The organism is Streptomyces sp. NRRL B-24484 (assembly GCF_000717715.1).
In the GTDB taxonomy this organism is placed as follows: domain Bacteria; phylum Actinomycetota; class Actinomycetes; order Streptomycetales; family Streptomycetaceae; genus Kitasatospora.
This window is the reverse complement of sequence record NZ_JOAI01000028.1, coordinates 1-56,693: the sequence shown is the minus strand read 5'-3', so window position 1 is coordinate 56,693 and position 56,693 is coordinate 1. Positions and strand designations below refer to the sequence as shown.

The window sequence follows — 56,693 nt, the reverse complement described above, 5'->3', positions numbered from 1 at the left end:
TCACCCCGTCGACGTGGGCGGACGACAACGCGCAGGACCTCGACCTCGGTTCGCTCTCGCCGGTGCGGGTGGGCGGCCACGTCCTGGCCGTCGGCAAGCGCGGCGAGGCGTACCTGCTGGACGCGCAGCACTTCGGCGGCATCGGCGGGCAGGTCGCGCAGGCGACGGTCTGCCCGGCGTACGGCGGGGCCGCGGTGGACGGCTCGACGGTGTACGTGCCCTGCCAGCAGGGCCTCGCCCGGGTGACGGTGGGCCAGGACGGCTCGCTGCACCAGGACTGGCAGGTGGACCTGGAGCGCGGCGGTTCGCCGGTGGTCGGCGGCGGCGCGGTCTGGGTGGTGGACGACCACCGCGGGCTGCTGCTCGCCCTGGACCCGGCGAGCGGGCGGGTGCTGCAGCAGGCGAAGACCGGCCCCGCACCGCACTTCGCCTCCCCCGTGCTCGCCGGCGGACGGGTGCTGGTCGGCACGGACGCCGGGGTCACGGCCTTCTCGGTCGGCTGACCCCGCTCCCCCGCGGCGGGGCGCGGCAGCGCCGGAGGGCCGCCGGAGGGCCGCCGGAAAATTGGTGTGAGACCTTTCGGGCCCCTGCGGCGTGTACATGGACAGGAGCGTGCACCCGGGCACGGGGGACGGCCGCACGGCCACCCCGCCCGAAGATCAACTGATGTCGCATCAGCTGATAATGTGCAGGCCAAAACGGGGGCGTGGGCGACGCGCGCGCCCCGCCGTACCCGATTCCTGGAGCATCTGTGCCCGCACGCCTGTACCGCCGCGGCCTGCCGCTGGCCGCCGCCGCACTCGCCGCGTCCCTGCTCGCCGGCTCGGCCCAGGCCGACAACCCCGCCCCCTCCGACGCGACGCTGACGGCCGACCTCGACGCACTGCTCGCCGACGCCCGGCTCGCCAACGCGCAGGCCGGCGTCCAGGTCCTCGACGCCGCCACCGGCCAGGTGCTGTACTCCCGCCAGCCCGGCGCACTGCTCACCCCGGCGTCCACCATGAAGACCGTCACCTCGACGGCCGCCCTCGACCTGCTCGGCGCCGACTACCGGTTCACCACCGAGGTCCGCAGCACCGGCACCACGTACGGGAACAAGCTCGCCGGCGACCTGGTGCTGAAGGGCGGCGGCGACCCCAGCCTGCTCGTCCAGGACCTCGACGACCTGGCGGCCAAGGTCGCCGCCTCGGGCATCACCACCGTCACCGGCCGGGTCCTCGCCGACGGCACCCGCTACGACTCCACCCCGCTCGGCCCCGGCTGGACCTGGGACGACGAGCCGTACTCCTACAGCCCGCAGATCTCCGGCCTGACGGTCGCCAACGACTCCGAGTACACGATGGACACCGTCCAGGTGACCGTCACCCCGGGCGCGGCCGGCGAGAAGGCCAAGGTCGCGCTGGTGCCCGCCGAGGCGCCGATGAAGTTCAGCGGCAGCATCACCACCGGCGCGGCCGGCACCGGTGCCAGCGCGGGCGTCGACCGCCGCCGCGGCGCCAACGAGCTGCTGCTCACCGGCAGCGTCGCCGCCGGCTCCGCCCCGGCCACCTACTGGGTGACGGTCGAGGACCCGGCCACCTACGCGGCCAAGGTCTTCGCCGGTGCGCTCGCCCGGCACGGCGTGACGGTGCAGCGCGGCGTGGCGTCGGCCACCGGCGCCGAGACCTCGACGGCGATCGCCTCGCACCAGTCCAAGACCCTCGCCGAGCTGATCGTCCCGATGCTGAAGATCAGCAACAACGGCATAGCCGAGCACCTGACCAAGGAGATCGGCAAGGTCAAGGGCGGCAAGGGCGACTGGGCCACCGGCGTCGCCCAGGTCAAGGGCTTCCTCAAGGCCAACGGCCTGGAGACCCCGGGCGGCCGCCAGGTCGACGGCTCCGGCCTCTCGCGCTACGACCTCATCAACCCGGCCAAGATGGCCGGCCTGCTCAAGGTCGCCCAGGACAAGCCCTGGTTCAACGCCTGGTACAACGCGCTGCCGGTGGCCGGCAACCCGGACCGGATGGTCGGCGGCACCCTGGCCGCCCGCATGCGCGGCACCAAGGCCGAGAACAACGTGCACGCCAAGAGCGGCTCGATGAGCGGCGTCGACAACCTGATGGGCTACGCCACCGCGCCCGACGGCCACAAGCTGATCTTCTCCGTGATGTTCAGCAACTTCGCCGGCACCAGCCCGCGCCCGGTGATCGACGCGATCGCCGTCCGCCTCGCCTCCGGCCCGGCCGCCACCCCGAGCGCCCCGGCCGCCACCCCGGTCACCCCGAAGCTGAAGTCGCTGAACGCCCCCGCCCGCGGCGGCGACGAGGCCACCGGCACCAAGTCCGGCACCGGCACCCGCTGGGAGGACTGCGAGAGCGTCGGCCGCTGCTGACCGCCTCCGCCCCGCACACCGTGGCCGGGCTCCCGGGACTCCTCCCGGGAGCCCGGCCACGGTGCCGTCAGGCGGCCGTGGACCGGCGGGCTCCGCGCGGCGGCTTCACCAGCGGCAGGGTGCGGCCGCGGACCACCCGCCACACCCCGACCGGGCACGGCCCGGCGTAACGGCGCAGCCGGTCCGCCGTGAGCGTGCGCGGCCGCAGGTCGAGGCAGCTGTCGTGGGCCGCCTCCGGGTTCCAGCCCGCGGTGGGCAGCCGGATGTGGTCGCTGCGGCCGAGCCGGTCCTGGCTGGTGCTCCTCAGCACCTCCAGCCGGTCGTCCAGGACGCGGACCACCAGCACCGGCCGGTCCTTGGACTCGCCGGACTCCTCGAACGGCACGTCCGCCCACCAGATCTCGCCCGGCACCGGCCGGCGCCCCGGCGGGCGGAGAGCGCCGGCCGTCCACTCGACCGGGGGCAGCCCGGCGAGCAGCCGCACCCGGGGCAGCCGCCAGAACGCGGCGGCCGCCGTACCGAGCGCCACCGGCAGCGCCACCGCGGCCAGCACCGCGACCGTCGACCGCTCGGGCGCACGCACCGTCCAGACCGCTGAGGCGGCCAGGGCCGCCGCCGCGCCGGCCGCCGCCCGGACGGGGCCCAGGTTGAGCAGCCCCCAGCCGAGGATGCACAGCACCACCGCGAAGGCGGTGACGGCGCCCAGAGCGAGCAGGTGGTCGAAGTCGGGGCCACCCCGGTGGTACGAGAGCAGCGCGGCGGAGACGGCCGCGGCGAACAGCGCGAGCGAGCGCGCCGCCAGCCGGTACCAGGGGAACCGGCGGCGCCGGTCGGGCCGGCGGGCCCAGGCGGTGGCGACCGCGGTGGCGACCGCCAGCGCGGCGAGGGCGGGCCAGCGGTCCGCGCCCTGCGCGAGCTCGCGCTCGACGTCCGGGTCGGTGTGGCGCAGGTGGACGACCAGCACGGCGCAGGCCACGTAGGTGAGCGAGGTCAGCCAGAGCACCGGCAGCAGGAGCACCAGGCGCTTCGCGGAGCGCAGGATCATGGACGCAGGGTAGGGCCTGCACGCCCCCGCGGACAGGGGCGTCCCACCCGGTCGCGTTGACATGGTGTCAGTAACGCGCCGGCACCCGGCCGCAGCGGGCGGCCGGGTGCCGGGGGCGGGGCGTGTCCGTCAGGGGCAGGTGTAGGGGAAGCTCACCGAGGTGCTGCCGCTGCCGGGGCCGACGACCTCCAGGGTGGCCGTGGCCTGCATGCTGCCGTGGCCCTGGAAGGTCCAGCGGAGCACCACGTCCGTGCTGCGGCGGCCGTTGGAGACCGGCTGGGTGAGGACACCCGAGTCGGTGCCGTCGCTGCGCTTCCAGCGGTAGCGGACGGTGCCCGCGCCACCCTCGGTGGAGATCGTGCCGGTGATCACCGCCGTGCCGTCGCAGCCGGGGCCCTTGGCGTTGTCCGTGCGGACGGCGACACCGGTCACCGCGACCGGCCGGCCGTAGCGGTCCCAGGCCAGCCAGGCGAGCACGGCGAGCAGCAGGAGCAGCGGCAGCAGCAGCCAGCGGCGGCGCCGGCGCTTCGGCTGCTCCGGGGCCGGCGGCACCGCGGTCGCCCCGTGCCAGACGGCGGCCGCCTGCGGGGGGACGCCCGGGCCGAACCGCTGCAGCCCGTCCTGCACGGCGGGGGCCGGAGGACCGGGAACGGCAGCCGCGGCGGCGGCCGCAGCCGCTGCCGGGGGCACGGGGGTGCCCATGGCGGGCGTGATCGGGGTGCCCATCGCCGGGGTCTGCGCGGGGACGGCGGTGCCGACCGGCGGGGTCGGCCAGACCTGCGGGTCGAGGAAGGTGGCGCTCTCGAAGCTCTCGACCGGCGGCTGCTGCTGCGCGGGCGGCGGGACGTACGCCTGCGGCGCGGGCCGCGTCCCGGGACCGCCGAGCCGGACGGTGGCCTCGGGGTTCGGCTGCGCGGGGTTCAGCCGGACGGTGCCCTCGGGGTCGGCCGCGGGCACCGGCGACGACCCGAAACGGACGGTCGCCTCCGGGTCGGGCCGCTTCGCCGGGCCCAGCCGGACGGTGCCCTCCGGGTCCGCCGGCTGCTGCTTCGCCGGGCCGAACCGGACGGTGCCGTCCGGGTCGGGCACGGGTGCGCCCGCGGGCGCGTTCAGGCGGACGGTCGCGTCCGGGTTCGGCCGCGGTGCGTTCAGCCGGACGGTGCCGTCCGGGTCGGGCTGCTGCTTCGCCGGGCCCAGGCGGACGGTGCCCTCCGGGTCCGGTGCGGGCACGGGCGAGGAGCCGAGGCGGACGGTCGCCTCCGGGTCGGGCTTCGGTGCGTTCAGGCGCACGGTCTCGTCCGCCCGGGGCGGCTCGGAGCCGAAACGGACGGTGGCGTCCTCGTCCGGCTGCTGCGGGGTGCTCATGTCTCGTTTCCTCAGGTCAGGATGACGCAGTAGCTCGTGTTGACGGGACCGGACGTGCTGCCCTGACCCGATTCGGCCGCCGGACTCGAACTCACCTTCGCGGTCCAGGAGCCCGACCTGGACGGAGCCGACACCGTGGTGGTGAAGGTCTTCGTCCCCTTGGGGATGGTGATCGGGACGGTGGAGACCGGCAGACGGCTCACCCCCGAGTACCAGGAGAGGGTCACCGTGCCGCTCGCCACGCCGTCCGTCGCGGCCGTGATGTGGGCGACCACCTCGTAGTTCCCGCTGCCGCAGGTGGTGCTGACGCCCAGCCGCATGACCCGCAGGGTCGGCGGCGGCGGGGCGCTGGTGCTGGGCTTGGTCGGCGGGGTGCTGGGCGGGGTGCTCGTCGGCGGGGCCGTGGTGGGCTTCTTGGTCGGGGTGGGGTCCGGCGAGGCGGACGGGGAGGCCGACGGCGAGGCGCTCGGCGACGCGGAGGCCGATGCCGAGGGCGAGGCCGACGGGGAGGCGGACCCGGAGGGCGATCCGGACGGCGAGGCGCTCGGCGACGGCACCGCCACGGGGCCGTCGGCGCCGAAGGTCGTGGTGGCCTTCGGCGCGGCGACCTCGGTGGTCGTCGTCGAGTCGGAGGCACCGGCGGCCGCGACCCCGGCGAGGGTGCCGCCGAGCAGGACGAGACCGGTGGCCGCGCTCAGCAGCTTGGCCCGCGGGCCGAACCGCCGGACGGCCGCGACGCCGCCGTCCGCGGGCGGCGACAGCGTGGTGGTGGCGACCGAGGTGTTGCCGGCGGCATGCCCGTGGGCGTGCGGCAGCAGCAGCGGCAGCAGGGCGACCAGGCCGGCCAGCTGGCGGCGGCCGCGCTCCTCCCACTCGGGCCCGTACGCGCCGGCGGCGGCCGCCTCCAGGTCGGCGACCAGGTCGGCGGCGCCCTCCGGCCGGTCCTGCGGGGTCTTGGCGAGGCCGGAGCGGATCAGCGGGCGCAGCGCCTCGGGGGCCTGCTCGTCGGGGATGTCCGCCTCGGTGTGCTGGACGGCCAGCTCCATCAGCGTGGTGCCGGCGTACGGCTTGGCGCCGGTCAGGCACTCGAAGAAGGTCGCCGTCGCCGCGTAGACGTCGCCCCGCGGGGAGGCGGCCGCGCCGGCCCACTGCTCGGGCGCCATGTAGGCGGGGGTGCCGGCGATGTCGCCCTTGGCGCCGCTCTGCACCGCGATGCCGAAGTCGACCAGCTTGGAGACGCCCTCGGTGGTGACGATGACGTTGCCGGGCTTGTAGTCGCGGTGCACCACGCCGGCCCGGTGGGCGTCGGCGAGGCCGAGCAGCGAGCCCTTGAGCACGGTCAGCGCGGCCTCGGGGCCGGTGGCGCCCTCGGCCTGCAGCAGGTCGCGCAGCGAGATGCCGTCGACCAGCTCCATGACGATGGCGGCGCCCTGCGGTCCCTCCACGTACTCGTACAGACGGGTGACGTGCGGGGAGTCGAGGCCGCCGAGCAGTTCCGCCTCGGTGCGGAAGTTCTCGTGATCGGCGTGGTCGCCGTTGAGGTACTTGACCGCGACGGGGGTGCCGGTCGCGTCGTGGCTGGCCAGCACGACGCGCCCGGCCGCTCCCGCACCGAGCTCGCGCTCGTGGGTGTAGCCGGGGAGTTCCCAGCGCGCGTCCTGCGGAATCGCAGCGTCCTGGGGGGCCTGGCCCTCGGGGCCGCCCTTGCCTCTGTTCTCGTCCACCGTTCCTGCCACCATGACGTCGATCACCGTACCGGCACCGTACCGGGCGTACGGCCACCGACAGTGACGCACCCGTGGTCCGGCGGGTTCCGGTCCACGGGTGCTGGAAGGTCACGATTCAGCTGTTTCGCACACTACTTGTCGCCTGCGGCTACCTTCTTCCGGCGGTGGGCGGGTCGGTCGTGCACGGTCACTCCGTGTCGCGGCGGCGGGCCGACTCGGCCGCCTCGGCGGCGACGGAACCGGCGTGCACCAGGCGGTGCCCGAGGTCGAGCAGCGCCCGGCCGACGGCGAGCTCGTCGCCGATCATCGGGACGGCGGGATCGTGGCTGCTGCGGCGGGCCTCGGCGTCCGCCTGCATCGCGCCGGTGCCCGCCGTCACGGTGCCGCCGGACTCGAGGACGGCGTGCGCCCTGGTGACGTCGCCGTCCTCGGTGACCATCAGCCGCACCTGCCACTCACTGGTGTGCGGCCCCTCGCCGGCGAGCGCGCTCACCGGCCGAGCTCCTCGGCGGGCTCGTCGAGGCGGTCGCCCTCGGCCATCGACTCGTCCTGCGCGTGCGCGGTCTGGTACGAGGTGATGCCCTCTTCGGGGTCGCGCGAGCGGACGTCCTCCTCGTCCCGCTCCGCCTTGTCGTTCATCCGCTGCTGCATGTCGGACATGGCCGCTCCCTGCGCTCGGGCGGTCGGCGGGCCCGTGGCGCCCGGCGGCAGCGGGCCGCCGCGGCGGGCGGGGCCGGCCGCGTTCCTGCCTCCAGCGTGCTCCTGCCCGGGCCGGCGGGCCACAGCGGTCCGGTGGTGGCGGCGCCACCGCGGCCGCCGCTGTCAGTCGAGCTCGGCCAGCAGAGCGGGGTTGACCAGGCCGACGACGGCCCGGACGTCGGCCTCGCCGACCGCCGGCCAGAGCACCCGGCGGGCCGCGCGGTAGCGCTCGGCGAGCCGGAGGCGGTCCGCCTCGGGCAGCTGCGCCGCCCGCTCGGGCCGCGAGTTGTGCGCGTTGTCGGCGATCTTCAGCAGGGCCGCCGCCTGGTCGCCGGCGATCCGCGCCAGCATCTCCTCGTAGGGCGTGCCCGGGACCTTGGTGACCCGGCGGACGGTCGCCACCACGGCGGACGGCACGCCGGCGCGCAGCAGGTCCTCGGCGGTCAGCGGGGTGTCCTCCAGCACGTCGTGCAGCAGCCCGGCCATCTGCAGGCCGGTGCCGAACGGCGCGAGGCCGGCCGCCACCGCCCGCACGTGCTCGACGTACGGGACGCCGATCTTGTCGGTCTGCCCGGCGTGGGCGCGGGCGGCGAGCGCACCGACGTCGGCCAGGGTCGGTTCGGACACGGCGGTCTCCCCTCGGGTACGGCGCCGGGCCCCGACGGCCCGTCAGTCGCGGCGAAATATAGTCGGCCGGGGCGACGGGAAGGAGCAGCAGGGTGCGGGTGACACCGATCTCGCCGGAACGGCTGACCGCCCTGGTCGCCGACCGGGTCGAGGACGCCGCCCGGGAGGCGCCCTGGGTGCGGGTCGCGGTGGACGGCGCCGACGCGGCGCGGCCCGGCGGGCTCGCGGACGCCCTGGTCGGGCCGTTGCGGCTGCGCGGCCGCCCGGTGCTGCGGGTGTCCGCCGCGGACTTCCTGCGCCCGGCCTCGATCCGTCTGGAGTACGGCCGGCAGGACGCCGACGCCTTCCACGACCTGTGGCTCGACGACGGCGCGCTGCTGCGCGAGGTGCTGGCGCCCCTCGACCCGGGCGGCAGCGGACGGGTGCTGCCCTCGCTGTGGGACGCGGCCGCCGACCGGGCCACCCGGGCGCCGTACACCGAGCTGCCGCCGGGCGGGGTGCTGCTGCTGGACGGGCCGCTGCTGCTCGGCCGCTGGCTGCCCTTCGAGCTGACGGTGCACCTGTCGATGGGGCCTGGCGCGCTCGCCCGGCACACCGCCGGGCCGGAGCGTTGGACGCTGCCGGCCTTCGCCCGCTACGAGGCGGAGACCGGGCCGCGGGAGGCGGCCGACCTGGCGGTGAAGGTCGACGACCCCCGGCACCCGGCCCTCGTCGAGCCCTGACCGCGCGGCCGCGGCGCCGGCCGGGCCGCCGGGAAATGCCGTTGCCGTCGGCCGGACGGGGCCGGGATGCTCGGCGGATGTCCGACAGCGCCTTCGTCCCGTACCCGAAGATCCCCGAGCGGGCGGCGCTCAGCCGGTCCGCCGTCCGCCGCTGGACGGCCACCGAGAAGGTCCACGGCGCCCACCTCGCCCTGCTCTGCGAGGACGGCACGGTCCGGGCGGCCAAGCGGCGCGCACCGCTGGACGGCGACGCACTGGACGCCTTCTTCGGGCTCGCCCGGATCTGGCCGGCGCTGTCGGTGGCCGCCGGCCGCGCGGCCGCGGCCCTGTGCGAGGCGTACCCCGGGGCCGGGCGGGTGGTGCTGTACGGCGAGCTCTTCGGCGGCCGCTACCCGCATCCGGCCGTCCCGCCGCAGGACGGCGCCCAGGCCGTGCAGACCGGTGTCTGGTACGCGCCGGGCCTGCACTGGTCGGTCTTCGACGCGGTGGTGGAGGTCCGCGGCGAGCGGTGGTGGGCGGCCGACGCGGCGCTGCGGCGGGCCGCGTCGGCCGCCGGGCTGCTCTGCGCCCCGCTGCTCGCCGAGGGCCCGCTGGTCCGGCTGCAGGACCTGCCCGCGGCCTTCCCGAGCCGTGTCCCCGCCGGGTTCGGCCTGCCGCCGCTCGTGGGCAACCTCGCCGAGGGGTACGTGCTGAAGCCGGCCGGGGACCTGCCGGTGGCCGCCGGGCGGCCGGTGCTCAAGGTCAAGCAGGCGGGGTTCGCCGAGGACGCCCGCTACCGTGGCGCCCGCCCGTACACCGCCCCGCCGGGCGGGGCGGCCGGCGTGCCCGGCTGGCTGGTCGAGGAGGCGGCCGCGCTGCTCACCCCGGCCCGGGCGGCCTCCGCCGTCTCCAAGCTCGGCCCGGCGGCCGGGCCGGCGGAGGTCGCCGCCGAGATCGCCCGGGACGCCGTCGAGGACCTCGCCGACCGGCTCGGCGGCCTGCCCGCCGCGCAGGCCTCCCGGCTCGCCGCCGGCCTCGGTGCGGCGGCCCTGGAGCTGGCCCGCCTCGACGCGGCCGGGCGGCGCACCCCGTGAGCGCGGGCGCCGTCCCCGGCCGGGCGGTTCAGCCGGGGGCCGGGCCGCGCTGGCAGTGCGGGCACCAGACGGCGGGGCGGTCCTCGGCGTGCGGGGCCGTGCGCAGCCGGGTGCCGCAGCGCGAGCAGGGACGGCGGCCCCGGCCGTAGACCCAGGTGCGGCGGTCCGGGTGCGGGTCGCGGGTGGTGATCCGGTCGGCCCGCAGCTTGTTGGCCTCCAGCAGCTGCTGCGCCTTGGCGAGCACCCGGTCGAGCACGGCGACCTCGCCGACCGGGGTCCACGGGGTGACGCCGGCCATGAAGCAGAGCTCGTTGGCGTACACGTTGCCGATGCCGGCCAGGTTGCGCTGGTCGAGCAGGGCCTCGCCGACCGGCCGGGCCGGGTCGGCGGCGATCCGGCGCAGCGCCTCGGCGGCGTCCCAGTCCGGGCCGAGCAGGTCGGGGCCGAGGTGGCCGACGGCCCGGTCCTCGTCGGCGGTGCGGAGCAGTTCGACGACCGGCAGGCGGTAGCCGACGGCGGTGCGCTCGGCGGTGCCGAGCACGGCGCGGATCTGGTGCGCCGGGCCGCCGTGCCACTTCTCGCCGGTGCGGAAGACCGCCCAGCGGCCGTCCATCCGCAGATGGGTGTGGAGGGTGAGACCGCCGTCGAAGCGGGTGAGGAGGTGCTTGCCGCGCGGCACCACGTCCAGCACCAGGCGGTCCGTCAGGTCGGCGGTGGCGTGGGCGGGCACGCGCAGGTCGGCCGCGGTCAGCCGGTGGCCGGCCAGGGCCTCGCGCAGCTGCGCGGCCGTGCGGTACACGGTGTCGCCTTCGGGCACTCCCCCATCATGCCGGTCCGACGGGGCGCGGTGGCAGGATGCGGGCCGGAGAGGGAGGCACGGTGACCGGTCGGGCGGTGCGGAGCACGGTGGAGTGCGGGCGGTGCGGCGGCGCCGTCCGCCGTGAGGTCGGCCGGTTCGTGCGGTGGGGGCGGCTCGGCCGGGGCGTGGACACGGACGGCGCCGACTGCTCGGTCGTCTCCTGCGAGGAGGACTGGGGCCCGGCGCCCGACTCCGTCCGGCGGGAGCTGCTGGCCGAGCACGGCACCTTCGCCGTCCGGCCGGTGGGGCCCGCGGTGAGCGGGCTCGCCCTGCTGCGCGTGCTGCGCGAGGACGGTACCCGCTCGCTCGCCGAGGCCCGGCGGCCGGCCGGCGAACTGGCCGGGAGCGGCCTCACCGGTACCGAGGTGGAGATGGAGTTCCTGGCCGAACGGCTCCGCCGGCACGGGGTGACGGCCGCGGTCGGGCAGCTCGGCGCCGGGCCGGATCAGGCCTCGGCGGGGCGGTAGACCGTCAGCCCGGCGGGCGTCTTGGCGAGCAGCAGGCGGTCGGGGGCGTCGACGACCTCGCCGTCCACCGCGGCGTGGGCGACACCCCGCAGGTCGGTGAGGTCGAGGGCGGACAGCCGGGCCTCGCGGTAGACCGGGGAGCGGCCGAGAGTGCCGAGCAGGAAGGCGGCGACCAGTCGCGTCCGGGCGAAGGGGTGGCTGCCGTCGACCGCGCGGACGTCGAGCAGGCCGTCGTCGAGCCGGGTGCGCCGGGTCGGCGCGAAGCCGGGCGGGTCGTACACGCTGTTGCCGGCGAACAGCAGCCACAGGTTGCGCGGCACCCCCGCGACGGAGACCCGGACGGGCTCGGCGGAGGAGAGCACCTCGACCAGGGCGAGGGCGAGGGCCGGCCACTTGCCGAGCCGCTTCTCGTGGCGCTCCCGGATCCGGACGAGGTCCGGGTAGACCCCGATGCTGAAGGTGTTGAGGAAGGGCAGGTCGGTGCCGTCCGGTCCGCTGACCCGGCCGACGTCGACCGCGACCGCGCTGCCGCTCTCCACCGCCTCGGCGGTACGGGCGAGTCCGTCCACGCCGAGGTCGAGGGCGAAGTGGTTGAGGGTGCCGCCGGGGAAGACGGCGAGCGGCAGGCCGGTGCGCCGGGCGACGGACGCCGCCAGGTTGACGGACCCGTCGCCGCCGCAGATGCCGAGCGCACCGCCGGCCGCGGCCGCCCGGCCGGCGGCCTCCTCGACCAGGGCGCGCAGGTCGTCCTCGGGCCCGCGTTCGACGACCTCCGCCTCGGGGAGCAGCCGGCGGAGTTCGGCGAGGGTGGCGTCCGGCCCGTCCGGCCCGGAGTCGGCGTTGACGACGATGACCAGCCCGGCTCCGCGCGGCAGGGCGGGGGCGGTGAGCCGCGCCGGGGCCGCCCGGGCCGGCTCCTCGGCGGCGCGCGGCCACCACCGGGTGGTGAGCAGTGCGGCGCCGGCGCCGAGCGCCGCCCCGGCGAGCACGTCGCCCGGGTAGTGGACGCCGACGTACACCCTGGAGGCCATCACGCCGAGGGCCACCGGGGCCGCGCAGACGGCGATCGCGGGCGACTCCAGGGCCAGGCCGACGGTGAACGCCGCGGCGGAGGCGGAGTGCCCGGAAGGGAAGGACGTGGTCAGCGGCTGGACGGCCAGCCGCCGGGCGAGCGGGACGTCGTCGAGCAGCGGCCGGGGCCGCCGGGTGGCGTACTTGGCCGGGACGTTCGCCAGCACCGAGGCCAGGGCGAGCGAGCCGGCGCCGCGCAGGGCGGCCCGCCGGGCGGTGCGGTTGCCGGTGGCGGCGAGGGCCGCGGCGACACCGAACCAGAGCACCCCGTGGTTGGCCGCCTTGCTGAGCCGGGGCAGCACGGGGTGGGCCCCGCGCAGCCGGCTGACGGCAACGCGGGCGAAGAGTCGGCGGTCGAGACTGCGCAGCGCCCTCATGGGGCCAGCCTAGGCGGTACCGGCCGGGGCGTGCCTCACCTCGCGGCGCGGGTCGGCCGGGTCACCGCGGCGTCCTGCGGGCGGCTGACGGTCCGCCACACCGCCCGGCGCGGGCGGGGCGGGGCCCTTTCCGGCCCGGACGGGCGGCGGCGTGCGCGCGGGGCCTGCCGGCGGGCGGTTCGCCGGCAGGCCGTGCTGCGGTCGGGCCGGTCGGTCGGCCCGCGGTCACATCACCATGCAGGAGTAGGCGGCCGCGGGATCGGGTGCGCCGCCGTTCGCGACGAAGCCGAAGGTGGTGGAGGCGCCGACGGCGAGGGACCCGTTCCAGTCCGCGTTGTCGACGGTGGCGGCGGTGCCCGTGCCGGTGCTGACGCCGTTCCAGACGCTCGCCAGCGACTGGCCGCCGGGCAGGGTGAAGTGGACCATCCAGCCGAGGATCGGGGTGGTGCCGCCGTTCTTGACCGTCACCTCGCCCTGGTAGCCGCCGGACCAGCCGCCGACGGTGCGGTAGGTCGCGGAGCAGGCCGCGCCGGACGGCGGCGGGTCGGTCGGGCCGGTGCCGTCGCCGACACCGGTGACCTGGCCGGCGCCGCCGTCGAAGACCACGTCGGAGCAGGAGTAGAAGGTCTCGGCGCTGTCCGAGCGCTGCCAGACGGTGTAGATGATGTGCCGTCCGGACTTGTTCGCGGGCAGCGTGCCGTTCCAGGTGTACTTGCCGTCGATCGTGCCGACCGTGCCGGAGAGCGGCGGGTTCGCAACCGACTGGAAGGGCGAGCTCTCCAGGGCGTCCCAGGTGAGCGGCCTGGCAGGGTCGAAGCCGTCCTTGGTCACGTACTGGTGGAAGCTGCCGGGGTGGGCCGCCCAGGCGTTGTAGCTGAAGGTGAACGGGGCTCCGCTGGTCAGGTGGGTCAGCGGCCAGTCGGTGCGGGCCTGGTCGAACCCGGTGAAGTTGGTGTTGCCGCCGCTGCAGAGCTGCCCGTCCGGGACGAAGCCGCGGGTCCGGCCGGCGCCGTCCGAGCGCAGCACGGAGAACCAGTTGTAGAACGGCGTGGTACCGCCGGTGGCGGCCGCGGCGGCGCAGGCGGCGTTGCGGGGCTTGATCTCCCCGGTGGGGGTGATGGCGTCCCGGTAGCAGAGGTAGGTCCGGCTGCCGGGCGCCATCGGCGCTCCGTGGGCCGCGGCCCGGGGGCTGCCCAGCACCACCAGCACGAGGGCCGGCAGTGCGGCGAGCAGGGTCAGCAGGCTGAGCAGGTGTAACCGTCGACGGATGTCGGCCATGTGCGTCGTCCCTCTCGGCAGGTGGGGCGGGGACCGCGGGGCGGTCCCCGGGAAGCCCGGGCGCCCGGGCGAAGGGGTGGGAGCGCTCCCATTCGGAACGTAGCGCGGACTCCGGCGGCTGTAAACGGATTCGGTCGCGGCTATGACAAATTCCGGCGGTCCCCGCCTGCCGGTGCCGCTCGGGGACGGGCGGCCCCGGCGGCCGGCAGCGCGATCTCGAAGCAGCACCCGCCGGCGGTGTTGCGGACGGTCGCCCGGCCGGCGTGCGCCTCGACGATGCCGCGGACGATCGCCAGGCCGAGGCCCGCCCCGGAGTCCCCGTGGTGCGGGCCCGCGCCACCGCTCGTGCTCCGCGGGGTCCGGGCCGCGGCGCCGCGGAAGCCGGTCTCGGAGACCCGCAGCAGGTCGGCCTCGGGAATGCCCCCGCAGCCGTCCGTCACGGAGACCAGCACCTCGTCCTCCGCGCGCCGCGACCGCCACCACGCCGTCCGCGGGAGTGCAGCGGATCGCGTTGACCGGCAGGTTGCCCAGCACCCGGGTGATCTCGCGGCCGTCCACGTCGACCGGCTCGGCGGCCACCGGGATGCGGCCGGCGTTCGGAGGTCGGCTGTCGCCGTCGGACGCGTTCACGCCGCCGAGGACAGGCAGCCGGCCCGCCCGGTCGATCCGTACGACTTCCGTAGGCCCCCGCTCACGGCCACCGGGCCGACCTCGGGATTCTCCATCGGGTCGTCGCGCAGCGCGCCACCCGCGCCCTGGGGCCGCGGGTGGCGCGGGTGGCGGCTCCGTGGGCCGCGCCCGGCGGCGGGTCAGGCGTCCAGGCGGTGGGCGAGGTCGAGGAGGTCGGGGAGGCGCAGGACGCGGCCGCCGGAGCCGGGGAGGGGGACGTGCAGGGGGTGGGTCCAGCGGGTGGGGACGGCGTCCAGGCCGTACACGGCTCCGGCGAGAGTGCCGGCGACCGCGGCGACGGTGTCGGTGTCGCCGCCGAGGTCGACGGCGGCCCGCAGGGCCTCCTCGAAGCCGGTGGTGGTGCGCAGCGCCCAGACGGCCGAGCCGAGGCAGGGCCAGACGGCGCCGTTGAACTCGGTGGCCCGGTCGGGGTGCCAGTCGGGGGCGAGGACGGTGGCGTAGCGGTCGCGGCTCTCCGGGTCGACGGCCCGGAGGGTGGCCGGGAGCGCGGCGAGCGGGTCGCCGCCGTCCAGGCCGGCGCGGACCAGTTCGTGCAGGATCGCGGTGCCCTCCCAGGCGGCCCGGTCGCCGTGGGTGAGGGCGGCGATCCGTCTGGCGGCGTCCATGGTGGCCGACCGGCCGTCCCGGGCGAAGCGGACGGCCGAGGTGGCGGCGCGCATCAGTGAACCGTTGCCCGCCGCACGGAGGCTGGTCTGGAAGTGGACCGCGGCCGCGAGGTCCCAGGGCAGGCCGCTCGTGAGGACGTCCTCGGTCTGGATGCCGATGTCCTTGGGTTCCGAGGCCGCCCAGTGGCGGAACCGCCCGAAGAGGTCCGGCAGGTCCAGCTTGCCGCGCTCCAGCAGGGATTCGGCGACCAGGACGGCCATCTGGGTGTCGTCGGTGGCCTCACCGGGTTCCCAGCCGCCACCGCCGCACATCTCGCCGCCCGCGCCGGGCACCGGGAAGCGGGCCGAGAACACCCCGGCCGGGCCGAACTCGAAGGGGGCGCCGAGGGCGTCCCTACGGCCGAGCCGACCACGGCGCCGGCGGCGCGGGCGGCTCGGCCGTAGGGGGTCGCCCGGTTCACGCGCCGTCGGCCTTCAGCCAGCTGCCGGGGAGGTTCTTGCGGAGGCCGGCGAGGGCCTCGGGGGTGCGGGCGCGGGCGCGGAGGGCGCCGCCGTCGTCCGCGCGGAGCAGCACGTCGTCGCCGGCGAACCAGCGGCTGCCGGCCGGCGCGGCGAACACCGGGTAGTCGGGGAAGGGCAGTTGGACGTAGCCGTCCTCCAGGGCGAGGAGCGTCGCGACGTCGAGCGGTTCGAGCAGGTCGGCGGGGGCGTCGGGGGCGTGCAGGGACTCGGAGAGGACGAGTTCGACCAGGGCCACCGAGAGCCGGTCCAGCCAGGGCCTCCGACTGCCGTCGGCCCCGAGCACCACGGCCGGGTCGGGCCGGTGCAGTTCGTCGAGCGGGACGCCCCAGGCGGCGGCGCCCTCCGTCGCGTGGCGGAAGACCAGGACGTCGCCCTCGGCGTCGAGGTGGAGCTCCGCGGGGCCGAGCAGCGGGTCCCGGTTGGCGGTGAGGTCGGTGCGCCGGCCGAACCGGCCGTAGGCCTCGCGGAGCGCCGCGGGCAGCCGGTGGCCGAGCCGCTCCTCGGCGGCGGCGAGGTCGGCCTCCGCCCAGCCGTCGCCCTCCGCGAGCGGAGCGACCCAGTGCTCCGCGAAGTCCTGCACGAACCACCAGGCCGCCGCACGGTCTTCGAGACCGGCCGCGACACCTTCGACGAGATCGAACCCGTGTGTCATACCCGGGACCCTACCGGCCGGGTCCGACCGTCCGTCGGCCGCCCGGAAATCCGGGAGACGGGGCGTCAGCCGGGCTGGCACGCTGGGTCGATGGACACCACGAGCACCATGGATCCCGGGGAATGGGTGACCCTCTTCACCGTCGAGAACCTGTCCGGCCCGCCGCGCCCGGGGTTCGCCCTCGCCGTTTGACTGCGCGACCGCGGCATCGACTGGTCACCCGTTGACGAGCAGGACATCCGCTGCGACCACGCCTGCGGGCCCGATCCCGCGCTCGGCGGGCGCTGGCGCGGCCACATCACCGTCCGGGTCCGTGCCGCCCCGCTGCGCCGCCTCGGCCTGCATCCCGACCAGGCCTCCGCCCGTGCCCTCACACCCCTGGCACCGGACTGGTGGGGCCCCTGGGTGTACAGCCGGAAGGGGGCCGTCCGCCGCGAGGAGGTCGCCCGGGCGCGCCGACTGTGGGCCGACGGCGGGTGACACCGACCGGGCACCGGGTTCGCAACGATCATTCGGCGACCGGGAGTTCCGCCGCCTCGTCGAGGAGCGGGGCGAGCAGGTCGCCGTGCGCGGCGAGGCGGGCGAGGACGTCCTCGGGGGTGAACGCGAGCTCGTCGGGGGCGGTGCAGCCCTCGACCTCGGCCCAGGTGATCGGGGTGGAGACGCCGGGGACGGCGGTGGCGCGCAGGGTGTAGGGGGCGGCGGTGGTCTTCGCGGTGGTGTTCTGCGACCAGTCGACGAGGACCTTGCCGCGGCGCAGCGCCTTGGCCATCCGGCTGACCACGTACCGGGGGTGGTCGGCAGCCAGGCGTTCGGCGAGCGCGCGGGCGTAGCCGACGACGGCGGAGGCCTCGCTCGGCCGCAGTGCCGCGTACAGGTGGAGGCCCTTGCTGCCGGAGGTCTTGGCGTGGGCGGTGAGGCCGTCCTCGGCGAGGCGTTCGCGGACGAGCAGGGCGACGGCGCAGCAGAGCGTGATGTCGGTGCCGGGGCCGGGGTCGAGGTCGATGACCAGCCGGTCGTGGGCGGCGGCCCCGGTGTCGGCGCTCCACTGCGGGACGTGGAGTTCGAGGGCGTACCCGTTGGCGAGGGCCATCAGGGTGGGCAGGTCGTCGACGGTGACGCGTTCCTTGGGGCCCTCGTGGCTGTCGACGACCATGGTGCGGACCCAGTCGGGCAGGCCGGGGGGCGGGTTCTTGGCGAAGAAGCCCTCCTCGCCGACCCCGGAGGGGAACCGCAGCAGGGTGGCCGGACGCCGCCGGACGTGCGGCAGCAGGTGCGGCGAAGCCTGGGCGTAGTAGTAGAGGGCCTGGCCCTTCGTCCAGCCGGTGGCCGGCCAGAGCACCTTGTCGAGGTGGGAGAGGACCAGGCGGCGGCCTTCGACTTCTGTGACCTGTCGCTCCGGCATACCGTGGTAGATCCCCATGAAAGGGACAGGTCATGCCACCGGGTCACCTGGAAAGGTGTCATCACGTTCGGGCTGGTCGGCGTACCTGTGCAGCTGTACGCGGCGACCGAGGAGCACAGCGGCCCGACCCTGCACCAGGTGCATGCGGAGGACGGCGCGAGGATCCGCCAGAAGCGGTTCTGCGAGGCCGGGGGCGTCGAGGTGCCGTACGGCGAGGAGGAGGCGGCGGCCGGGGGCGGCGACAACGTGATCGACCTGATGTCGGTGCTGCGCAGCAGCGTCCAGGCGGCGAAGAGCGGGCACGCGAGGTCCGCGACGGCCGGCCCGGCCGCCACCGCCGGTGCTGGTGCCGGCGCTGGCGCCGGGGAGGGCGTCGCACCGGAGCCGGCGGCCCGGAAGGCGCCGGCCGAGAAGGCAATCGCCAAGAAGGCCGCTGCGGCGCGCAAGGCTCCGGCGAAGAAGACCGCCGCGAAGACCACCGCCGAGAAGGCGGCGCCCCGCCGGGCCTCCTGAACCCCGGCACGACGGGGCACGGCCCGAGGGCCCGGTCGCGTCGGGCGGGCCGGGCCCTCGGAACCGCCAGACTAGGGGGCGGCCGGAGCAGCGAAACGGTTCTCCCCGCGGGGCTCGCGCGGCGCACCCGCGGGTACGGGCGCGCCGGCCCCGCCCGGCGACAGGTGCAGCCCGCGCGGTCAGCCGCCAGCGGACGGCTCGGGAACGCCCGCGAGGCCGGTCTCCAGACCGTCGAGGGCGTGCGAGCAGACGCAGTCCCGGTGCGCCGGCAGGTCGGCGACCGCCTTGAAGAGGACGGTGCGCAGCCGGTCCACGTTGCGGGCGAAGACCTCCAGCACCTCGGCGTGGGTGACGCCCTCGCCGGTCTCCACGCCCGCGTCCAGGTCGGTGACCAACGCCAACGACGTGTAGCAGACGCCGAGTTCACGGGCGAGGACGGCCTCCGGGTGGCCGGTCATGCCGACCACCGACCAGCCGCTGGCCGTGAACCAGCGGGACTCGGCGCGGGTGGAGAACCGCGGCCCCTCGATGACCACCAGGGTGCCGCCGTCGACCGGCTCCCAGGCGTTGGCGCGGGCGGCGGCCAGGGCGGCCGCGCGGCCGTCCGGGCAGTACGGATCCGCCATCGAGACGTGCACGACCTCGGGCAGCGAGCCGTCCGGCAGCGGCAGGCCGTCGTAGAAAGTCTGCGCCCGGCCGAGGGTCCGGTCGACGAACTGGTCCGGCACCAGCAGCGTCCCCGGACCGTACTCGGCGCGCAGCCCGCCGACCGCGCAGGGGCCGAGCACCTGCCGCACCCCGAGGGAGTGCAGCGCCCACAGGTTGGCGCGGTAGTTGATCCGGTGCGGCGGCAGCGTGTGCCCGCGGCCGTGCCGCGGCAGGAAGGCGACGCTGCGGCCCGCCACCTCGCCGAGGAAGACCGAGTCGCTGGGCGGCCCGTACGGGGTCTGCACGACGACCTCGGTGACGTCGTCGAGCAGCGCGTACAGGCCGGAGCCGCCGATCACGCCGATCTCGGCCCGGACGGGGGCGCCCGCGGCGGGCGGGGTCGAGGGGGCGTCAGGCATGGCCTCTCCTTCGGGGGTGACGGTCTCTCGTCGGACGGCCTGCCGCCGGGGGCGCGGCTGCCGGTGGACGCCCCCAACCCTACGAGCCGCGGGCCGCCGCGGCGGGCCGGACGGCGAACCGCCCGCGCACGGGGCACCACCGGCCCCGGACCGTCCTCCCGGCCGCCGGGCGGCGCCGCGTACAGTGACAGCCTCGGCTGACAGGAGTGACGGCGATGGACGGACAGGCGGTCCCGGGGGCACCCGGCCACCGGGCGCTGGTGTGGCGCGAGCGGCCCGAGGCGCCGGCCGCCGCGGTGCTGGTGCTGCACGGCGGCCAGGAGGCGGGCCTGCACCGGCCCGGTCCGATCAACCTGCCCGGGCTGCGGATGCGCCCCTTCGCCCGTGCCGTGGAGAAGGCCACCGCCGGCGCCGGGGTGGCGGTCGGGGTCGTCCGCTACCGCTGCCGCGGCTGGAACGGCGAGCGCGCCGACGCCGCCCGGGACACCCTCGCCGCCCTGCAGGACCTCGCCGAGGAGCTCGGCCCGGTGCCGACCGTGCTGATCGGCCACTCGATGGGCGGCCGCGCCGCCCTGCGGGCCGGCGGGCACCCCTGCGTGACCGGCGTGGTCGCACTGGCCCCCTGGTGCCCCGAGGACGAGCCGTGCGCGCACCTCACCGGCCGCCGCCTGCTGATGCTGCACGGCGACCTGGACCGGGTCACCGCCCCCGACGCCACCCTGCGCTTCGCCGGGCGGGCCCGCGGCGCCGGCGCCCGGGCGGCCGGCTACCGGGTGACGGGCAGCGGTCACACCCTGCTGCGCCGGGCCGGCGACTGGCACCGCGCCACCGCCGAACTCACCGCCGGCCTGCTGGGGTTGCGCGACCTCCCGCCGGACGTGGCGGCCGCCCTCGACCTGCCGGCCTCGGCCGACGGCGGACTCCGGCTCGCCCTCGCCCACCGCTGACCGCCCACCGCTGACCGCCGCCGCCCGCCGCCCGCCGGACCTCGGTAGAGCGCCGCCCGGGCTCAGGCCGGGCCCGGGGCGTCCAGCTCGCGCAGCCGCTCGGCGAGGAAGTCGCGTTCCACGGCGTTCGCGGTGAGCATCAGCGCCTCCCCGTAGGCCAGCCGCGCCTCGGCCGTGCGGTCCAGGCGCCGCAGGAAGTCGGCGCGGGCGGCGGCGAGGTAGCCGTAGCCGGCCAGTTGCGGTTCGGCGGCCAGGGCGTCGAGCGCCGCGAGTCCGGCGGCCGGGCCGTCGGCGAAGCCCACCGCGACGGCCCGGTTCAGGGCCACTACGGGCGACGGCCAGATCTGCACCAGCAGGTCGTAGAGCGCGACCACCTCGCGCCAGTCCGTCCGCTGCCAGCTCGGCGCCTCGGCGTGCACGGCCGCGACGGCCGCCATCAGCGCGAAGCGCCCGGGCGGGCGCGGGCGCAGCGCCTCGCGGACGAGGGCGAGGCCCTCGTCGATCTGCGCGCGGTCCCAGCGCCGCCGGTCCTGCTCGGCGAGCAGGAGCATCCGTCCGTCCGCGGCCGAGCGGGCCTCGCGCCGGGCGTCGGTCAGCAGGATCAGGGCGAGCAGCCCGGCGACCCCGGCGTCCCGGGGCAGCAGGGTGCGCAGCATCCGGGCGAGGTCGACGGCGCGCTCCACCAGGTCGCGGCGGACGAGGTCGTCGCCGGCGGGGGCGGTGTGGCCGGTGGTGAAGACCAGGTGGACGACGGTGAGGACGGCGTCGATCCGCTCGGGCAGTTCACCGGCGGGCGGGACCCGGTACGGGATGTGCGCGGCGGCGATCTTCTTCTTGGCACGGGTGATGCGGGCGGCCATGGCGGATTCGCCGACCAGGAAGGCCCGGGCCACCTCGGCGGTGGTCAGGCCGCAGAGCAGCCGCAGGGTGAGGGCGACCTTGGCCTCCTCGGCGAGCGCCGGGTGGCAGCAGGTGAAGATCAGCCGGAGCCGGTCGTCGGGGAACTCCTCGCCCTCGGCGGCCGCCTCCGGCACGACGAGCTCCTCCGCCGCGGGGGCGGCGGTCCGGTCGAGCAGGTGCGGCAGCGTCCGGCGCAGGGCGGCGCGGCGGCGCAGCTCGTCCGTGGCCCGGTTGCGGGCGGTGGTGGTGAGCCACGCGCCGGGGCGCCGCGGGATGCCGCGTTCGCCCCACACCGTCAGCGCCTTGGCGTACGCATCCTGGACGCACTCCTCGGCCAGGTCGAGGTCGCGGGTGACGCGCGCCGTCGCGGCGAGCACGAAGGCCCACTCGCGCCGGTGCGCGTCCGCGACCGCGGCGGCGACCGCCGGGTCGGTGGCCATCGGCGGACCCGGTCAGTCGAACACCCGGACGGGCCGGACCTCGACGCCGCCGCCGAAGTGCGCCGGGACCTGCCGGGCCAGCGCGATGGCCGCGTCCAGGTCCGCCGCCTCGGCCAGGTAGTAGCCGCCGAGCGCCTCCTTGGTCTCGGCGAACGGCCCGTCGGTGACGGCGAAGCCGCCGGAGCCGTCCGGGCGGACGGAGGTGGCCGTCTCGGTGAAGTGCAGGGCGTTGGCCCCGAGCAGGGCGGCCGCATTGCGTTCCTGGAACGCGAGGTGGTCCTTGAGCGCCGCCTCCCACTCGTCCGCGGAGGCGGCGGCCACCCGGGCTTCGTCCCGGTAGACCAGGATCAGGTACTGCGCCATGACGCGATCCCTCCTCGATCGGGCCCGCCGGCCGGGCCCTCCCGTCATGTCGACGGTCGGCGCCCGCCCGGATCGACACCTTCTCCGACGATTCTCCCGTTCCGGGAGATTCCCGGGCGTTCCGTGTCGATCCGGCGCCCGGCCGTCCGTCGGTCCAGTGAGACCGATTCCGGCACACCCGATCCGCAAGGAGCGCCTCCCATGCCCTCCGCAGCCACCCCGCACGCCCCCGGGCCCGTCGCGCCGGCCGCCGGCCGGCCGCACCAGGCGTGGACCCTCGTCCTGGCGTCCCTCGGCCTGTTCATGGTCGCCCTCGACACCCTGGTCGTCACCACCGCACTGCCGGTGCTCCGGGTCGACCTGGGTGCGAAGCTCACCGACCTGGAGTGGACGGTCAACGCCTACAACCTCTCCTTCGCCTGCCTGCTGCTGACCGGGGCGGCACTCGGTGACCGGTTCGGCCGGCGGCGGATGTTCGCCGTCGGGCTGCTCGGCTTCTCCGCCGCCTCGGCCGCGGCCGCGCTCTCCACGTCGGTGGGCGTGCTGATCGCGGCGCGGGCGGTGCAGGGCGGCTTCGCGGCGATCGTGATGCCGCTGACCCTCACCCTGATCAGCCAGGCCTTCCCCGCCGAGAAGCGCGGGGCCGCGATCGGGCTCTGGGGCGGCATCGCGGGCCTGGCCGTCGCCGCCGGTCCGGTGGTCGGCGGAGCGATCACCAACGGCCTCGACTGGCAGTGGATCTTCTGGCTGAACGTCCCGATCGGCCTGGTGCTGGCCCCGCTCGCGCTGCGCCGGCTGACCGAGAGCTTCGGCCCGCGGCCCCGCCTCGACCTTCCCGGTCTCGCCCTGGCCGGCACCGGCTTCCTCGGCCTGACCTGGGGGCTCGTCCGGACCGACACGGCCGGCTGGGGCAGCGCCGAGGTGGTGCTCTCGCTGCTGGCCGGAGCGGTGCTGGTGGTCTGCTTCCTCGCCCGGCAGCGGCGGGCCCGCTACCCGATGCTGCCGCTCGGCCTCTTCCGGCTGCGGGGCTTCGCCACCGCGAACGGCGTCAGTTTCTTCATGTACGCCTCGCTGTTCGGCGCGCTCTTCCTGATGTCGCAGTTCCTGCAGATCGGGTTGGGCAACTCGCCGCTCGCCGCGGGCCTGTGGATCCTGCCGTGGACGGCGACGCCGATGGTGGTCGCGCCGATCGCCGGCGCCCTCTCGGAGCGGTGGGGCAACCGGCCGTTCATGGCGGCCGGCCTCACCCTGCAGGCCGCCGGGCTCGGCTGGGTCGCCGCGATCGCCGACCCCGGCATGGGGTACGCACAGCTGAGCATCGCCCTCACCGTGGCCGGCGTCGGCACCTCGATGTGCTTCCCCACCGTGGCCAACGCGGTGACGGGCGCCGTCCCGCCGCAGGAGGCGGGCGTCGCCTCCGGGGCGAACAGCGCGATCCGCGAGCTCGGCGGAGTCTTCGGCGTGGCCGTGCTCGCGGCCGTCTTCACCGGCCCGGGTGTGTACGGCAGCCCCGACGCCTTCGTCGGCGCCTTCAAGCCGGCGCTGTGGGTGGGCGCGGCGCTGGCCGCCCTCGGCATCGTCTCGGCGCTGCTCGCACCCCGGCGGACGACCCCGCAGGCCGAACCGGCACCGTCCGCGGAGACGGGTCCGGCGGCGGACGCCCGTCCGGTGCGGGCCGGCCGGACGGCGGTCGCGGCGCGCTCCGACGGGTGAGCCGCCGGTCGGCGGGGCGCGGCCCGGAGACGGCTCCGGGGCGCGCCCCGCCGTCATGCTGCGCCGCCCGTGCCTGTGCCTGGACCTGGACCTGGACCCGGGCCCGGGCCCGGGCCGCCGAGGATCCGGCGGAGCCAGCGGCGGCGCGCGTCGAGGGCGTCGCGGCTGAGGGCCGCCTGCGGTGCGATCGTGTCGAAGCCGTGGCAGGCGCCGGGCCAGACGTGCAGTTCGGCCGCGCCGCCGGCACGCCAGATCGCGTCGGCGTACGCCACCGCCTCGTCCCGGAAGGTCTCGGCCGAGCCGACCTCCAGGTAGGCGGGCGGCAGCCCGGACAGGTCGGTGGCACGGGCCGGGGCCGCGTACGGCGGGAGGTCCGCGGCGCCGTAGCGGTCGCCCAGCAGCGCCTGCCAGGCGGTGGCGTTGGAGGTCCGGTCCCAGGTGTCGACGCCGGCCATCTGGTGGCTGGAGAAGGTGCGGCCGCGGTCGTCGAGCATCGGGCTCAGCAGCAGTTGGCCGATCGCCGCCGGGCCGCCGCGGTCGCGGAGCAGCAGGGCGAGGGCGGCGGTGAGCCCGCCGCCGGCGCTCCTGCCGCCGAGGACGATGCGGTCCGCGTCGAGGCCGAGCTCGGCGGCACGGTCGGCCGTGTGGACGAGCCCGGCGTAGCAGTCCTCCACCGGTCCCGGGTAGCGGGTCCGCGGCGCCAGCCGGTAGTCGGTCGAGACGACGGCGAGGTGCAGCGGCAGCGCCAGGTCGCGCAGCAGCCGGGGCAGGACGGACCAGGCGTTGCCCATGACCATGCCGCCGCCGTGCAGGTAGTGGAGCACGGGCAGCGGCCCGGACGCCGCCGCGGGCCGGGCGAGGACGAGCCGTACGTCCGGGCCGCCGTGCGGGCCCGGCGCGGTCAGTTCGGTGACCTCGAACCGGCCGTCGGCGCCCAGTTCCCGGAGGGTCGGGCGGGGGCGCGACCCGGCGTCCCGCCGCTGCACGGCCGCGAGGTTCTCCGGGGTGACCGGCGCCCGCGCGGCCGATCCCGCGGCGGCCAGGGCGGCCCGCAGCTCCGGGTCGAGCGGCGGTGCGGGCGGGCCCGGTGCGTCCGGTCGCGGCGGTCCACCGATGCTCATCACAGCCCCCTCGTCGACGTCCCGTCCGGGACAGCCTGCCAGCCGGATCCGGCCCGCGGTGCGGCTTCACCGGGGCGGCCCGCCGCGTATCCCGCCGGTCGGCGGAGGGTGCCCCCGTCGACCGGCGGGTGGCAATTCCGGGCATCCGCGACGGAATCCGGCAGCAGTACCTGAAATGTTTCCGGTTCAACTGGAATTCGACGCGCTGAGACGTATCTCACCACACCCTTGCGACGTACCCGAATAACCCCTGACCGCGGCTCAGATCACCGGCCGGCCGCCCCCTCGAAGGGCCCAGAGACTGCAATCCGTAGGCACATGAAGCTGCTAGCCTCTGTTTCATCGAGCGAGAAGCCAGACGCTCCTTACTTCGCGTCAACTCCTTGACGATCCGCACCCGTCCGACCTTTGCGGAGTGCCGGCAACAATCCGTCGCACCCGATCGTCCGGGGCGGGATCGCACCACGCCCGCGACCCGATCCGATCCGCACACGCATGCCCCAGAGCAGGAATCGATGCCCGTTCACCCACCGGCGGAACTCATTCGTTTCGTCCGCAGCAATTCACCCTTCTACGCGGAGCTGTACGCCGGCCTGCCCGAGGACACGGAGCGGCTGACCGATCTCCCGGTCGTCCCGCAGGCCGGGTTCTGGCGGGCGAACACGCCCCGCGACAACCGGCTGCTGACCGGCCCCCTGACCGAGGCCGTGGTCTTCAAGAGCGGCGGCACCACCGGAGCGCCGAAGTTCTCCTTCTACAGCCGCGAGGAGTGGCGGGAGTTCACCACCTCCTTCGGCAACGGCCTGGTCGACGCCGGCCTCCGGCCCGGCCACCGCGTCGCCGACCTCTTCTACGCCGGTGACCTGTACGCCAGTTACACCTTCGTGCTCGACGCGCTGCAGCACTCCCCCGCCGCCAACGTGCGGCTGCCGATCGGCGGGGCGGCGCCGCTCGCCTCCACCGTCCGGACCCTGGAGCAGTTCGCGGCCCAGGTGGTGGCCGGCACCCCGACGACCCTGTGCGCGCTGGCCGACCACCTCCTCGCCGACGGCCGCGAACTGCCGGACGTGGAACTGCTGTTGTTCGGCGGCGAGGGGCTCTTCCAGGACCAGCAGCCGCTGCTCCGCAAGGCCTTCCCCAACGCCCGGGTGTCGTCGGTCGGTTACGCCGCCGTCGACGCCGGCCTGCTCGGCCGCCCCGTCCCGGGCGAGGACACCCGGGTGCACCGGGTGTTCGCCCCGGAGACCGTGGTCGAGATCCTGGACGAGCACACCGGCGAGCCGATCACCCGGGAGGGCCTGCCCGGCCGGGTCGTCGTCACCGACCTGCGGCGACGGCTGATGCCCGTGCTGCGTTACCCCGTCGGGGACCGCGCCGAATGGACGGACGCCGCCGCCGGCCGCTTCCGCATCCTCGGCCGCGCCCAGGAGGGCGTCCGGGTCGGCCCGGTGTCGCTGTACACCGAGGACGTGCTCGACCTCGTCCGGAACGCCGACACCGCGGGTCTGGTGACCGGGGTTCAGCTGGTGGTGCGCCGCTGGGACGGCCGGGACGGCCTGGTGCTGCGCCTCGCCGGGAACGGCGGCCCCGACCGCCTCGCCGCGACGGCCGCCGCCGTCGCGCGGGCGGTGCACACCGCGCGGCCGCTCTACCCGGAGGCGGTCACCGCCAGCCACGTCCACCCGCTCTCCGTCGACTGGGTGCGCCACCACGAACTCGCCGTCAACTCCCGGACGGGCAAGCTGCTGCGCGTCCTCGACGAACGGCCGCACTCATGACCGCCACCGGAACGACCGGGCACGCCGAACCCACCGGAGCCACCGGGCGCACCGGACCGGACCGGACCGCCGGGACGGCCGGCCGCCGCCTGCCGCTCGTGCTGCGCAACCGGCGCTTCGGCGCCGTCTGGGCCGCCCAGGTGCTCACCCAGGCCGCCGGACGGATGTTCCAGGTCGGCGCGGTCTGGTGGCTGGTCGGCTACGCCGCCGGGCCCGACCGCGGCCTCGCCTCCGGCGCCTTCCTCGCCGTCAGCACGCTTCCCGCGGTCGCCCTGGTGCCACTGGTCGCCGCGGTCGTCGCCCGGTGCCCGCACCGAACGGTGCTCGGCACCTCGGCCGCCGTCGCCGGCCTGGCCGCCCTCGCCACCGCCGGCTGGACGTACGCCGCGACCCCGCCGACCGCCCTCGCCTACGGCGCCGCACTGCTGCTGGCCGGCTGCCAGGCGGTCTTCGACCCCTGCCTGACCACCGCCGTCCCCGACCTCGTCGAGGACGGCGACCTGGAGACCGCGACCGGCTTCGAACTCGCCACCCAGTCGCTCGCCGGACTCGCCGGCGGCCTGCTCGGACCACTGGTGGTCGACGCCGCGGGCCTGCCCGGCGTGGTCGCCGGCTGCGCCGGGGCCTACCTGCTCGCCGCCGCACTGATCGGCGCGACCCGGTTCCCCGCCGCCCCGGCCGCGGACGGCGGCGCAGGAACCGAACGGCGGCCGCTGCGCCGGATCCTGGCCGACCTGCCCTTCGTCCGACGGGTGCTGCTCTGCTTCACCGCGGCCAACCTCTTCACCACGGCCGTCTTCGTGGTGATGCCGCTGTACACCCGCGGGGTACTGCACGCCGACGGCACGACCGTCGCCGCGCTGGAGGCCGCCCTCGGCCTCGGCACCCTGGCGGGCTCGGCCACCGGCGGCCGCCTCCCCGGCGCGCCCACCGCGATCGGTGCGGGCTGCCTCGGCCTGATGGCCGCCGCCCTCGCCCTGCCCGGGCTGGCCGCCGGCCGGGCCCCCGCGCTCGCCGCGATGGCCGTCGCCGGCTGGTGCGTCGGCGTGATCGGCGTGCGGTTCGTGGCGCTGTTCCAGCGGACCGTACCGACCGAGGACCGGGCGGGCTTCTTCGCGGTGATGCAGGCCCTGCTCGGGGCCGTCCTGCCGGTCTCCTCGCTGCTCTTCGGTGCGCTCGGCGACCACCTCTCGCCGCGGACGCTCTGCCTCGTCCAGGCGCTGGGCGTGCTGCCGGTCGCCGCCGCGCTGTGGTGGACGGGCCGCCGGGAGCCGGCCTCGGACGCCCGGCCGATCGCGGACGCCGGCCCGACCGGGGGCGCGCGATGACCGTGACGATCGCCCCCGCCTGCCCGCAGGACGTCGCCCAGCTGCGGCAGCTCTACTTCGACGTGTACGGCCACGGCTACCCCGTCGCGCTCGGCAGCGACCCCGAGGAGATGCGCCGGCTGATCGCCGACCCGCACACCCACTGGCTGACGGCACGTCAGGACAGCGGCCGACTGGCCGGGTCGGTGGCGGTGCAGACCGACGCGGGCAGCCGGATCGGCAAGCTGGTCGGCCTGGCCGTCCACCCGGAGCAGCGGGGCGGCGGGCTGGCCGGGCGGCTGACCGCCGCGGTCTGCGCGGACGCCTTCGCCGGCGGCGCGCTGGACTCCGTCTACGCGACCGTCCGGGTGGTCACCCCGGGCCCCCAGCAGGTGTTCGTCCGCAACGGCTTCCGGGCCCTCGGCCTGCTGCCGAACGCGGTCGAGGTGGCCGGCTGCGAGAGCCTCGCCCTGTTCGCCCGGCACGCCGACGGCGTGCTGGCCCGGCGGGAGACCGTCGGCGCCGTCCCGGGCGCCCTGCTGCCGCTGCTGGAGGCGGCCCGGCGCAGCACCGGCCTCGACCACGGCCGCCCGCGGGCGGCCGTGGCCCCGGCCCGTCCGGCCGGCCGGAGTGCGCCGGTGACCGCGCCGATGGAGCTGATCGCCGCGCCCGGCTTCGTCCGCCGCCGGTTCCTGGAGCTCTTCCCCGACCCGGGCGCGCGGTTCTTCCCGCTGCACCTGCCGAACGCCGTGCTCACCCCGCCCGACGGCGCCTTCGAGGCGTACGCCGACCTGGACCCGGTCGCGGCGAGCTGCTCGCTGGTCGCCGTCCACCCGTCCCCGGCGGCCGTCGCGGGCGCGCTGGAGCCGCTGATGGCGGCCGTCACCCGCGCGGGCGCCGACTACGTCGAGACGCTGCTGCCGCTGGCCGACACCGCCGCGCTCGACGCCTTCCTCGCCGCCGGATTCATCCCGAGCGCCGTCTATCCGGCGATGCGCCGGATCGGCGACCGCTTCCACGACTACGTCGTCCTGTCCCGGACCAGCCGCCAGATCGACTTCCGGGCCACGGCCGCCGGCCCGCGGCTGCGGCCGTACCTGGAGTCGTACCTGACCGCCTGGACCTCGACCTACCTGACCCTTCCCGAGGTTGCCCCGTGACCGTCCCTCCGCCGAACCCGCATCTCGCACCGGTCGGGGTCCCCGACCCCGCCGCGCTCGTGCACCTGCAGCAACTCTGCGACCTGGCCGACCCGTACGCCGCCGGGCCGGAGGCCGACGCGCTGTTCGCCGCCGCCATGGCCGAGACCAACGCCTGGCACGCGCAGCGCTCGCCCTTCCTCCGCTCGCTGCTGGACGGGCCCGCCGAGACCCCGGCCCCGACCGTCGGCGCGGACGTCCGCGCCCCGCTGGTGCACGCCAACTTCTTCAAGCGGCACGAGGTGCTGTCGATCCCGCGGGAGGAGGTGTTCCTGCACCTCACCTCCTCCGGTACCACCGGCCAGAAGTCACAGATGTTCTTCGACACCTGGACGATCCGCTCCGCCCAGCGCATGGTCGCCCGGATCTTCGACCACTACGGCTGGATCACCCCCGAACAGCCCGTCAACTACCTGCTGTACAGCTACGAACCGGCGCCGCAGCTGAAGCTCGGCACCTCCTTCACCGACAACTACCTGTGCGACTTCGCCCCTGCGCACCGCACCGCGCACGCCCTGCGGCACACCGGCAGCGGCCACGAGTTCGACGTCCACGGCTGCATCGAGGCCCTGCAGCGGTACGCCGCGGAAGGGCTGCCCGTCCGGATCCTCGGCTTCCCTGCCTTCCTGCACTTCACCCTGGAGCGGATGCGCGCCCTCGGCCTGCCGCCGCTGCAGCTGCCCGCCGGCTCGCTCGTCCTGCTCGGCGGCGGCTGGAAGGGCCACACCGACCGGCAGATCGGCAAGGAGGCGTTCTACGCCGCCGTCACCGAGCAGTTGGGGATCCCCTCCGACCGGATCCGGGACACCTTCGGCTCCGTCGAGCACTGCGTGCCGTACATCGAGTGCGGGCACCACCGGCTGCACGCCCCGGTCTGGTCACGGGTGGCCGTCCGCGACACCCGCACCCTGGAGCCGCTGCCGTACGGCGAGCCCGGCTTCCTGCACCTGGTCTCCCCGTACATCACCTCGGTGCCCGCGCAGAGCGTCGTCATGGGCGACCTCGCCTCGCTGCACCCGGGCGACGCGTGCCCCTGCCCGCTGACCACCCCGTGGTTCACCGTCCACGGCCGGGCCGGGATCAGCCGCAACCGCACCTGCGCGGCCGCCGCCGCCGAACTCCTGAAGGGAATGTCGTGACCACCGCACCCCACTACTGGCAGGGCGCCTTCGTCGACGACGAGGAGGCCGCCCGGCGGCTCGCCGACCTGCCCGCGCTGGCCGCCGAGGTGCTCGCCGAACCGCTGCCGACCGAGACGGTGCTGGACGCCTGCGTCCGCCTCGCCGACACCCTCCGCGCCGAGGGCGATCCCGCCAGGTCCCGCCTGCTCGCCGAACTCGCCGCCGACGGCCTCGACGCCGCGGAAGCGGCCGCCGTGCTCGCCGAGATCGCCGGGGCGGTCGACCGGCCCGCGCTGGAACGCAAGCTCCGCCGCGAACTCGGCGCACTGCGCCCCGAACGCCTCGTCCGGCCCGACGCCCGGGAGACCGTCTTCGAAGCCTGGGCACCCGTCGGCCTGCTGGTCCACATCGCCCCGGGCAACGCCGCCGCGGTCGCGCCGCTCAGCGTCGTCGAGGGCCTGCTCACCGGCAACCTCAACGTGCTGAAGACCAGCAGCGGCGACACCCTGCTGGCCCAGTACCTGCTCGCCGCACTCGCCGACGCCGACCCGACCGGGGCGATCGCCCGGCGCACCGTCGCCCTGCGCTTCCCCTCCGGCCGCACCGACTGGCTGCGCCTGCTCTGCGGGCCCGCCGACGCGGTGGCCGTCTGGGGCGGCGAGGAGGCCGTCCGCTCGGTCGCCGAACTCGTGCCGCCCGGCTGCCGGTTGGTCGAGTGGGGCCACCGGATCTCGTTCGCCTACCTGACCCGCGACGCCTGGTCGGACACCGCCACCCTGGACGCGCTCGCCGCGGACGTCTGCCGCCTCGAACAGCAGGCCTGCTCCAGCCCCCAGGTGGTCTACCTCGACACCGAGGACGAGACCGAGGTCTTCGCCTTCGCCGACCGCTTCGCCACGCGTCTCGCCGCCGCCTCGGCCGCGTCGCCCCGCCCGGTCCTCGACCCGGCCGAGCACGCCGAGATCACCACCGCCGAACTGCTCGCCCGGCTGGAGGAACACCTGGGCCTCACCCGGGTCCTCGCCGCCGAGGACGGCTCCTGGCGCGTCCTCGCCGACACCCGCCCGGCCCTCGCCGCCTCACCGCTGAACCGCAGCATCTGGGTCAAGCCGCTGCCCCGCGCCTCCGTCATGGCCGTGCTGCGGCCGATGCGCCGCTACCTGCAGACCGCCGCGATCGGCGCCGACCGCGGCGACACCGCCCGGCTCGCACAGGCCGTGCTCGCCGCCGGCGTCCTGCGGGTCACCCCGGTCGGCGCCATGCTCGACAGCTACCACGGCGAACCCCACGACGGCGTCTACGCGTTGCAGCGCTACAGCCGCCGGGTCGCCGTCCGCACCGGCACCGCCTTCGCCACCACCGCCTGCCTCGACGACCTCGCCGGGCCCCGGGCCCTCCCCGCCGCGCCGGACGGGCCGCTGCTCGACAAGCCCGGCGTCCAGGAGCAACTGCGCGCCCTCGCACCCGAACACGCCCACCTGTACTTCCGCAGCGGCGGCAGCAGCGGCGCGCCGGCACTGTCGGTGTTCACCAACGCCGACTACGACACCCAGATGCGGGCCGGCGCCAACGGCCTGCTCGCGGCCGGCTTCGACCCGGCCGAGGACCGCGCCGCCAACCTCTTCTACTGCGGCGGCATGTACGGCAGCTTCATCAGCTTCTTCTCCATCCTGGAACGGCTGAACGCCACCCAGCTGCCGATCGCGGCCGGACCGGACCACGCCGCCACCGCCGAGGCGCTCGTCGCCCACCGGGCGGACACCGTCTTCGGCATGCCCTCCTACCTCTGGCAGCTCTTCCACGACCAGGGCGCGGTGCTGCGCGCCTACGGCGGGATCCGCAAGGTGTTCTACGGCGGCGAGCACTTCACCGCCGAACAGCGCCGGGTGCTCACCGAGGAGTTCGGCGTCGAGTCGATCCGCTCGGCCGCGTACGGCAGCACCGACCTCGGACCGCTCGGCTACCAGTGCACCCACGCCGAGGGCTCCGTCCACCACGTCCTCACCGAGCTCCACACCCTGGAGATCCTCGACCCGGAGGCCGACCGGCCGGCCACCCCCGGACAGCCCGGCCGCCTCGTCTTCACCACCCGCACCCGGGCCGGCCAGCGCCTTGAGCGGTACCAGATCGGCGACCTCGGCCGCAGCGTCGACGGCCCCTGCCCCTGCGGCAGCCACACCCCCCGGATCGAACTCCTCGGCCGGTACGGCGACGTCGTCCGGGTGGGCACCTACTTCCTCAACGTCCGCCGCCTCACGGCGGTGGCGCAGGAACACCTCGGCTACCGCGGCGAACTCCAGCTGCTCGTGGACGCCGACCCCGTCCGCGAACACCTCACCGTCCGCCTCGACGAGCGCTACGCCCCGGCCCCGGAGGCCGCGCTCGCCGTCCTCCTGGACGTCGTCCCCGAACTGGCCTCGGCCACCGCCGAGGGCCTGCTCACCTGCACCGTCGAAACGGCCCCCACCACCGCCTTCGACCGGACCCCGACCAGCGGCAAACTCCGCACCGTCGTCGACCGCAGGCCGTCCACGGCCTGACGGCCACTGCGTCCCGGCGCCCTGACTCCCCCACGCTCTGCGGGTGTCGGGGCGTCGGCGCCGTCGGGGGCGTCGGGGCGTCCCGTGGAACCGTCCGCCGGTGCGGGCCGTCCTCCCCACGGTGAACGAGCAGCACCGCACCGGCCCCGTCCTCACCCACCTCAAGGCCGCACCGCCGCCCTGGAACGCCTGGGACATCCCCGGCTGGCGCGAGGACAGCCGCCTGCGGACCTTCTACACCTACTTCCTGCACCCGAACGTCGGCCTCGACCTGGCGGAGGAGAGGCGGCTGCTGGCCCGCGACCGGGCCTACGCCGAACGGCTGCGCACCAGCCTGGAACACCTGCTGGAACAGCAGCCCGCCGACCTCGGCACCTGGCACTCCATCACCAGCCACGACCTCCAGTTCCGCTCCGAGGGCGAGATGTACGGCTACCTCCTCGACCTCCACGCCTACTTCTTCGGCGACCGCCCCACCCCACCCGAGGACCCCGACCCCGACCGCCCGTTCCCCCCGCCGCACTGGTCCTACTGGTCCCGCTTCGTCCGGTAGAACCCCGCGATCCCGACGAGGCGTGTGAACCGGCCAACCGGCCCGCCGAAGCGGCGAATTGTCGCCGATCGGGACTGTCGCTCCGCTTCGTACACTGGAGGTTCGAGTACGCCGTCGACCGTTTCCGCCGATGTGAAGGCGAGGCCATGACCGACTCCTCCGTCCCGCTGCCACGACAGCGCAGAGTCCCCCGCCGCCGCCCCCTCGACGGGCCCGAGTCCCTCACCGGCAGACTGCTGATCCAGGTCGCCGCCCGCCGGGTGGGACAGGTGCGGGGCCGGCTCGACCCCGCCCTCAGCGGCCTCGTCATCAGCGGGCCGGACGCCCTCAGGAAGACCGCGGCGCTGCGCGACGAGGGCCACGAGGGCGTCGTCCTCGCCGATCCGGCCCGCTACGGGGACGGTGTGGCGACGGCGGACGAGCCGTTCCTGTCACCGGCCGACCAACTGCCCGCCGCCGATCCGCTCGGGCAGGCCGTGGAGGACCAGCTCGGCGCCGGCGCGACCGCGGTGCTCACACCGACCGGGTACCTCCCGGCCACCGACACACCCGCACTGATCGCGGCAGTACGGCAGTTGACCGCACGGCAGGATCCGCGGATCGTCCTCGTCCTCCCGATCGACGTCGGATGGCTGCGCCCGGAACGGGTCGACCGACTGATCGACGTGCTCGGCACTGCACCGGGCGCCAAGGCGGTCATGCTGGGCGGCCGGAAGGACCCGCTGGCGAGCTTCCCCGAGGCCGTCACCGGGCTGGCGCGGGTGGTGTCGGACGTACCGGATGTCGCCCTGCTGCGCGCCGACCTCGCGGCCTTCGGCGCGCTGGCCCGTGGAGCGTCGTTCGCCGCCTACGGCGAGTCGAGCCGGATGCGGCACGTCGTGCCGCCCGGTGAGGCAGCGGGGCGTCCGGGGTTCTCGGACTCGCCGTCCGTGCTCCTCCCGGAGTTGATGGGGCTCTTCCTCGGGACCACGATCGCACGCCGGTTCGCCGCCACCCGGCCGCCGGTGTGCGAGTGCGCCGCCTGCGGAGGCCGGCCGCTGGACAGCTTCACGACCCGCCTCGACGGCGTGCCCGCCTCCCGGCACAACACCGCAGTGCTCATGTCCTGGCTGCGGAGCCTGCGGGCCCTGCCCCCGGGGCCGGACCGGCAGCGCTGGTGGCAGCAGAAGTGCCGCGCCGCCGTGGACCTGTACCCCGTGGTGAACGCGGAGATCCGACAGCCGCAGGGCTTCCCGGTCCCGCCCCAGCTCCACCGGTGGTCGGTCCTGGAGGCGGTGCCCTCGGCACCGGCCGGTACGGCATCGGACTGACCGGCGCACGGCAACAGGGCTCAGCGCAGACGCTCGTACAGGCCCTCGGCGAAGTGCCAGGCCGCGGCGGTGTGCCGCTGCGGACGGTACTCCGCCGGGGCCAGCACCGAGCGGATCCCGTCCGGGCCGCTCAGCAGCACTCCGATGCCGTAGAAGGAGGCGTCCATCACGGCCGCGTCCAGCTCGGGGCCGGGCAGCCGGTCGAGCAGGACCGCCCTGCTGCAGAAGGGAGCGAAGCGGCCCGCGCGTTCCAGGCCGGTCCGCCAGTCGGCGGCCCGTACGACCGCCAGGTCCACGGCGAGCGGCCTGACGGCCCGACGGGTCACGGTGCCGCCGTCGAACTCGGCTGCGCCGCGCGGCAGGCGGCGCAGCACGGCCCGCTCCCTGCTCCCGAGCGAGTCCACCGGCACCGGCAGGTCGACCGGGAGGGCGAGCAGGCACTCCAACGCAGCGAACCCGTCGAGGCGTTCGGCATCCGCGGTCCGCCGCCGCGCGTGTTCGGCGGCATCGATCCGGTGGAGCACCAGGGCGCGTGTCCCGAGCACCGGCAGCACGGCGCCCTCGGTGTCCGCGGAGACGAGCGGCAGCGCCGTCTCACGCACGCGCTGCCACACCGTCCGGTTCGCCGTACCCGCCATGGCCCCAGCCTGCCCTACCGACCGCCACCGCCACGTGACGCCCCCGCGGTCGGGGTCACGGCGCTCCGGAGGAGACCCAGATCCGGACGGTGCCGCCGGGGTCGATCCGGCTGAAGCTCCCCGGCTCCTGGCGGAGGACCTCGCCGCTCGGCCAGATCGGGTCGGGGGTGCTCTGCTCCGCCAGCTTGAAGTGCCCGATGTCGGCGCAGAGGCGGGCGTCGGCGACCTTCATGTGTTCCAGTGCCGGGGCTTCGGGCCGGTCGCCGGTCGCGCTGTCGCAGCCGGCGAGGGTGCCGACGGCCCTGGGGTCGCCGCCGGTGGAGATCCAGACCTTGACGGTGCTGCCGACGGTGGTGTTCTCCGATCCCGGTTCCTGGCGTGCGACCTGGCCGGCCGGGGTGAGGCGGTCCTGGACGGTGCCGGCCTCCTCCAGCTTGAGATGGGCGATGTCCGCGCAGGTCCGGGCGGCGGTCAGGGTCCGCCCCTTGAGCCAGGGGGTGGGGACCTTGCCGTGCTGCTCCTCGACCTCGCAGTTGGCGAGGTCCCCCTTCGCCCGGGGATCGCCGCCCGCCGACACCCAGACCGTGACGGTGCTGCCCCGCCGGACGGACTGGGAGGTCCCCGGCTCCTGCCGGACGACGGTGTCCTTGTTGTAGGTGCTGCCGGTGGTGGTCTGCCGGTCGATCTTCAGCCCGGCGATCTCCGCGCAGGTCTGCGCCTCGGCCGGCGACATGCCCGAGAACGAGGGCGGGGAGAAGCCGTCGTCCCCGAAGGTCAGCGGGTCGCACGAGGAGTACGGGCCGGTCGCCCGAGGGTCCGGGGTGTGGGTGGCCGTCCGGAACCCGAAGGGGTCACCGAAGGTGGTCAGGGCCCAGGCGACCGCGACGACGGGCACCAGGGCCAGACCGGCGATCCTGGCGTTGCGCACCCGCCGCAGCTGCGCCTGCCGCCGGATCGCGACGTACCGCATGCCCTCGGCGAGGGCGTCGGCCGTAGCCGCGTCGTCGGCACCGGCGAACGCCCCGAACGGCCAGGACGGACCGGCACCCGCTCCGGCACCCGCGCCCCCGCCCCCGGTGGGCGGAGCCTCGTCGTCCGCGACCCCGACGTGCTCGGCCGTGACGGTGGGAGCGGAGTGCAGCGGACGCGTCGGCGCCCCGCCCGCGGCGGCCCGTCGGACGTCCTCGGCCATGGCGCGGGCGTTCTGGTAGCGCCCCGCGGGGTCCTTGCGGAGGGCGCGGGCCACCACGGCGTCGACGGCGGGCGGCACCGCCGGGTTGATCGAGGACGGCACCGGCGGCGGCTGCTGGACGTGCTGGTACAGCACGCTCATCGCCGACTCGCCGTCGAACGGCAGGGTGCCGGTGACCAGTTCGAAGAGCATGCAGCCGACCGAGTAGAGGTCGGAGCGGGCGTCCGCGGGACGGCCCTGCGCCTGTTCGGGCGAGAGGTACTGGGGCGTGCCGAGCACGGTGCCCGTGCGGGTCATCGCGGTGGCGTCCGACTGCAGCGCCCGGGCGATGCCGAAGTCCATCACCTTGACGGTGCCGTCGGCCGTCGTCATGACGTTGGCCGGCTTGATGTCCCGGTGCACCAGCCCCTGGCGGTGGCTGCACTCCAGGGCGTCCAGCACCGCCGCGGTGACCGCCAGCCCGCGGTCCAGCGGGACGGTGCCGCCGGGACGGCCCGCGGCAGCCTCGCGGACGAGCTCGCGCACCGACCGCCCCTGCACGTACTCCATCACCATGAACGGCACCACGCCGTCGGGCCCGGTGTCCTCGCCGCTGTCGTGCACGGCCACGATGTTGACGTGGTTGAGCGCCGCGACGGCCTGCGCCTCGCGGCGGAAGCGTTCGCGGAAGGACGGGTCGCGGGCCAGGTCCGGATGGAGCGTCTTCACCGCGACGGTGCGTCCCAGCACCGTGTCGCGGGCTCGGTGCACGGACGCCATGCCGCCCTCCCCGAGCGGCGCCAGCACCTCGTAGCGGCCCTGCCCGGCCGAGCGGATCGGCCCCGCCGTGTGCAGGCCCTCGGTCTCCTCGACGTCCATCGCCCCCGTCTTCCCCCGTCGCCCTCGCGGCGCGGGGCCGCCACCGCGTGAACGTCGACTCCGGTGGGGCCCGTCGGCCGGGCGTGATCAGCCCCCGCGCTCGACGTCCCTGACCGGCCGTCACCGGCGGCCCCGGCCGCGCGGCGGGCATGGTGTGCATGACAGGCGACCGTACCGCGCCGACCGCGGCCGGCGCGAACCGAATGCGTGCACGACTCGACCCGGTCCCGACGGGTCGCTATCGGAACATGCGGTCACCGGCGGTGGCCATGCGGTGGGTGGCGCCGTGCCGGTTCACCCAGTCGCGGACCAGGTTCACGGCGTTGGCGCACGGGACGGACGGGCCGGGAGCCGGATCCGGCCATGCACCGACGCCCCCGCGCCCCGCGGCGGGCCCACGACGGGACGCCGGGTGCGGACGAGGGCCTCACAGCCTCCGGGTGCGCAGGACGGCGGTGAGCATCGGCAGGACGAACTCGCCGTCGGCGGTCTCCGGTCCACCCGCCAGGAACGCGCGGATCCGGCCGAGAAGGGCCGCCCGCTCCGGCTCCGGCATGACCAGCAGCCCGGCCCGGGTGGCGAGCGAGGCGACCAGGGAGTCGGCCGTGCGGCGCTGCCCGTGCGGGAACTCCGCCTGCTCCGGCGACCCGAACCGAGCGTCCCCGCCGGCCTTCGGAAGGTGCATGGCGGCCGTCTCGGCGCGCCAGGCGGCGGGCGTGTCACGGGGGCCGACGGCCGCGCTCCCGGCGGTCCGCGCCAGCCCGGCGACCCACCCGACCCGGTCGTCCAGCAGGTTCCACAGGCCGGCCAGCACGCCGCCGGGTGCGAGGACCCTGGCGATCTCGGGGCCCGCCACGGCCATGTCGAACCAGTGCATGGCGTTGCCGGCCAGCACGGCGTCGACGGAGGCGTCCGGCAGCGGGATCGCCTCGGCGTTGCCCTGCAGGGCACGGACGTCCGGCAGCGAGCGGCGCAGCTCGGCCAGCATCGCCGGGTCGGGCTCGACCGCGACGACCTCCGCGCCCAGCGCGAGCAGCCCCGCGGTCAGCTTGCCGGTGCCGGCGCCGAGGTCGAGCACCCGCGGGCCGGGCACGGGGTCGAGCGTCCAGCGCACCGCGGCCTGCGCGTAGTCGGGGCGGTGCTCGGCGTAGGCGGTCGCCGCGGCACCGAACGACGAGGCGTGGAGTGAGCGTTCGTCCTGATTCACCCGCCCACGCTAACTGACGAACGGTCAGGCGGCCCGACTGCGCACCGAACCGGCGGCCGGCCCGCGGGTGTTCCGCGGGCACGGCCCGGCGGCCCGGCGGGCCGGTCAGGGCTGGCGCAGGGCTTCGCCGAGGCGGCCGGCGGCCTCGACGACGGCCTGGGAGAGCCGGGCGCCGGGGTGGCGGGTGAGCCGTTCGATCGGGCCGGAGACCGAGACGGCGGCGACCACCCGGCCGGCCGGGCCGCGGACGGGCGCGGAGACGGAGGCGACCCCGGCCTCGCGTTCGCCGATGGACTGGGCCCAGCCGCGGCGCCGCACGCCGCTGAGGGCGGTGGCGGTGAAGCGGGCGCCCTGCAGGCCGCGGTGGAGGCGCTCGGGCTCCTCCCAGGCGAGCAGGACCTGCGCGGCGGACCCGACCTTCATGGGCAGGGCGATACCCACGGGGACGGTGTCGCGCAGGCCGGAGAGGCGCTCGGCGGCCGCCACGCAGATCCGCACCTCACCCTGCCGGCGGTAGAGCTGGGCGCTCTCACCGGTGGTGTCCCGCAGGTGGGCCAGGACCCCGCCGGCCGCGGACAGCAGGCGGTCCTCGCCGACGGCCGCGGAGAGTTCGGCGAGCCGGGGGCCGAGGGCGAACCGGCCCTGGAGGTCCCTGGCGACCAGGCGGTGGTGCTCCAGGGCGACGGCGAGCCGGTGGGCGGTGGGCCGCGCCAGGCCCGTGGCGGCGACCAGTCCGTTCAGGGTGGCGGGTCCGGCCTCCAGGGTGCCGAGGATCGAGGTGACCTTGTCGAGCACGCCGACGCCGCTCGTGTTCTCCATGGGTGGGTACTCCGTCTCAGATCCCGTGAGCGACGGGCAGGGCCCCGCTCACGGACGCTCCACGGGGGGAGCGGGGGTGGTCAGCGAGGACAGGCCGGAGAAGTCGGCCGATTGCCTGCGGCTGCCACGGGACGGGTACGCGGAGAGACCGGGGTGGGAAGCGCCCGGGCGAAGGACAGCACAGAGAGCACCCTGTCTCCTCATCTTTCCCGCGCCACAGTGGCGGCAGGCCGGAGTTGGCACTGATCCCGGACGGCGCGGCGCGTACTTCGGACGCCGGTTCGACCGGGGAGCTGCCGGGGCTTCGTAGGGCCGGTCCCTCCACCCCTCTGGATGATTCGCGAGGAACCATACAAGATTCCCCGGGCGGCCCGCCAAACCGCCCCGCCCGTTCCGGTCCGCTCCGGTCCGCCGGCGGCGGCGCCACCGCACGGCGAATCCCCTTGCTGCAAATTGCAGAAATCTCGGACGCCCCGACTTGACGTGTCCTCAGGACGGCGGGATCGTCGGTCGCGCGACGCACCCCACCGCCCTCCGCGGGCCGGGATCGCCCGTCCCACCGGTCGGCGACCCCCCGCGGCACCCCCACCCGCCCCTTCACCGGGACGGCCGCGACGCGCCCCCACACGCCGTCGCGCCGACGTCCCGGACCGCCCGGGAGGCAGTCCCCCATGGCTCACACCTTTCCGCGCGCAAGACCGGCCAGGACGGCGTCGTTCGCGGCGCTGATCCTGCTCGCCACCGCCCTCGTGTCGCTCACGGCGTCCCGGGCCGACGCCGCACCGGCCGCCGTCAGCCTGCCCGGAACCTTCGACAGCGAGATCGGCTGCTCCGGCGACTGGCAGCCCGACTGCCCCCGGGCGCAGCTCGCACCGCGTTCCGACGGACGGTGGGCGGCCGCCTTCGCCCTGCCCGGCGGCAGCTACGAGTACAAGGTCGCGATCGACAACGGCTGGACGGAGAACTACGGCGCGGGCGGTGCGGCGGGCGGCGCCAACCTGTCCGTGACCGTGCCCGCGGGCGGCGCCTCGGTCGCGTTCGTCTACGACCCGGCCACGCACCTGGTCGACAGCTCCGTCCGGCCGGTCGTCACCGGCGTCGGCGACTACCAGTCCGAACTCGGCTGCGGCGCCGACTGGGCACCGACCTGCACGACCACCACCCTGCAGGACCCGGACGGCGACGGCGTCTCCACCTACACCACCACCGCGATCCCCGCCGGGGCGTGGAACACCAAGGTCACCGTCGGACAGTCCTGGACGGAGAACTACGGCGCCGGCGGTGCGGCGGGCGGCGCGAACATCGGCTTCACCGTCCCCGCGGACGGGGCGACCACCACCTTCTCCTACGACTCCGCCACGCACCTGACAACGGTGCGGAGCACGGCGCCGGCCGCCACCCCCACCATGCTCGGCGCGGTCTACTCCCCGACCGGCACCACCTTCCGGCTCTGGTCGCCCGACAGTTCCGACGTCAGCGTCAGCGTCGGCGGCGCCGCCCACCCGATGACCCCGGTGGCCCTGAGCGGCTACTCCGCCGTCTACCAGGCCGTGGTCGGCGGCGACCTCAAGGACCAGGCCTACCAGTTCTCCGTGGGCGGCACCGCCGTCCGCGACCCCTACGCGCAGATGGTCAGGCCCGGCACCACGCAGGGCGTGGTGGTCGACACCGCCGCCGTCGCGCCGACCGGCGGCAGCCGGGCCCCGCGGCCCGCCCTCGCCGCCCGCGAGGACTCCGTCGTCTACGAGTTGAGCGTCCGCGACTTCACCGTCGACCCGAGCTCCGGGGTCGACCCGGCCAAGCGCGGCAAGTTCCTCGGCCTGGTGCAGACCGGCACCACCACCGCCGGCGGCGCCAGGACGGGCATCGACCACCTCAAGGAACTCGGTGTCACCACCGTCCAGTTGATGCCCTCGTTCGACTTCGGCAGCACCCTGCCCAACTGGGGCTACGACCCGGTCGACTACAACGTCCCCGAGGAGCAGTACTCCCAGTTCAGCTCGCCGGAGGACCGGATCCGCGAGTTCAAGGACATGGTCGACGGGTTCCACCGCAACGGCATCCGCGTGGTCATGGACGTGGTCTACAACCACACCTACGACAAGAACGTCTTCGGCGGCATCACCGGGAAGTACTACACGCCGAACGACCTGTCCGCGACCGGCAACTCGATCGACGACGGCAACCCGATGGTCAGCCGCATGATCCGGGACTCGCTGGAGCACTGGGTCCGCGACTACGACGTCGACGGATTCCGCTTCGACCTCGCCGGGGTGCACCGCTACAGCAGCGTCTCCGCCTGGGCGGACTACCTCAACACCGCCTACCCGGACCGCAACCTCCTGCTGTACGGGGAGCCGTGGAGCGCCGCCGCCGACCCGCAGGAGGCCCAGAAGGTGCGCTACGGCACCGTCCCGGCCCTCGCACCGGCGCACGTCGGCGTCTTCAACGGCGTCTACCGGGACGCGATCCGGGGCGGCACGGACGACGACGTCATGGCCTACATGGGCGGTTCGGGCAACCCCGGCGCCATCGCCTTCGGCATGCGCGGCTCACCGACCGACGCGAAGAGCACCGCCGTCCTGTCCGACCTGTGGAGCCCGGCGTTCGCCTACGACCCCGAGCAGACCATGAACTACGCCTCGATCCACGACAACCTGAACCTCTACGACAAGATCACCTACTCGGGCGCGAGCGGCGGCGCGGCCGGAACGGCCGGCCGGATCGACCGGTTCGCCGTCGGCATGGTGCTCACCTCCCAGGGGATCCCGGTCATCGCCGAGGGCGACGAGTTCCTCCGCTCCAAGGCCGTCGGGGGCGACTACACCACGGCGAAGAACTCCTACGACGCCCCCGACACCGTGAACGCGATCCGCTGGGGCGACAAGACCGCCAACGCGGCCGTCTTCCGCTACTACAGGGACGCCGTCGCGCTCCGGAGGGCCGCACCGGCGCTGCGCCTCACCGGCTGGGACGCGGTGCACAGCCAGATGACCGCCCAGGTGGACGGCTCCGTGGTGGTCGGACGCATCGCCTCCGACGCCGCGGCTCCCACGAGCTACGACACCGTCGTCGTCGACAACCCCACCGGCAGCACCTACACCGTGGCCCTGCCGCCGGGGACGTGGACGAAGGTCCTCGACGGCGACGGCGCGGCCTCCGCGACCGGCGACACCGCCTGCGCCGGCCTCGCGGTGACGGTGTTCCGGAGGAACTGACACCGGGTGCGGCCGGTCAGTGGCCGGTCAGCTCCAGGACCTCGACCGTGGTGCCGCCGGCGACCCCGCCCGGCGGCACCACCGCGAGGGCGTCGGCGAGCGCCGGACCGCGGAGCATCGCCGGCCCGTCGAAGCCGAGCGGCACCGCGCCGCCCCCGGTGAACGCCACCGGCAGCAGCCGGGTGTCCCGTGCACAGCCCGGCAGGTCGGCGGCGGCGACGACCCGGCCGGACGGGTCCGGCCGGCCCGCCAGCCGCCGGAGCAGCGGCAGGGCGAGGGTCACCGCGCCGGCCACCGCGGCGAGCGGGTTGCCGGGCAGGCCGACCAGGAGGCGGGCACGACCGTCGGCGGCGGGCGGCAGTTCGGCGAGCAGCATCGGGTGCCCGGGCCGTACCGCGACGGAGTCGACCGGCAGCCGGGCGCCCAGCCCGCCGAGTACGTGGTGCAGGAAGTCGACCGGCCCGGCCGCGGTGCTGCCGGTGGTGACCACGACGTCGGCCGTCGAGCGGCGCAGCGCGGCGCCCAGCGGCCCGGTGTCGTCCGCCACCCGCCGGATCCCGGTCACCTCGGCGCCCGCGCTCCGCAGCAGGGGCGGCAGCAGCGGGCCGAGGGCGTCACGCACCCGGCCGTCCCGCGGGAGGCCGGAGGTCAGCAACTCGTCGCCGAGCAACAGGAGTTCCACGGTCGGCCGGCGGTGCACGGTCAGCCGGTCGTACCCGGCGGCCGCCGCGAGGCCCAGCACGGCCGGAGTCACGGTGGTGCCCGCCGCCAGCAGCAGGTCGCCGCGACGGCACTCCTGACCGCGCGGCCGGACGTCGCGGCCCGGGGCCGCCGGCTCCGGTGTCCGCCAGTACAGGATGCCGTCGGGTGCCGTCGTCCGTCCGTGCTCGCGGCGCAGCACGGACGTCGTACCGGGCGGCACTCGGGCGCCGGTGGCGACGGGTACGGCGGTGCCGTGGTCGAGCGGCGCGGCCTCGGCGCCGCCCGCGAGGACGCCGCCGCCGCGCAGTCGCCACGGTCCCGTCCCGGCCACCGCCCATCCGTCCATCGCGGAGGTGTCGAACGGGGGCAGGTCGGTGAGGGCGGTCAGCGGCTCGGCGAGGATGTCGCCGAGGGCGTCGGGGAGGGCCCGGCCGACGGCGGGCAGCGGCCGCCCCGCACTGTTCCGGGCCGTCTCGCGCGCCGCTTCCCAGGTCATGGCCCCGGCTGTGGTGGCGTGTTCGGCGCGGGTGCGCAGCGTCGGCCGGTTCACCGGGCACCGCCGGTCGCGGCGGGGCGCCGGCGGTAGACCAGGTAGGGGCGGACGAGGTAGCCGACGGGTGCGCTCCACACGTGCACCAGCCGGGTGAACGGCCAGGCGGCGAAGAGCAGGCAGGCCGAGAGCGCGTGCAGCTGGAACAGCAGCGGGGCGCCGGCCATCGCCTCGGGGTGGGGGTGGAGGGCGAACACCCCGCGGAACCAGATCGAGACGGTGGATCGGTAGTCGTAGCCGCCGCCGGCGATGTTGTGCACCGCGGTCGCGGCGAAGCCGAGCAGGACGGTCGCCGACAGCAGCGGGAAGAGCAGTTTGTCGCTGCGGTCGGTGACGACGCGGATCCGCCGGTTCAGCAGCCGGCGCGCGCTCAGCATGCCCAGCCCGGTGATCATGGCCGTGCCGGCGACCGTGCCGAGCGAGACGGCCGTCAGGTGGTAGGCGTGCTCGGAGATCCCGGCCGCCTCCGTCCACGAGGCCGGGACGGCGAGGCCCACGACGTGGCCGCCGATCACCGCGAAGGCGCCCAGGTGGAACAGCGGGCTGCCCCAGCGCAGCCAGCGGTGCTCCAGGAGCTGGCTGGTGCGCGAGGTCCAGCCGAACTGGTCCTGCCGGTAGCGCCAGACGTGTCCGACCGTGAAGACGGCCAGGCAGATGTAGGGGAAGGCGACCCACAGCAGCAGGTCGGCGCCGGTGGCGGGCGCGGCGAGGGGGGTGCCTGCGGGGCTCATCGGTGGCCCTCCTTGGTCCTGGTGGGCAGGAGCGGGATCAGTGTCGGAGGGGCGGGCTCCGGGGGGACGAAGGTCTGCGGCGGTGCGAACAGGTCGCCGCCGTACGGGTCGAGACCGACCTCCTCGGTGGGCGGGCCCGCGGCGGCGAGTTCAGCGACCGCCGCGAGGTCGGCTGCGGTGGGCGGCGGGAGGAGGGTGAGGAGCGCGGCGAGCAGGTGCCGGTAGGGGGAGCCGGCGTCGGCCAGCGAGTGCCGGATCAGTTCGAGTCCGCGCCGGTGCTGGCGCAGCGGTGCCTCGCCCGCGCCGGTGCCTTCGAGGGCGGCGAATTCGAGGACGACCGGGAGGTGGTCCGGGAGTTCGGCGGCGTCGGCCTCCCAGCCGGCGGCGCGGTAGCGCTGGGCGAGGGTGAGCAGGGCGGTGCCGCGGCGGCGGGTGTCGCCGTGCAGGTAGTAGGTCAGGTAGAGGCTGCTCCGGCGGCGCAGGTCGAAGACCTCGACGTAGTGGCGTTCCAGGGTGTCGGGCGGCTGCTCGGCGAACCAGGCGGTGAAGGCGGCGATCCCGGCGGCGGCCGGGGACGGCTCCAGGGAGCCGACGGCGGCGACCAACTCCGCCCGTCCGACGACGAGTTCGGCGTCGGGGTACTGGAGCAGCAGGGAGAGCAGTCGCAGCAGGAGCAGGCGCTGCTCGGTCTGCTCGGCCTGCTCCGCCGGGCCGGCCGGACGGGTCCGGCGGGCCCGGCTCAGGATGCCGATGTGAGGTGCGTTCATGCGGCTACTCCCCCGTCCTTCTGCGCAGGGTGGGGATGCCGAGCATCACCCGGCCGCCCCGGTCGCCGGAGACCTCGACCGGGCAGCGGTCCTCGATCCCGGCGAGGGCGGCGGCGTCCTCCTTGTGGGCGGCGGGGACGACGTACCTGTCCTGGTACTTGGCGACGGCGAGCAGCCGGTGCAGGTCCTCCGCCTCGCGGGCGGTGAGCCCGACGGCCTTCAGCGCGCTCTCGTCGCCCGCCTCGCCGAGGGTGCGCTCGCGCATGTAGGAGCGCAGTGCGGTGAGCTTCATCAGCACGCCGGCCACCACGTCGGTGTCCCCGGCGCCGAACAGCTCGGCCAGGTACTCCAGCGGGATACGCAGCCGGGTGACGGCGGCGAAGACGTGGTCGGGGTTGTCCTGGTTGCCGCCCGCCGAGTCGACCGCGTCGAGCACCGGGGAGAGCGGGGGGACGTACCAGACCATCGGCAGGGTGCGGTACTCCGGGTGCAGCGGCAGGGCGACCTTGTAGGTGGAGACCAGCGCGTGCACGGGGGACCGCCGGGCGGCCTCCAGCCAGTCCTCGGGGATGCCGGACTCCCGTGCCGCCGCGATGACTTCGGGGTCGTGCGGGTCGAGGAAGACCCCGCGCTGGGCGTCCAGCAGGTCCTTCTCGTCGGGGGTGGCCGCGGCCTCGCCGACCCGGTCGGCGTCGTACAGCAGGAGGCCGAGGTAGCGCAGCCGGCCGACGCAGGTCTCGGAGCAGACGGTGGGCTGGCCGGCCTCGATCCGCGGGAAGCAGAAGGTGCACTTCTCGGCCTTGCCGGTGGCGTGGTTGACGTACACCTTCTTGTACGGGCAGGCGGTGACGCACATCCGCCAGCCGCGGCAGCGGTCCTGGTCGACCAGGACGATGCCGTCCTCGACCCTCTTGTACATCGCGCCGGACGGGCAGGCCGACACGCAGGCCGGGTTGAGGCAGTGCTCGCACAGCCGGGGCAGGTGGAAGAGGAAGGTCTGCTCGAACTCGAACCTCACCTTCTCGGCCCACGCGCCGGTCAGGTTGGGGTCGCCGCCCGCGTGCTCGGGAGCGCCGCCGAGGCCGTCCTCCCAGTTGGCGCCCCAGGTGATCGCCGTCGGCTCGCCGGTGAGGACCGAGCGCGGGCGGGCGACCGGGACGTCGTTGCCGGCCGGGGCGCCGACGAGGTTGTCGTAGTCGTAGGTGACCGGCTCGTAGTAGTCCTCGATGGACGGCAGGTCGGGGTTGGAGAACAGCGACAGCAGCCGCTTGACGCGTCCGCCCGAGCGCAGGACGAGCCGCCCGCGGGCGTCGAGCATCCAGCCGCCCTTCCACTTCTCCTGGTCCTCGTAGCGGCGCGGGTAGCCGACGCCGGGCTTGGTCTCGACGTTGTTGAACCAGGCGTACTCGACTCCGGTGCGGTTGGTCCACGTCTGCTTGCAGGTGACGGAGCAGGTGTGGCAGCCGATGCACTTGTCGAGGTTCATCACCATCGCGATCTGGGCCATGACCCTCATCAGTAGGTCACCTCCTGCGAGCGGCGGCGGATCACGGTGACCTCGTCGCGCTGGTTCCCGGTCGGGCCGTAGTAGTTGAAGGCGTAGGTGAACTGCGCGTAGCCGCCGGCGAGGTGGGTGGGCTTGAGCAGCAGCCGGGTGAGCGAGTTGTGGATGCCGCCGCGGCGGCCGCTGACCTCGGTCTTCGGCACGTTCACGTTGCGGTCCTGGGCGTGGTACATGTACACCGTGCCCTCGGGCATCCGGTGGGTGACGACCGCCCGGGCGGCGACGACGCCGTTGCGGTTGTACGCCTCGATCCAGTCGTTGTCCTTCACGCCGATCCTCTCGGCGTCGCCGGTGGACATCCAGATGACCGGGCCGCCGCGGGACAGGTCGAGCATGTACTTGTTGTCCTGGTAGTTCGAGTGGATGGACCACTTGGAGTGCGGGGTCAGGTAGCGGACGGTGACCTCGGCCCGGTCGCCGCCCAGGTGCTCGTCCCCGTAGTGCCGGGGCGAGTTCAGCGGGGGCCGGTAGACGGGGAGTTGCTCGCCGACCTCGGACACCCAGTCGTGCTGGACGAAGAAGTGCTGGCGGCCGGTGAGGGTGTGCCAGGGCTTCTTGTGCTCGGTGTTGATGACGAAGGGCGAGTAGCGCCGCCCGCCGGTCTCCGAGCCCGACCACTCGTACGAGGTCAGCACGGCGCGGGGCTGGGTGCGGGTGTCCGCGAAGGTGATCCGCTCCGCCTCGCGTTCGGCGGCGAGTTCGACCAGGCCCTCGCTGCCGGTCTGCCGCTCCAGCACCCGGAATCCCTCGGCGGCCAGCCGTCCGTTGGTGGTGCCGGACAGCGCGAGGACCGCCTCGCACATGTGGCTCGCGGTGGCGAGCGAGGGCCGTCCGGCGGCGATCCCGTCCTTCACGGTGCCGTTGCGGTGCCGGAGTTCGTCGATCTCCCGGTCGGGGACGACGGTGACGCCCTTGGTGGTGGTGCCCAGGGTGTCGAGCAGCGGGCCCACGGCGCGCATCTTCTGCGCGATCGCGGTGTAGTCCCGTTCGACGACCGCCAGTTTCGGCATGGTCCTCCCGGGGACCGGCTCGCACTCGCCGGCCTTCCAGTCCCGCACCACCCCGCCGGGCTGGGCGAGTTCGTCCGGGGTGTCGTGCAGCAGCGGCACGGCGATGACGTCGGTGCGGGTGCCGAGGTGGTCGGCCGCCAGCTCGCTGAACCGGTCGGCGAGGGCCAGGAAGGCGTCGTAGTCGGTGCGCGCCTGCCAGGGCGGGGCGATGGCCGGGGTGAAGGCGTGCATGAAGGGGTGCATGTCCGTGCTGGACAGGTCGTCCTTCTCGTACCAGGTGGCGGCGGGGAGGACGACGTCGGCGTACAGGCCGGTGGAGGTCATCCGGAAGTCCATGGTGACCAGCAGGTCGAGCTTGCCCTCGGGCGCCTCGTCCCGCCACACCACGTCCTTCGGCCGTCCCTCGGGCGGGGTCTCCGCGGAGCGCACGGCACCGTCGGTGCCCAGCAGGTGGCGCAGGAAGTACTCGTTGCCCTTGCCGGAGGAGCCGAGCAGGTTGGCCCGCCACACGGTCAGCACGCGGGGGAAGTTGGCGGGGTCGTCGGGGTCCTCGGCGGCGAACCGCAGCCGCCCGGACTTCAGCTCGTCGACGATGTGCTCGGCGACCGGCCGGCCGGCGCGGGCGGCCTCGTCGGTCAGGTCGAGCGGGTTGCGGTTGAAGCCGGGGTGGCCGGGCGTCCAGCCCAGTCGCACGGCCTGCGCCAGGCAGTCGGCGAAGCCCTTGCCCCGGAACCGCCCTTCCCCGAGCGGGGAGGCGATCTCGTCGGGCCCGAACGCCTCGTAGCGCCACTGGTCGGAGTTCAGGTACCAGTACGAGGTGCCCGCCATGTGCCGGGTGGGCCGCTGCCAGTCGAAGGCGAACGACAGGTGCTGCTGCCCGGTGACCGGGCGGACCTTCTCCTGGCCGACGTAGTGCGCCCAGCCGCCGCCGTTGACGCCCTGGCAGCCGGTCATGGTGATGAGCGCCAGGAAGGCCCGGTAGATGGTGTCGGAGTGGAACCAGTGGTTGGTCCCGGCCCCCAGCGCGATCATGGACCGGCCGTTGGTCCGCTCGGCGTTGCGGGCGAACTCGCGGCCGATGCGGGCCGCCTGCTCGGCCGGCACGGAGGTGATCGTCTCCTGCCAGGCCGGGGTGCAGGGCTGCGAGGCGTCCTCGTACGAGGACGGCCAGCTGCCCGGGAGCCCGGGGCGGTGCACGCCGTACTGGGCGAGCATCAGGTCGAAGACGGTGGTGACGAGCCGGCCGCCGATCCGGCGGACCGGCACACCGCGCACCAGGACGGAGCCGCCCTCGGTGGCGCCCTCGTCGAAGCGGGGCAGCGCGATCTCGACGGTCTCCTCGGCCCGCTCCAGCAGGCTCAGCTCGGGCACGACCTCGCCCAGGTCGAGGTTCCAGCGGCCCTGCTCCTTCGCCCAGCGGAAGCCGAGCGAGCCGTTCGGCACCACCGGCTCGCCGGTGGCGGAGTCGAGGAGGACGGTCTTGGACCCGGCGTGCTCCGTGTCCTGCCCGAGGTCGGCCGCGGTCAGGAAGCCGTCCGGGACGAGGCCGTGCTCGTGCTCGCGCAGGGCCACCAGGAACGGGGCGTCGGTGAACGTGCGCAGGTAGTCCCGGAAGTACGGCACCTCGCGGTCGACGAGGAACTCGCGCAGGACCACGTGGCCCATCGCCATGGCCAGCGCGCCGTCCGTGCCGGGATGCGGGGCGAGCCACTCGTCGGCGTGCTTGACGTTGTCGGCGTAGTCGGGGCTGACCGCGACGATCTTGGTGCCGTTGTAGCGGGTCTCGGTCAGGAAGTGCGCGTCGGGCGTGCGGGTCACCGGGATGTTGGAGCCCCACATGATCAGGTAGCCCGCGTTCCACCAGTCCGCGGACTCCGGCACGTCGGTCTGGTCGCCCCAGACCTGCGGCGAGGCGATGGGCAGGTCCGCGTACCAGTCGTAGAACGACAGCAGCGTCCCGCCGATCATCGAGTGGTACCGGGCCCCGGCCGCGAACGACGCGATCGACATCGCCGGGATCGGCGAGAAGCCCGCCACCCGGTCCGGACCGTACGTCTTGACGGTGTGCACCTGGGCGGCGGCGACCAGCTCGGTCACCTCGTCCCAGTCCGCGCGCACCAGACCGCCCTTGCCGCGCGCCCGCTTGTACGCCCGCGCCTTCGCCGGGTCCCCGGTGATCTCGGCCCACGCCGCCACCGGATCGCCCAGGCGTCTGCGGGCCTCCCGCCACAGCTTCAGCAGCTCGCCCCGCACGTACGGGTAGCGCACCCGGCTCGGCGAGTAGGTGTACCAGGAGAACGACGCCCCGCGCGGACAGCCGCGCGGCTCGTACTCCGGGCAGTCGGTGCCGATGGACGGGTAGTCGGTCGCCTGGTGCTCCCAGGTGATGATCCCCTCCTTGACGTACACCATCCAGGAGCAGGAGCCCGTGCAGTTGACCCCGTGGGTGGACCGCACCACCTTGTCGTGGGACCAGCGGTCCCGGTAGAAGCCCTCCCACTCGGTTGCGCCCTCGCCGAAGGTGGCACGGCCGTCGGCCGACACCTCACGGCGGGTCAGCAGGCGTCTCGCCGCCAGCGGCCAGTGCTGTCGTTCGCGGGGCCCGGGGTCACCCGCAGCGCTCTCCTCGTCCATGGACCGAACGGTAGGCAGTGCCCGGTGGGCCGCGCGGGGGCCGAAGGTCCCTGATCACCCGGCCGCCCGGCCCCGGGACACCGGCCTGGAATCGGGCCCTCCGGCGCCCCGGTCCGGGACGGTCGGCAGGGACCGCGGAGGGCCCCGACCCAGCAGGCTGATGCCCGATCGAGCCCGAGGCGACCGACGTGCACGACCCGACGGGCCGCGCACCGGAGAAACGGAGAACCCCATGGACACCCGCCCGAACGGGACGAGAGCGGCCGCGCCGGCCGCCGGGCAGCGGACCCTGATGCTCGCCCTGGCCACGCTCGGCTTCGCCCTCAACTTCTGGGCCTGGGCGCTGATCAGTCCGCTCGGCCCGCGGTTCAAGGACTCCCTCGGCCTCAGCTCCTTCCAGCAGTCCCTGCTGGTCGCCGTCCCCGTGATCGTCGGCTCGCTCGGCCGCATCCCGGTGGGCGCGCTCACCGACCGCTACGGCGGCCGGGTGATGTTCCCGGCCGTCTCCGCCGTCACCATCGTCCCGGTGCTCTACCTCGGCCTCGCCGGACACTCCTCGCTCACCGGACTCCTGGTCGGCGGGTTCTTCCTCGGCGTCGCCGGCACCTCCTTCGCCGTCGGCGTGCCCTTCGTCAGCGCCTGGTTCCCGCCCGAGCGGCGCGGCACCGCCGTCGGCGTCTTCGGCGCCGGCATGGGCGGCACCGCGATCAGCGCCCTGACCACCGTGAACCTGGTCAAGGGCCACGGCACCGCCACCCCCTTCGTGCTCACCGCGGTCGTGCTCGCCCTCTACGCGGGGGCGGCGCTGCTCCTGCTGCGCGACGCACCCGGCCGGACGGTGCCCTCCGAGCCGCTCGCCCGCCGACTCGGCGCCGCGCTCCGGCTGCGCGTCACCTGGCAGGCCTCCGCCCTGTACGCGGTCGCCTTCGGCGGCTACGTCGCCTTCTCCGTGTACCTGCCGACCTACCTCAAGACCGCCTACGGGCTCCAGAGCGCCGACGCCGCCAACCGGATGGCCGGGTTCGTGCTGCTGGCCGTCGTGATGCGGCCCATCGGCGGCTGGCTGTCCGACCGCACCAGCCCCGTACGGGTCCTCACCTGGGCGCTCGCCGTGGTCGCGCTCGGCGCCCTGGTCCAGGGCTTCACCCCCGCACTCGCCCCGCTCGGCACGGCTGCCTTCCTCGCCATGGCCGCGGCCCTCGGCGCCGGCAGCGGCGCGACCTTCGCGCTCGTCGCCCTGCTCGCCCCCGCGAACCGGGTCGGCTCCGTCACCGGCGTGGTCGGCGCGGCCGGCGGCCTCGGCGGATTCGTCCCGCCCCTGCTGATGGGCGCCCTCTACGGCAGCTACCACTCCTACGCGGCCGGCCTCGCCGCCCTCACCCTGGTCGCCCTCGCCGCCGTGCTCTTCACCGCCACCCGGGTCCGGCGCGCCGTCCGCGCCGCCTGACCCGTCCCACCGCCCACCAGGAGGAGACCCCGTCATGTGCGAGTACTGCGGCTGCCAGGCACTGGCCACCATCCGCGACCTGACGGACGAACACGAGGCGGCGGTCAACCTGATCGGCACGGCCCGGGTCGCCCACCGCGAGGGCGACCCGGGTCGCATGGCCGAGGCCGCCCGGGCGATCGCCGCCGTCCTGCGCCCGCACACCGAGGTCGAGGAACACGGCCTGTTCCCCGCCCTCGCCGACGAGTTCCCCGAGCACATCGCCGCCCTGGAGGCCGACCACCGCCGCATCGGAGCCGTCCTCGCCGAGGCCGCGCACGGCACCCCCACCGACCCCAGCTGGCCCCGGCGCCTCCTGGACACCCTCGCCGACCTCCGCGCCCACATCCTCAAGGAACAGGACGGCGTCTTCCCCGCCGCCCTCGCCGCACTGGACCCGGCCGACTGGGAAGCCGTCGAAGCCGTCCGCACCCGCGCCGGCACCGCCCTCCCCCGCCCGGCCCGCTGACCACCACGGGCCGAACGCCACCCGCTCACGGCACCGGCCCACCCGGCCGGATGCCGTCGGCCGGGCGGACAACGCTTGGACGCCCATGGCACCGGCACGGGAGACTTGCCCTCCTCGCCCTTTCCGCAAGATTCTTGACGGACAGTCAGTCGATCAGCCGGGCGCCGGGAGGGGGCGGGCGCGGGACTGCCGTACGACGCGATGAGGTCGGGATGGGATCGTCCGAATCACTCGAACAGGGGCCGGGCCGTCGCCCGGTGCTCCTCGCACTCCGCTGCTACGGACGGGAGCTGGCCCGGCGCCCCCGTCCGACGGTGCCGGCCATGCTGCCGCCGGCCCTGGGCAACATCGGGATCGCCCACATCGCGCCGCTGGCCGTGGCGAAGCTCGTCGGCGGGATCGCCGACCGTGCCGGAACGGGCCACGGCCCGATCCTGCCGTACGTCCTGGCGCACGCCGGCGCCGTGCTCGCCGGCGAGACCCTGTGGCGGGTCGGCCTGCACTGCCTGAACCGCCTCGACGCCCTCGGCATCGAGCACCTCTACGTGATCGGCATGGACGAACTGTTCGCCAAGGACGCGGCGTTCTTCCACGACATATCACGCGACTAGCGTTTCTTCCCAGCTCAGGGGCCTGATCGACCATCCCGGGTCAGCAAACCGTCTGGCCACGCAGTCCACGCCTTCGACAGGCTTCGGGCGATCCTCCTGGACGCCCACCGGCTCGGCCTCTACGACGAGGACCCCGGCGACGGCGTCAAGCCACCGCAGTACGACCCGAAACTGCAACTTCGCATCCGGTCCACAGCCGAACCGGTACGGCACGAGACCCGGACGCGGCGCCTCCCGGTACACCCAGGGAACCGACATGTTCAGGTACTCCGCCGTCTGCTTGACGCTCATGGACTGACCCGACACGGCTCCTCCTTCGTCGAGGCTCAGGCGTTCCACCGCACCGGAGCATCGCAAGCAGTTGCCTTTTGGCCGCACCGCCGTGAGCTGGTAGGCGAGGTGCGGCCGATGTCGAGAAAACCACCCAGCGGCAGCTCGTCGGGCTGCCTGCATAGGTGCCGAAAGACGATCACCCCTGGGGGAAGCAGATCGCGCTGACCGACCTCCCGCAGGGCCGGCGGCACCCGGGCAGGCCGTCACGAACCTCACCCGTGACCGGGCAGGGACTGAGCCCCGCCGCTGCACGCACGCGCGATCACGCCGGGACGGAACGCACATCGGCAGCTCGCGGACAGCCCTGCACGGCGCGTGCACGCGAGGCCACGACCCCCGGGGGTCGCAGATCGCCTCGACCTGGCAGCACCCTGCCGAAAACGGTGCGGTATCAATGCGAGTGGGCGCAGGCGTCAAATCGCTGCAGCTTGAATGCGTGACACCGCTTGCAACGCCCCGACCTCCGACGACGTCCTCCCACCGATCGGCTCCTGGGAACGCCGAGGAGCTGTGCGACCTGGTGTCGGCCGTCGCATCCGGCAGCGAGGCGGCCTTCGCGTCGTTGTACACCGCGCTGGCGGGCCCGGTACACGGCATTTCGCTGCGCGTCCTGCGTAACCCCGCACACGCCGAGGAGGTGACGCAGGAGGTGCTGCTCGAGGTGTGGCGGACCGCCGCCGCGTACCGGCGCGAGCGCGGTTCAGTGATGACCTGGGCACTCACCATCGCGCACCGGCGTGCCGTGGACCGCGTCAGGGCGGTGCAGGCGGCTGCCGATCGCGACCTGCGGGCCATCGCCGAACGGACGGTGCCGCCGGGTTGGGATTCGGTCGAGAGGACTGTCGAACTGGCCCTGGAAGGCGAACGGGTACGGATCGCCTTGGCAGGCCTCAGTGCCGTCCAGCGGGAATCAGTGGTGCTGGCCTACTACGGCGGGTACTCACAGCGCGAGATCTCGGAGGCCCTCTCGCTGCCCCTGGGTACGGTCAAGACCCGTATCCGGGACGGCCTCATCCGGCTGAGGGCGGCGTTCGACGGCGGTGCGGGGTGAGCGGCATGAAGCGTACCGGTACGACAGCTGGGCAACCGGGCCTCACCATCCATGCTTCCCGGAGCGGTGGTACCGCCCGAAGAGGCACCGCTCATGCGGTACCTGACGACGGAACACGGAGGGACGCCTTGGCTCCGACGCTCCCGCTCAGTGGTCCTCCGGCCTTCGCACCGGTCACCGGGACGACCCCGTACAGGGCCTCGACTCGCGTCGACGCGTCCGACCACGAGCCGACCAGTCCGGCTCCGACGCCACACTGCCGGTGTGTCCTGCCGGGCTCCACCGTGGTGGCGAGCCCGCCGGGCTCCGTGGAACGGATCGCGCGATGGTGACCTCCGTGCACGCGGACGGGCCGCCCGACCGCGAATCCGACCGGTCCGGACCGGTCCGACCGTCCGTGCCCGTCGATGCCGGGATGCCCACCGGAAGTGTCGCCCGGCACCTGGGTGTGTCGCCCACCACCGTCCGTTCGTGGGAACGCCGCTACGGCATCGGCCCTTCGAACCGCGAGCCCGGGCATCACCGGCGTTGGAGTCCCCACGACGTCGCCGTCCTCGAGGCCATGTGCCGCCTGACGGCACGCGGTGTACCTCCGGGCGAAGCCGCGCGGGCGGTCCTGAGCAAGGACGGACCCGGACGGCTGGGCGACCCGCCTCCCGCTGACGGGCCGAGCCGCACCGGCACCGGCACCGGCACCGGCACCGGCACCGGCACCGGCGACGATAGCCACCCGGGTGGCAGCCGTGCCCTCCGGGTCGGCGCGGTCCGGCCCGAGTGCCGCGGGCTCGCCCGGGCCGCCGTCCGTCTCGACGCGCCCGAAGTGGCCAGGATCCTGCGCGAATCGATGGACGCCCTCGGAGTGGTCGGCGCCTGGACGGAAATCATGATGCCCGCACTGCGCGCGGCCGGACGCAAATGGGCCGCATCGGGAGAGCAGTACGTCGAGGTGGAGCACCTGCTGTCGTGGCACGTCTCCGCGGTTCTGCGCGACGCGGCCGTACGGCCCACCACCAGACCGGTACTGCCCGTCGTCCTGGCGGCGATGCCGACCGAGCTGCACACCCTTCCGCTGGACGCCGTCGCAGCGGGGCTGGCCGAACGCGCCCTGCCCTTCCGGATGCTGGGCGCGGCCGTCCCGCCGCAGGCGCTGCTCGACGCGGTGCACCGGACCGGACCGGGCGCCGTCATGCTCTGGTCCCAGGACCGGCACACCGCCGACCATGCCCTGGTGCAGCGGGTCGGGCAGAGCGTGTGGGGTGCCGCCGGCTCGCGCAGCCGGGCGCTGGTGCTGGCGGCGGGTCCGGGCTGGAGCCGCGCCCGTCCCCCGGCAGGTGCGGCCCGCCCGCGCGACCTCGCGAGCGCGCTCGACCTGGTGGAACAGGCCCTGACCTCCTGAGCCGCCCCGGACGGGTCAAAGCCGCAGGCCCTTCGGGACCGACGACCGCCCGGCTCCCATCGGTCCCGATGTGGGACGTCCCGCCCCGCCCACCGCGTCGATCACTCCCCGCCCCCTGCGCCGGAACGCACGCCGCCGGCAGTGCGCCCGCCGCCCTGGAACGGGCCAACGGGCGCGAAGCCGTCGGACGGGCGACGAACACACCCGCGGCCCTCGTCAGCGGTCGGGGGCGTGTCGTCCTGGCGCCGGTCAGGCTGCGGCCATCAGGTCGGCGCGGCCGAACAGCAGGGCGTAGCCGCGGGGCAGGTGGGCGAGGATGCGGTCGGCGAGGTGGTCGCCGGAGAGGTCGGTGACAGCGGCCAGGACGGAGGAGGTGTCCCAGCGGGCGGCGGTGAGGCTGGTGCCCAGGTTGCGGGCGACGGCCTCGACGAAGGCCGGGGCGGCAACGGGTTCGGGCAGCGGGACCTGGGCGGCGAACACGGCACGGGCCCGGTCGGGCAGGACGGCGGCGAGGTCGCAGCGCTCCTCGCCGGTCAGCTGTGATCCAAGAACGGCCAGGACCACGTCGAGGACGCGTTCGGCTTCCTCCTCGGTGGTGTAGCGGCCGAGGGAGCGGACCTGCTGGAGGAGGTGGCGGTAGCGGGTCATGACCGTGAGGCCTTCCGGTGGCTGGCCGCCGGCTGGGGAAGCGGCGGCGTGAGGGGGTGGTCAGGGTCGTTCGCCTGCGGTGGGGCGGCCGAACAGCAGGTCGTAGCCGGGTGGCAGCTGGAGCAGGACGCGCTCGGTGAGGTCGTCGCCGGCGGCGTCGGCCACCGTGGACAGGACAGCGCCTACGTCCCACAGGGCCGTGGCCTCGGTGGCGCCCTCGATCCAGGCCGCGGTCGCGCGCACGAGCCGTTCCGGGGTGAGCGGCTCGGCTGCCTGCAAGGGGTTGAGCAGGATCAGGGCCATGGTCTCGGGCATGCGGGCGGCAAGTTCCGCGCGCACGTCGCCGACCAGGTGGGCGCCGAGCAGGGCCAGGACGACC

The 56,693-nt window shown here is 75.2% G+C and carries 47 protein-coding genes, 3 pseudogenes and 1 riboswitch (1 of these 51 running past the window's edge); of the genes and pseudogenes, 21 read left to right on the top strand and 29 right to left on the bottom strand.

Annotated elements, in window-relative coordinates:
- Together IE98_RS0124325 and dacB are read left to right on the top strand one after the other, a co-directional pair.
- A protein-coding gene (locus IE98_RS0124325; protein WP_234443654.1) for a PQQ-binding-like beta-propeller repeat protein crosses the window boundary here: on the top strand, positions 1–503 show its 3' end. The gene continues 895 nt to the left of window position 1, outside the view; the window shows 503 of its 1,398 coding nt (coding positions 896–1,398); its start codon lies off the left edge, out of view; it ends in the stop codon at positions 501–503.
- Between the two features lie 248 nt (positions 504–751).
- Complete coding sequence (dacB, locus tag IE98_RS0124320) at positions 752–2,374, top strand: D-alanyl-D-alanine carboxypeptidase/D-alanyl-D-alanine-endopeptidase (protein WP_052390905.1); 1,623 nt, start codon at positions 752–754, stop codon at positions 2,372–2,374.
- 67 nt (positions 2,375–2,441) lie between these two features.
- Here the strand turns inward: dacB and IE98_RS50160 are convergent, their stop codons facing one another.
- The 6 genes from IE98_RS50160 to IE98_RS0124290 all read right to left on the bottom strand — a co-directional run bounded on the left by IE98_RS50160 (position 2,442) and on the right by IE98_RS0124290 (position 7,837).
- Positions 2,442–3,419 carry a type II toxin-antitoxin system PemK/MazF family toxin gene (locus tag IE98_RS50160; RefSeq protein WP_052390904.1) on the bottom strand — a complete coding sequence of 326 codons (978 nt, stop codon included), beginning with the start codon at positions 3,417–3,419 and terminating at the stop codon, positions 2,442–2,444.
- 129 nt (positions 3,420–3,548) lie between these two features.
- A complete protein-coding gene (locus IE98_RS44975; protein WP_052390903.1) occupies positions 3,549–4,784 on the bottom strand; it encodes a hypothetical protein in 1,236 nt (411 codons plus the stop codon).
- A gap of 11 nt (positions 4,785–4,795) precedes the next feature.
- Positions 4,796–6,508 carry a serine/threonine-protein kinase gene (locus IE98_RS0124305; protein ID WP_234443653.1) on the bottom strand — a complete coding sequence of 571 codons (1,713 nt, stop codon included), beginning with the start codon at positions 6,506–6,508 and terminating at the stop codon, positions 4,796–4,798.
- A 190-nt stretch (positions 6,509–6,698) separates the two neighbouring features.
- Positions 6,699–7,004: a dsRBD fold-containing protein gene (locus IE98_RS42975; protein ID WP_052390902.1), complete on the bottom strand. Its 306-nt coding sequence runs from the start codon at positions 7,002–7,004 to the stop codon at positions 6,699–6,701.
- Positions 7,001–7,171: a hypothetical protein gene (locus tag IE98_RS49365; RefSeq protein ID WP_159401039.1), complete on the bottom strand. Its 171-nt coding sequence runs from the start codon at positions 7,169–7,171 to the stop codon at positions 7,001–7,003. The genes IE98_RS42975 and IE98_RS49365 overlap by 4 nt, the downstream gene beginning before the upstream one ends.
- 162 nt (positions 7,172–7,333) lie before the next feature.
- Complete coding sequence (locus IE98_RS0124290; protein ID WP_030272297.1) at positions 7,334–7,837, bottom strand: HD domain-containing protein; 504 nt, start codon at positions 7,835–7,837, stop codon at positions 7,334–7,336.
- Positions 7,838–7,929: 92 nt separating this feature from the next.
- Between IE98_RS0124290 and IE98_RS0124285 the strand changes: the two genes are divergently transcribed.
- Entirely contained in the window at positions 7,930–8,559 is a 630-nt protein-coding gene (locus IE98_RS0124285; RefSeq protein WP_030272295.1) for a uridine kinase, read from the top strand.
- 77 nt (positions 8,560–8,636) lie between these two features.
- Positions 8,637–9,632: an RNA ligase family protein gene (locus IE98_RS0124280; protein ID WP_052390901.1), complete on the top strand. Its 996-nt coding sequence runs from the start codon at positions 8,637–8,639 to the stop codon at positions 9,630–9,632.
- 28 nt (positions 9,633–9,660) lie between these two features.
- Here IE98_RS0124280 and IE98_RS0124275 read toward each other — a convergent pair whose 3' ends face one another.
- Positions 9,661–10,449: a DNA-formamidopyrimidine glycosylase family protein gene (locus IE98_RS0124275; protein WP_030272291.1), complete on the bottom strand. Its 789-nt coding sequence runs from the start codon at positions 10,447–10,449 to the stop codon at positions 9,661–9,663.
- 62 nt (positions 10,450–10,511) lie between these two features.
- Between IE98_RS0124275 and IE98_RS49360 the strand changes: the two genes are divergently transcribed.
- A complete protein-coding gene (locus tag IE98_RS49360; protein ID WP_052390900.1) occupies positions 10,512–10,958 on the top strand; it encodes a hypothetical protein in 447 nt (148 codons plus the stop codon).
- On the opposite strand, the gene IE98_RS0124265 is transcribed toward IE98_RS49360, so the two are convergent.
- From IE98_RS0124265 to ligD, 6 genes and pseudogenes are all read right to left on the bottom strand, one after another.
- Entirely contained in the window at positions 10,937–12,406 is a 1,470-nt protein-coding gene (locus IE98_RS0124265) for a bifunctional phosphatase PAP2/diacylglycerol kinase family protein (RefSeq protein ID WP_030272287.1), read from the bottom strand. The two genes, IE98_RS49360 and IE98_RS0124265, sit on opposite strands and share 22 nt — an antisense overlap.
- 225 nt (positions 12,407–12,631) lie before the next feature.
- Entirely contained in the window at positions 12,632–13,684 is a 1,053-nt protein-coding gene (locus IE98_RS0124260; RefSeq protein ID WP_030272286.1) for a lytic polysaccharide monooxygenase auxiliary activity family 9 protein, read from the bottom strand.
- Positions 13,685–13,824: 140 nt separating this feature from the next.
- Positions 13,825–14,263 (bottom strand): annotated as a pseudogene (locus tag IE98_RS51080) (sensor histidine kinase); the annotation flags it as partial.
- A gap of 230 nt (positions 14,264–14,493) precedes the next feature.
- Positions 14,494–15,461, bottom strand: a pseudogene (locus tag IE98_RS0124250) (ADP-ribosylglycohydrolase family protein).
- Complete coding sequence (locus IE98_RS0124245) at positions 15,437–16,153, bottom strand: hypothetical protein (RefSeq protein WP_030272280.1); 717 nt, start codon at positions 16,151–16,153, stop codon at positions 15,437–15,439. The pseudogene IE98_RS0124250 and the gene IE98_RS0124245 overlap by 25 nt, the downstream one beginning before the upstream one ends.
- A gap of 508 nt (positions 16,154–16,661) precedes the next feature.
- A complete protein-coding gene (gene ligD, locus IE98_RS0124230; RefSeq protein WP_030272277.1) occupies positions 16,662–17,558 on the bottom strand; it encodes a non-homologous end-joining DNA ligase in 897 nt (298 codons plus the stop codon).
- On the opposite strand from ligD, the gene IE98_RS49355 reads away from it, so the two are divergent.
- Complete coding sequence (locus tag IE98_RS49355) at positions 17,505–18,071, top strand: Ku protein (RefSeq protein ID WP_420706216.1); 567 nt, start codon at positions 17,505–17,507, stop codon at positions 18,069–18,071. The genes ligD and IE98_RS49355 overlap by 54 nt on opposite strands.
- Before the next feature lie 179 nt (positions 18,072–18,250).
- Here IE98_RS49355 and IE98_RS0124220 read toward each other — a convergent pair whose 3' ends face one another.
- Positions 18,251–19,138, bottom strand: coding sequence for an S-methyl-5'-thioadenosine phosphorylase (locus IE98_RS0124220; RefSeq protein ID WP_052390898.1), 888 nt, complete (start codon positions 19,136–19,138; stop codon positions 18,251–18,253).
- A 215-nt stretch (positions 19,139–19,353) separates the two neighbouring features.
- Between IE98_RS0124220 and IE98_RS0124215 the strand changes: the two genes are divergently transcribed.
- Positions 19,354–20,085 carry an alpha/beta fold hydrolase gene (locus IE98_RS0124215; protein WP_052390897.1) on the top strand — a complete coding sequence of 244 codons (732 nt, stop codon included), beginning with the start codon at positions 19,354–19,356 and terminating at the stop codon, positions 20,083–20,085.
- 62 nt (positions 20,086–20,147) lie between these two features.
- Here IE98_RS0124215 and IE98_RS0124210 read toward each other — a convergent pair whose 3' ends face one another.
- Positions 20,148–21,425, bottom strand: a complete 1,278-nt coding sequence (locus IE98_RS0124210) for an RNA polymerase sigma factor (protein WP_030272269.1) — start codon at positions 21,423–21,425, stop codon at positions 20,148–20,150.
- A gap of 12 nt (positions 21,426–21,437) precedes the next feature.
- Positions 21,438–21,788 (bottom strand): YciI family protein, encoded by a 351-nt coding sequence (locus IE98_RS0124205; RefSeq protein WP_030272267.1) that lies wholly within the window; start codon positions 21,786–21,788, stop codon positions 21,438–21,440.
- Positions 21,789–21,989: 201 nt separating this feature from the next.
- Here IE98_RS0124205 and IE98_RS0124200 point away from each other — a divergent pair, with 201 nt between their 5' ends.
- Positions 21,990–23,501 carry an MFS transporter gene (locus tag IE98_RS0124200; RefSeq protein WP_078661247.1) on the top strand — a complete coding sequence of 504 codons (1,512 nt, stop codon included), beginning with the start codon at positions 21,990–21,992 and terminating at the stop codon, positions 23,499–23,501.
- 53 nt (positions 23,502–23,554) lie between these two features.
- Here the strand turns inward: IE98_RS0124200 and IE98_RS0124195 are convergent, their stop codons facing one another.
- On the bottom strand, positions 23,555–24,622 hold the full coding sequence (locus IE98_RS0124195) for an alpha/beta hydrolase (protein WP_052390896.1): 1,068 nt from the start codon (positions 24,620–24,622) through the stop codon (positions 23,555–23,557).
- Positions 24,623–25,137: 515 nt separating this feature from the next.
- Between IE98_RS0124195 and IE98_RS0124190 the strand changes: the two genes are divergently transcribed.
- The 7 genes from IE98_RS0124190 to IE98_RS44965 all read left to right on the top strand — a co-directional run bounded on the left by IE98_RS0124190 (position 25,138) and on the right by IE98_RS44965 (position 34,430).
- Positions 25,138–26,400 carry a phenylacetate--CoA ligase family protein gene (locus IE98_RS0124190; protein ID WP_030272261.1) on the top strand — a complete coding sequence of 421 codons (1,263 nt, stop codon included), beginning with the start codon at positions 25,138–25,140 and terminating at the stop codon, positions 26,398–26,400.
- Positions 26,397–27,728: an MFS transporter gene (locus IE98_RS0124185; RefSeq protein ID WP_078661246.1), complete on the top strand. Its 1,332-nt coding sequence runs from the start codon at positions 26,397–26,399 to the stop codon at positions 27,726–27,728. The genes IE98_RS0124190 and IE98_RS0124185 overlap by 4 nt, the downstream gene beginning before the upstream one ends.
- Complete coding sequence (locus IE98_RS0124180) at positions 27,725–28,867, top strand: GNAT family N-acetyltransferase (protein WP_030272258.1); 1,143 nt, start codon at positions 27,725–27,727, stop codon at positions 28,865–28,867. Before IE98_RS0124185 ends, IE98_RS0124180 begins: the two co-directional genes overlap by 4 nt.
- Entirely contained in the window at positions 28,864–30,045 is a 1,182-nt protein-coding gene (locus tag IE98_RS0124175; protein ID WP_030272256.1) for an acyl-protein synthase, read from the top strand. The genes IE98_RS0124180 and IE98_RS0124175 overlap by 4 nt, the downstream gene beginning before the upstream one ends.
- Positions 30,042–32,567 carry an acyl-CoA reductase gene (locus IE98_RS0124170; protein ID WP_030272254.1) on the top strand — a complete coding sequence of 842 codons (2,526 nt, stop codon included), beginning with the start codon at positions 30,042–30,044 and terminating at the stop codon, positions 32,565–32,567. Before IE98_RS0124175 ends, IE98_RS0124170 begins: the two co-directional genes overlap by 4 nt.
- Before the next feature lie 121 nt (positions 32,568–32,688).
- Positions 32,689–33,120, top strand: coding sequence for a hypothetical protein (locus IE98_RS0124165; RefSeq protein ID WP_159401037.1), 432 nt, complete (start codon positions 32,689–32,691; stop codon positions 33,118–33,120).
- 146 nt (positions 33,121–33,266) lie between these two features.
- On the top strand, positions 33,267–34,430 hold the full coding sequence (locus IE98_RS44965; protein ID WP_052390895.1) for a hypothetical protein: 1,164 nt from the start codon (positions 33,267–33,269) through the stop codon (positions 34,428–34,430).
- 20 nt (positions 34,431–34,450) lie between these two features.
- Here the strand turns inward: IE98_RS44965 and IE98_RS0124155 are convergent, their stop codons facing one another.
- The 4 genes from IE98_RS0124155 to IE98_RS0124135 form a co-directional block, all read right to left on the bottom strand.
- A complete protein-coding gene (locus tag IE98_RS0124155; protein WP_063748995.1) occupies positions 34,451–35,068 on the bottom strand; it encodes a hypothetical protein in 618 nt (205 codons plus the stop codon).
- Positions 35,069–35,123: 55 nt separating this feature from the next.
- A complete protein-coding gene (locus IE98_RS49350) occupies positions 35,124–37,118 on the bottom strand; it encodes a protein kinase domain-containing protein (RefSeq protein WP_052390893.1) in 1,995 nt (664 codons plus the stop codon).
- A 427-nt stretch (positions 37,119–37,545) separates the two neighbouring features.
- On the bottom strand, positions 37,546–38,325 hold the full coding sequence (locus IE98_RS0124140; protein WP_030272244.1) for a class I SAM-dependent methyltransferase: 780 nt from the start codon (positions 38,323–38,325) through the stop codon (positions 37,546–37,548).
- Between the two features lie 105 nt (positions 38,326–38,430).
- Positions 38,431–39,144 (bottom strand): IclR family transcriptional regulator, encoded by a 714-nt coding sequence (locus tag IE98_RS0124135; RefSeq protein ID WP_030272242.1) that lies wholly within the window; start codon positions 39,142–39,144, stop codon positions 38,431–38,433.
- 197 nt (positions 39,145–39,341) lie between these two features.
- Positions 39,342–39,484, bottom strand: a riboswitch (SAM riboswitch).
- Positions 39,485–39,815: 331 nt separating this feature from the next.
- Here IE98_RS0124135 and IE98_RS0124130 point away from each other — a divergent pair.
- Positions 39,816–42,362: an alpha-amylase family glycosyl hydrolase gene (locus IE98_RS0124130; protein ID WP_052390892.1), complete on the top strand. Its 2,547-nt coding sequence runs from the start codon at positions 39,816–39,818 to the stop codon at positions 42,360–42,362.
- A 16-nt stretch (positions 42,363–42,378) separates the two neighbouring features.
- Here IE98_RS0124130 and IE98_RS0124125 read toward each other — a convergent pair whose 3' ends face one another.
- Genes IE98_RS0124125 through IE98_RS0124105 form a run of 5 tightly spaced genes read right to left on the bottom strand, consistent with a single transcriptional unit; the run spans position 42,379 to position 50,320 of the window.
- The gene (locus IE98_RS0124125; protein ID WP_030272235.1) at positions 42,379–43,560 is read right to left on the bottom strand and encodes a molybdopterin molybdotransferase MoeA; all 1,182 of its coding nucleotides are present in this window, start codon (positions 43,558–43,560) and stop codon (positions 42,379–42,381) included.
- 50 nt (positions 43,561–43,610) lie between these two features.
- A complete protein-coding gene (narI, locus tag IE98_RS0124120; RefSeq protein ID WP_030272233.1) occupies positions 43,611–44,345 on the bottom strand; it encodes a respiratory nitrate reductase subunit gamma in 735 nt (244 codons plus the stop codon).
- Positions 44,342–45,112 carry a nitrate reductase molybdenum cofactor assembly chaperone gene (gene narJ, locus IE98_RS0124115; RefSeq protein ID WP_052390891.1) on the bottom strand — a complete coding sequence of 257 codons (771 nt, stop codon included), beginning with the start codon at positions 45,110–45,112 and terminating at the stop codon, positions 44,342–44,344. The genes narI and narJ overlap by 4 nt, the downstream gene beginning before the upstream one ends.
- A gap of 4 nt (positions 45,113–45,116) precedes the next feature.
- Complete coding sequence (gene narH / locus IE98_RS0124110; RefSeq protein ID WP_030272229.1) at positions 45,117–46,628, bottom strand: nitrate reductase subunit beta; 1,512 nt, start codon at positions 46,626–46,628, stop codon at positions 45,117–45,119.
- Positions 46,628–50,320: a nitrate reductase subunit alpha gene (locus tag IE98_RS0124105; RefSeq protein WP_043174990.1), complete on the bottom strand. Its 3,693-nt coding sequence runs from the start codon at positions 50,318–50,320 to the stop codon at positions 46,628–46,630. Before IE98_RS0124105 ends, narH begins: the two co-directional genes overlap by 1 nt.
- Before the next feature lie 232 nt (positions 50,321–50,552).
- Here IE98_RS0124105 and IE98_RS0124100 point away from each other — a divergent pair, with 232 nt between their 5' ends.
- The 3 genes and pseudogenes from IE98_RS0124100 to IE98_RS0124090 all read left to right on the top strand — a co-directional run.
- A complete protein-coding gene (locus IE98_RS0124100) occupies positions 50,553–51,767 on the top strand; it encodes an MFS transporter (RefSeq protein WP_030272225.1) in 1,215 nt (404 codons plus the stop codon).
- Positions 51,768–51,801: 34 nt separating this feature from the next.
- The gene (locus IE98_RS0124095; RefSeq protein WP_030272222.1) at positions 51,802–52,275 is read left to right on the top strand and encodes a hemerythrin domain-containing protein; all 474 of its coding nucleotides are present in this window, start codon (positions 51,802–51,804) and stop codon (positions 52,273–52,275) included.
- A gap of 212 nt (positions 52,276–52,487) precedes the next feature.
- Positions 52,488–52,871: pseudogene (locus IE98_RS0124090) on the top strand (ABC transporter ATP-binding protein); the annotation flags it as partial.
- Between the two features lie 3 nt (positions 52,872–52,874).
- Here the strand turns inward: IE98_RS0124090 and IE98_RS49345 are convergent.
- Positions 52,875–53,177: a hypothetical protein gene (locus tag IE98_RS49345; RefSeq protein ID WP_159401036.1), complete on the bottom strand. Its 303-nt coding sequence runs from the start codon at positions 53,175–53,177 to the stop codon at positions 52,875–52,877.
- 436 nt (positions 53,178–53,613) lie between these two features.
- Here IE98_RS49345 and sigK point away from each other — a divergent pair, with 436 nt between their 5' ends.
- Both sigK and IE98_RS0124075 read left to right on the top strand, forming a co-directional pair.
- Entirely contained in the window at positions 53,614–54,270 is a 657-nt protein-coding gene (sigK, locus tag IE98_RS0124080; protein WP_078661245.1) for an ECF RNA polymerase sigma factor SigK, read from the top strand.
- Positions 54,271–54,595: 325 nt separating this feature from the next.
- Positions 54,596–55,666 (top strand): MerR family transcriptional regulator, encoded by a 1,071-nt coding sequence (locus IE98_RS0124075; protein WP_052390890.1) that lies wholly within the window; start codon positions 54,596–54,598, stop codon positions 55,664–55,666.
- Positions 55,667–55,915: 249 nt separating this feature from the next.
- Here IE98_RS0124075 and IE98_RS0124070 read toward each other — a convergent pair whose 3' ends face one another.
- Positions 55,916–56,314 carry a DUF2267 domain-containing protein gene (locus IE98_RS0124070; protein ID WP_030272214.1) on the bottom strand — a complete coding sequence of 133 codons (399 nt, stop codon included), beginning with the start codon at positions 56,312–56,314 and terminating at the stop codon, positions 55,916–55,918.
- A 60-nt stretch (positions 56,315–56,374) separates the two neighbouring features.
- Positions 56,375–56,693, bottom strand: a 319-nt coding sequence (locus IE98_RS0124065; protein ID WP_030272212.1) for a DUF2267 domain-containing protein, incomplete at its 5' end; no start/stop codon positions are given.

Bases quoted from the DNA above. Each gene is read 5' to 3' on its own strand.
- IE98_RS50160 (WP_052390904.1), bottom strand. From the start codon at position 3,419: ATGATCCTGCGCTCCGCGAAGCGCCTGGTGCTCCTGCTGCCGGTGCTC.
- IE98_RS44975 (WP_052390903.1), bottom strand. From the start codon at position 4,784: ATGAGCACCCCGCAGCAGCCGGACGAGGACGCCACCGTCCGTTTCGGC.
- IE98_RS49365 (WP_159401039.1), bottom strand. From the start codon at position 7,171: ATGTCCGACATGCAGCAGCGGATGAACGACAAGGCGGAGCGGGACGAG.
- IE98_RS0124280 (WP_052390901.1), top strand. From the start codon at position 8,637: ATGTCCGACAGCGCCTTCGTCCCGTACCCGAAGATCCCCGAGCGGGCG.
- IE98_RS0124265 (WP_030272287.1), bottom strand. From the start codon at position 12,406: ATGAGGGCGCTGCGCAGTCTCGACCGCCGACTCTTCGCCCGCGTTGCC.
- IE98_RS0124260 (WP_030272286.1), bottom strand. From the start codon at position 13,684: ATGGCCGACATCCGTCGACGGTTACACCTGCTCAGCCTGCTGACCCTG.
- IE98_RS0124245 (WP_030272280.1), bottom strand. From the start codon at position 16,153: ATGACACACGGGTTCGATCTCGTCGAAGGTGTCGCGGCCGGTCTCGAA.
- ligD (WP_030272277.1), bottom strand. From the start codon at position 17,558: ATGCCGGAGCGACAGGTCACAGAAGTCGAAGGCCGCCGCCTGGTCCTC.
- IE98_RS0124220 (WP_052390898.1), bottom strand. From the start codon at position 19,138: ATGCCTGACGCCCCCTCGACCCCGCCCGCCGCGGGCGCCCCCGTCCGG.
- IE98_RS0124215 (WP_052390897.1), top strand. From the start codon at position 19,354: ATGGACGGACAGGCGGTCCCGGGGGCACCCGGCCACCGGGCGCTGGTG.
- IE98_RS0124210 (WP_030272269.1), bottom strand. From the start codon at position 21,425: ATGGCCACCGACCCGGCGGTCGCCGCCGCGGTCGCGGACGCGCACCGG.
- IE98_RS0124205 (WP_030272267.1), bottom strand. From the start codon at position 21,788: ATGGCGCAGTACCTGATCCTGGTCTACCGGGACGAAGCCCGGGTGGCC.
- IE98_RS0124200 (WP_078661247.1), top strand. From the start codon at position 21,990: ATGCCCTCCGCAGCCACCCCGCACGCCCCCGGGCCCGTCGCGCCGGCC.
- IE98_RS0124195 (WP_052390896.1), bottom strand. From the start codon at position 24,622: ATGAGCATCGGTGGACCGCCGCGACCGGACGCACCGGGCCCGCCCGCA.
- IE98_RS0124190 (WP_030272261.1), top strand. From the start codon at position 25,138: ATGCCCGTTCACCCACCGGCGGAACTCATTCGTTTCGTCCGCAGCAAT.
- IE98_RS0124185 (WP_078661246.1), top strand. From the start codon at position 26,397: ATGACCGCCACCGGAACGACCGGGCACGCCGAACCCACCGGAGCCACC.
- IE98_RS0124180 (WP_030272258.1), top strand. From the start codon at position 27,725: ATGACCGTGACGATCGCCCCCGCCTGCCCGCAGGACGTCGCCCAGCTG.
- IE98_RS44965 (WP_052390895.1), top strand. From the start codon at position 33,267: ATGACCGACTCCTCCGTCCCGCTGCCACGACAGCGCAGAGTCCCCCGC.
- IE98_RS0124155 (WP_063748995.1), bottom strand. From the start codon at position 35,068: ATGGCGGGTACGGCGAACCGGACGGTGTGGCAGCGCGTGCGTGAGACG.
- IE98_RS49350 (WP_052390893.1), bottom strand. From the start codon at position 37,118: ATGGACGTCGAGGAGACCGAGGGCCTGCACACGGCGGGGCCGATCCGC.
- IE98_RS0124135 (WP_030272242.1), bottom strand. From the start codon at position 39,144: ATGGAGAACACGAGCGGCGTCGGCGTGCTCGACAAGGTCACCTCGATC.
- IE98_RS0124130 (WP_052390892.1), top strand. From the start codon at position 39,816: ATGGCTCACACCTTTCCGCGCGCAAGACCGGCCAGGACGGCGTCGTTC.
- IE98_RS0124125 (WP_030272235.1), bottom strand. From the start codon at position 43,560: ATGACCTGGGAAGCGGCGCGCGAGACGGCCCGGAACAGTGCGGGGCGG.
- narI (WP_030272233.1), bottom strand. From the start codon at position 44,345: ATGAGCCCCGCAGGCACCCCCCTCGCCGCGCCCGCCACCGGCGCCGAC.
- narJ (WP_052390891.1), bottom strand. From the start codon at position 45,112: ATGAACGCACCTCACATCGGCATCCTGAGCCGGGCCCGCCGGACCCGT.
- narH (WP_030272229.1), bottom strand. From the start codon at position 46,628: ATGAGGGTCATGGCCCAGATCGCGATGGTGATGAACCTCGACAAGTGC.
- IE98_RS0124105 (WP_043174990.1), bottom strand. From the start codon at position 50,320: ATGGACGAGGAGAGCGCTGCGGGTGACCCCGGGCCCCGCGAACGACAG.
- IE98_RS0124100 (WP_030272225.1), top strand. From the start codon at position 50,553: ATGGACACCCGCCCGAACGGGACGAGAGCGGCCGCGCCGGCCGCCGGG.
- IE98_RS0124095 (WP_030272222.1), top strand. From the start codon at position 51,802: ATGTGCGAGTACTGCGGCTGCCAGGCACTGGCCACCATCCGCGACCTG.
- IE98_RS49345 (WP_159401036.1), bottom strand. From the start codon at position 53,177: ATGAGCGTCAAGCAGACGGCGGAGTACCTGAACATGTCGGTTCCCTGG.
- sigK (WP_078661245.1), top strand. From the start codon at position 53,614: ATGCGAGTGGGCGCAGGCGTCAAATCGCTGCAGCTTGAATGCGTGACA.
- IE98_RS0124075 (WP_052390890.1), top strand. From the start codon at position 54,596: ATGGTGACCTCCGTGCACGCGGACGGGCCGCCCGACCGCGAATCCGAC.
- IE98_RS0124070 (WP_030272214.1), bottom strand. From the start codon at position 56,314: ATGACCCGCTACCGCCACCTCCTCCAGCAGGTCCGCTCCCTCGGCCGC.